This is a genomic window from Acidobacteriota bacterium, from assembly GCA_026707545.1.
Classification (GTDB): Bacteria; Acidobacteriota; Thermoanaerobaculia; order Multivoradales; family Multivoraceae; genus Multivorans.
In genome coordinates this window covers 228283-277535 of record JAPOWR010000004.1, presented here as the reverse complement: position 1 = coordinate 277535, position 49253 = coordinate 228283, and the positions used below count along the sequence as shown (strand labels likewise).

The following is a 49253-nucleotide window of genomic DNA, read 5'->3' as shown; positions in this document are numbered from 1 at the left end:
GCCTGCAACTCCCTCTCTCGGGCCTGCAGACGCTCGACCTCGCTGCCGAGTTCCTGATGCGACGACTCCAACTCGCGCTCACGGGCCTGCAACCGAGCGACCTCGCCGCCGAGTTCCCGATGCGATGACTCCAACTCCCGCTCGCGGGCCTGCAACCGAGCGACCTCGCTGCCGAGTTCCTGATGCGACGACTCCAACTCGCGCTCACGAGCCTGCAACCGAGCGACCTCGCTGCCGAGTTCCTCATGCGACGACTCCAGCTCCTGTTCGCGAGCCTGCAACCGACCGACCTCGCTGCCGAGTTCCTCGTGCGATGACTCCAACTCGCGCTCACGAGCCTGCAACCGAGCGACCTCGCTGCCGAGTTCCTCATGCGACGACTCCAGCTCCTGTTCGCGAGCCTGCAACCGACCGACCTCGCTGCCGAGTTCCTCGTGCGATGACTCCAACTCGCGCTCACGAGCCTGCAACCGCTCGATCTCCCCACCGCGTTCCTCGTGCGACGACTGGAGACGCTCGAGTGCCCGCTCGCGATCCCGAATCTGGGCCCGCGCCGCCTCGCCGGCCAGCACCGCCTCACGCCGCATCCGCGTCACCGCTCCCGCCAGCGCGTCCGAGTCGAGTTCGGCCGCGTGCTTGGCGAGGACCCGCGCCTTCAACGCTTCAAAATCGCCGCGCGAGGAGGCCGCACCGCCTAGCGCATGGCCTCCCGCGACGCCGGCGGCCGCTCCGCCAAGGAAGTGACGATACTCACAGGTCGTCCTGGCGATGTGGACGAAGTCCGCATCTCGCGACAACCGGATCAACAGATCCCAGTCCTCGAAGACCGGCAACTGCTCGTCGAACGGTCCCGCCCGCTCGATCGCCTCTCTCGTCATCAGCACGGTGTGAAACGGGATGTAGTTGTCGAGCAGCAGGATTCCCCGGTCGAAGTCCCGGCTGTAGGCGAGACGGCGTCCACACTCGACCCAACCGCCCTTCCCCGGCCGGTAGCTGACCACGGCCGCGTCGGTGTAGGCGACGTCGACGTCGCCGGAAAGCTGCGCCGTGAGGGTCTCCAGGTGTTCCGGCGCGAACACGTCGTCGTCGTCCAGGAAACCGATGCAGTCCCCGGTCGCCGCATCGACGCCGGCCTGCGCCGCGGCCGACCGGCCTCGGTTGTCCTCGAAGTCGACGCGACGCACGTCGAACGGAAAGTCCTCCGCCACCTCCGGGGGCCGGCCGCCGTCGTTCACCAGGACGAGCTCAACATTGCGATAGGTGCTCCTGGCCAGACTGTCCAGTGCCTCCGCCAGCCGCCGCGGCCGGTTGTAGGTCCGAACCACGATCGACACCCGACGGGGCGACGTGACCTCGACCAGCGATGGCGCCCCACCCAGGTGTGCGATGAGTTGCGCCGGACTCCTGGTCGTGAAATCGCTGGCCTTCAACTGGCAGTAGCCCTCGGCATAGCGGCACGACTCGGGCAGGCTCAGCGACCGGAAACGGCGGAGGCCCTGGCAGGACGCCATGTAGTCGTGCCGTTCCAACTGGCTCGAGTAACGGGACATGGCCTCCGCTACTCCCTCCATTTCGGCGGTCACGTCCACGAGCAGGTCGGGGTAGAACGGGTGGTTCACCTCGTAGCAGAGAACGCGCAATGTCAGATCGCCGGGCGATGAGTCGTCGTCCTGGCTGGCCAGCTCCTCGCCTTCTTCGGTTCGTCCTTGCCGGCGATTGATCAGAGCCTCGTGCAGCGCGCGAAATGTCGCCTGATGATCCGGCGTCGCTTCGAGCGGCGAGGGAGCCAGCAACAGGTCCGGCTTGCGCTGCTCGAGCAACTCCTCGACGCTGCCCGTCAGCCGATCCAGGGATGAAGCCAGAGAGCCATCTCTCAGACCTAGTAGCGAGCCCAGATGCTCTACGCTGCCGATGCCCAGCACCTTGGCGGCCGCATCCGCTTCGGCCCTCCGCCGCTCGGAGTACTCGTCTTCCGTGAACCCCTCCGGTGGTCCCTCGACGCCCCCCGAGCCGTCGCTCATGAACGCACACGCGACCTTGGCGCCGCCCGCCGCCAACTGCAGGATCAGACCGCCACAGCCCAGTACCTCGTCGTCGTAGTGAGGCGCCAGCACCAGGACGCGGCGAGCCACCACCGACTCGGGCGCGCTCGGCGGCAGCGGCCGCATGGGACTCGTCATGGTGCCAACCCGCTAGCGAGTTCCGGCGGGAGTCGGACCGAAAGGACGGGACGATGGCGGTTCTCGTTCACGGCGCTCCTGGATCGCCGAGCATGCTACCGGAGGCCTACTTCACTTCCTTCTCCTGGCGCCACCCCGGCGTCGACCGTCCGGCGCGTTCAACTGGTCCAGCACCCGCGGATCGCCCTCGGCGAAGAACTCCAGTACACCGGCGATACGGCTCACGCGATCCTCCACCGCTGGAAGACGCTCCGACACAGCCTCCAGCCTCGCGACGCGATCCAAACGGGCCACGCCGTCCTGGGCCGCCTCCAACCGCAACAGCCGCTACTCGAGCGACCAGATCCGGGCCCGATCCCGCCACAGCACATAGAGAACCGGAGCGGCGCAGACCGCAATAACGGCCGCCGCGGCGATCAACAGAACGCCCGATTCCGTCATCTCGCGCTTCTCATGCGCTCACGACTCCTCGAAGCCTCGACCGGTGTCGAGCGCAAGGGTGTTTGGGTGCCCAACAGGGCAACGCGAGACTGCGGCATGGCGATTCACCTCCAAGCGTCCTCGGCTCCGGAAGTGGAGTCGAGCCATGCAAACCGCCACACCGCGTAGCAAGCTACGGTATGGTTCCCGTCCGTTTGCCGGGGTTGGCTAGCTACACCGTCCCGGAAAGGCGGCTACTGTACTCGGGAGATAGCCGTACCTTGAAGACCTGCCACACGGAACTGAAAGCGATTCACGCCGTGACCATAGCACGGCTAACGGGAAAAGCCGGGCCGGTGAATCGCCATGCGCATGACCGGCACGGTTCCCGCCTATTCGCCAAGGTCGGGTAGCTACTCCGACCAGGTACTGGGCTCTGGTATTCAGCGGGCAACCCGACACAGAGGCCGGTCACGCGCTAGCGATTCACATGGTCAGGGTACCACGGGGGACGAGCACTCCGTTGCGTTCCCGTAGCGCAAGTTCCTAGACTGCCACTCCCATGCTGCAGCGTAAGCGAACTCTGGTCGCCGGCGTGCTACGAAGCGCTCTTTCCGACGTCTTCGGGCTCGATCACGATCCGACCGTCGAAGTACCGCCCCAGCGGCGACTGGGCGACCTGGCGAGTCCCTGCGCGCTGCATCTCGCGCGCGAGATCCGGCAGGCGCCGCGCGCGATCGCGGAGCGTCTGGCGGAGGCCATCGATCCGCCGGCGGGCTTTGACCGGGTCACGGTCGAAGGCCCGGGCTACGTCAACTTCCACGTCAACCGGACCGGATTCGCGACCGCGATGCTCGAAGCGATTCCCGTGGCGCCTTCGTCCAGCGTCGATCCTCTCGCCAAGGTCATCGTCGAACACACGAACATCAATCCGAACAAGGCGGCGCACATCGGCCACCTCCGCAACGCCGTCCTCGGCGACGTGCTGGCGCGCTCGCTCCGCAGCCTCGGCCACGTGACCGAGGTCCAGAACTACATCGACGACACCGGAGTCCAGGTCGCCGACGTGGTGGTCGGCTTCCTCGATCTTCGCGACTGCTCCGTAGCCGACATCGAAGCCCTCCCCGAGCCGTTCGACTACACCTGCTGGGACGTCTACAGCGAGGTCGGCCACTGGTACGAGGCGCATCCCGAACGGTTGGAACTCCGGCGCCGCACACTTCACGCCCTGGAGGCGGGCCACGGCCGAAGGGCGGAGACCGGCCGCTTGGTTGCGCGGCGGATCGTCGGCCGCCATCTGCGCACGATGCGCCGGATCGACGTCGACTACGACCTCCTCACCCGCGAGAGCGAGATCCTGCGCCTGGACTTCTTCGTCGCCGCTTTCGAACAGCTCAAGGAGAGCGGAACGGTGAAGTTCGAGGACACCGGAAAGAACGCCGGCTGCTGGGTCATGCCGCTTCGAGGCAGCGAGGAGTTCCAGGGCCTGGAAGATCCGGACAAGGTGATCGTGCGGTCCGACGGCACGGTGACGTACGTCGGCAAGGACATCGCGTACCAACTCTGGAAGTTCGGTCTGCTCGGCCGCGACTTCGAGTACGCCCGTTGCGACAACGGACCGTTGTGGGAAACCGCACCGACCGGCGCAGGAGCCGGCCCGGAGCGCGAACAGGCGCCGGCGTTCGGCGCCGGCGCCCGGGTGATCAACGTGATCGACGCCCGCCAGGCCTATCTGCAGCGGATCGTGCGGGCCGGCGTGGCAGCGCTCGGTCATACGAGCCAGGCTGACGCGAGCGTCCATTTCGCCTATGAGATGGTCGCACTGTCCGCCCGGACCGCGGAGCAACTCGGCTTCAGCGGCGACGCGAGGCTGGAGATGTCGGGTCGCAAGGGGATTGGCGTCAAGGCGGACGACCTGCTCGACCAGCTCGAAGCGAAGAGTCGGGCTGAGATCGCGGCTCGCCGAGGCGATTCCGACCCCGCTGGGGCGGACGACCCGGACGCTGAGCTTCTGGCGCGTCAGATCGCGACCGCGGCACTGCGGTTCTTCATGGCGCGGGCGACCACGACGCGCGTGATCGCCTTCGACATCGACGATGCGACGTCGTTCGAAGGCGAGTCAGGCCCCTATCTCCAGTACTCCATCGTGCGCGCCCGGAACATCCGCCGTCGATTGATGGAAGAAGGTCTGCCGCAGGAAGTCGGACCCGGCCGCGCCGCCGAACTCCCCGTCGAGGCATGGCCCGATGACCTCTGGGACCTGGTGCTGCTCGCCTCGCAGTGCCAGGACACGGTCGAGCGCGCCGCGACCACGCTGGAACTCTCCCTGATCGCGAGGCACGCTGTCGAGCTGGCGCAGAAGTTCCACGCCATCTACCACCGCCATCCCATCCTGCACGAGCGGAACGCCGATCTCCGCGATGCGCGTCTCGCCGCCACGCAGATCTTCGTCCGTTCCCTCGAAGCGCTCGCCCAGATTCTCGGCGTGCCCCTGCCGGAGCGGATGTAGCCGGCGCTTAGTCCATCTGCTTGCGCAGGACGGTCGGGATGTCGTAGTCGTCGACGTTTCTCCAATTGGGTCCGTAGCCGCCCGGATCGATCTCGTGGCGTTCCGCGAGCAGGCGGTCCCGGAAGCCGGACTCGTCAGAGTCGCCGTCCTCGGCCGTGGTGCCTTCCGGACCCGCCTCCGCCGCCTCGCCGGCGGCGGCCAGACCTTCCGCGGAGTCCGCGGCCTGATCCCCTTCGGGCATCTCCTCCGCGCCAGCCGGGCGCGGCTGCCGATCCTCGGCGAAGCCGGTCGCGATCACGGTGACCTTCATCTCCTCGTCCATCGTCTCGTCGACCACCAGGCCGGAGATGATGTTCGCGTTCGGATCCACCGCCTCCGTGACCATTCGGGCGGCCTCGGCCACCTCGTGCAGGGTCAGCGACTTGCCGCCCGTGATGTTGATCAGGCAGCCCCCGGCTCCCTCGATCGAAGCGTCCTCGAGCAGGGGCGAAGACACGGCTCGCTGAGCCGCCTCGAGAGCCCGGTTGTCTCCCGACGCCTGACCCGTGCCCATCACCGCGATCCCCTGGCCGCACATGATGGCCCGCACGTCCGCGAAGTCGGCGTTCACCTCGCCGGGCATCGTGATCAGGTCGCTGATTCCCTGAACCGACTGGCGCAGAACGTCGTCGGCGGTGAGGAACGCCTCCGAGAGCGTTGTGCCGCGATCGACGAAGCTGAGCAGCCGCTCGTTCGGAATCGCGATGACCGTGTCGACCGCCTTGTGCAGCTCTTCGAGACCACGCTCCGCGATCAGCATCCGCCGCCGGCCCTCGAACGTGAACGGCTTGGTGACCACGGCCACGGTCAGGGCCCCGACCTCAGCCGACAGGGAACCGATGATCGGTACCGCGCCCGTTCCGGTGCCGCCGCCGAGGCCAGCCGCCAGGAAGACCATGTCGGCGCCGTTCAGCACGTCCAGGATCTTGTCCGTGTCCTCCAGCGCAGAGTTGCGTCCGATGTCCGGATCGGCGCCCGCACCCAGGCCACGGGTGATCTTCTGCCCAAGCTGGAGCTTCGTCTCCGCCTCGCATCGCCGCAGCGCCTGCAGGTCGGTGTTGGCCGCGATGAACTCGATGCCGCTCAGCTTGCTGGCGATCATCCGGTTGACGGCATTGCCGCCGCCACCGCCGATACCGACGACCTTGATCTTGGCCGGACCGAAGTTCTCCTCGGAGACAGCCGTCTCGTCGAGGGGCGGCTCCATCGCGGCCGGCTGCTGCTCTTCCATCAGAATCATGGCACTCTCCCTTTCGAACCCTCCGGTTCAGTAACTCAAGATCAGAGAAGATCGTTGAACATCTGGCGCAGGCTGCCCATCACGCCGCGCACTCCGCGAACGGAGCCCTGGCGCACGAGCGGCAAGCGGGCCTGCTCCTCGGCGATCGCGTAACGCACCAGGCCGGCGGCCGTGGCCCAGCTCGGATCGGTAAGACCCTCGATCTCGCTGGTGAGACCGAGCGGCACGCCGTAGCGGGCGTCGCTCGAGAAGAACTGCTGCGCCAGTTCCGGCAGACCGGCCAGCTTCGAACCGCCGCCCGTCAGGACGACTCCACCCCGCAGCTGGTCGGCGCAGCCCGCTTTCTCCATCTCGACCTGAACGAGATGGAACATCTCCTCGGCACGCGCCTGCAGAATCTCGGCGAGCTTCGCCCGCTCGATCGTCCTGCTGGCGCCTCCGCCCACCGTCGGCACGTTCACTCCCTCGCCGCCGTCAACCAGTCCGGGGAGGCAGCAGCCGTGGCGAAGCTTCAGCGTCTCGGCGCCCGCGAACGACGTTCGCAGAACGGAGGCCAGGTCGGCCGTGAAGTGGCTGGCACCGAACGGAAGGACACCGCTGTGCTGGACCTCCGACTGGTGGTAGAAGGCGAATCCGCAGGTGCCGGAACCGATTTCCAGCAGCAGAACGCCGAGTTCGCGTTCATCAGGAAGCAGGACGGCCTCCGCCGTCGCCAGCGGCTCGAACACGACCTCCGCCGCCTCCACTCCTGCCTCGTTCAGGCAACGCACCAGCGTCCTGGTTCTGGGGGCGTGGCCCATGACCAGGTGAACCTTGGCTTCGAGCCGGCTCCCCAGCATGCCCTGGGGATCCGCGATGCCACCGTGATCGTCGACTGCGAACTCCTGCGGGATCGCGTGCAGGATCTCGCGGTCGGGAGGAAGCGGTACGTCCCGGGCGGCGTTCAGAACCAGGTCGATGTCCGCGCGGGAGATCCCGCGGTCGCCGCTGTCGACGTAGGCGGTGCCATGGCTGTTCGCCGAACGGAGGTCGCTGCCGCCAACACCGACGAAGGCGCGAGAGATCTCGGTCCCCGCCATGGTCTCGGCTTCCTCGGTAGCCCGCCGAAGCGACTTCACCGTCGCGTCGATGTTCACGATGTGCCCCTTGAGCGTGCCGCGGTTCGGCGCCTTGCCGACGCCCACAACCTTCAGCCCCGGCTCCCCTTCCATCTCGGCGCGCTCTACGATCAGTACCCCGACCTTCGCCGAGCCGACATCGATGGCTACGAGGCGCGTATCCGTTTTCGGCATCGTCTCTTCCTCCCCTGCTAAGAGGGATCCCCTCCCGCACTCACACCCGCGGCGGTCTCGAGGTCGGCGCCCGGCGCCCCCGCCGAAAGCACGATCCGGTCCCTGAACCGCAGATCGACGACCTCGGGATCGCTGTGTTCCCGGATCGCCGCCTGCAGCAGCTGGAACACCGAGCCCTTCGCCGTCAGATCACTCCCACGCACCAGAACAGTCGCCGGCCGACCGCTGCGCTCAAGCAGATAGTCGTCGTCGCTCAGAACTCCGACCGCGAACACCTCGCGGCCCCAGCCGAACGACTTCACCTCGTCCGCGACACTCACGCTCCGCTTCAACGTCCGCGCCAGCGCTTCGCCCGGAACATCTCTCGAAGCGGGTCCGGAAACACTCCGATGCCGGGCCGGACTCGTCCCCGCGCGCTCCCCGAGAAGCCCCGGTTGGATCGACACCCGGACCAAGGTGCTCTCGCAAAGATCGGCGGCGCGTTCGCATCCCACGATTGCCCGGCCGTCCCGGTCGATGATCCACGCCCGGTTTCCGGACTGGAACACGGCCGCCGGCTCGTGTTCCACGATCTCCACATCGAGTTCGTTCGGCAGCCGCTTGACCAGGTTCGCCTCGCGCACCCACTCGTGCTCGAGCCGGGCCGTGGCCCGTTCCAGGGAGAGCATCGGGAGGTTGCGGCCCACGAGGCCGGCGAGCCGGTCCCGCACCCACTCCTCGGACACGCGCGCCCCGGTCTCGACGCCGATCTCCGTCTTCAGGTCGAACACGGGCGCCGTCGCCAGCCACACGCCGATCCCTACGACCGGCGCCACGCCAAGAAGGACCTTTCCCGCCCCGATCGCCAGCCAGGCGACCGGCCGCGGGCGGCGGCGGCGCACGGGCCGGCGCCCCGCCAACGGTGTCCCGCGCCTCCTGCCCCGGCTCATCTTCCGGTCTCCCCGTCCGCAACGAGCAGCCGAGCCAAACGGTAGATGTCCCCGGCGCCGAGGGTGAGGATCAGGTCTCCTGCCCGAACCACCCCACGAAGGCGCTCAGGAGCCTTCCGCCAGGGACCGCAGCCTCCGACGCTGGGATGGCCGGCGGCGGCCGCCGCCGCGACGACGAGCCCTCCACTCACCCCGGGCAGCGGCCTCTCGCGCGACGCGTAGATATCGGTCACCAGGGCGTTGTCAGCCAGTAACAGGGCACGGCCGAAGTCGTCCGCGAGGTCCCGCGTGCGGCTGAACAGGTGGGGCTGAAACACGGCGTGGATCCGCGGCCGCCGGCCATCCCGCGGAGTCGTATCCAGGACCTCCCGGGCGGCGCACAGGGTTGCCTCGACCTCGGTCGGGTGATGCGCGTAGTCGTCGACCACGGTGGCTCCCCGCCAACAGCCCACCCGCTCGAAGCGCCGATGCACGCCCGAGAAGCCCGACAGGACGCCCGCCGCCGTCTCGAAGTCGACTCCTGTGGCGCGGGCCGTCGCGATGGCCGCCAGCGCGTTCAGGACGTTGTGTCGACCGGGCATGGGCAGCTCGAGCCCTCCCACACGGCCAGCGGCCGAATCCACGACGTCGAATCGGACGCCGGAGGCGGTCGGCGCCACGTCGCGGGCCTGCAGATCCGCGCGAGAACCGAAGCCGTAGGTGACGGTGCGCCTGTCCGCGAGGCGGGGGAGCAGATCCCCCACGTTCTCGTCGTCGACGCAGGCGATGATCTGGCCGAAGAACGGAACCCGGCCGGCGAAGCGGACGAACGCATCCTTGATGTCGGCCAGGTCGCGGTACGTGTCGAGATGATCGACGTCGATGTTCGTGATCACGGCGATCACCGGCGCCAGATCGAGGAAGCTGCGGTCGAACTCGTCCGCCTCGGCAACCAGGTAGTCGCTCGTGCCGTGGCGCGCTCCCGTGCCGGACACGCGGAGCCGGCCGCCGACGACGACCGTGGGATCGAGTCCTGCGCCGGTCAGCACACTGCCGATGAGCGATGTCGTCGTCGTCTTGCCGTGGGTGCCCGCGACGGCGATGCCGTACTTGAGCCGCATCAACTCGGCCAGCATCTGGGCTCTGCGGACGATCGGGACACCCCGCCGGCGCGCGGCGACGACCTCCTCGTTGGCGTCGGGTATGGCCGAGGAGACGACGACGAGGTCCGCCTGCTTCACGTTCTCCGCCGAGTGGCCGAGGTAGACGGTCGCGCCGAGCTCCGCAAGGCGTTCCGTCGTTTCACCCGCCTCCAGGTCGGAACCGCTGATCGCAAGGTCGTAGTTGAGGAGGATCTCCGCGATGCCGCTCATTCCGGCTCCGCCGATGCCGACGAAGTGAATTCGCTCGAGATCCGCGGTACGCAGGAACAGCGGCATCAGCCCGCCCTCCCGGCCATCGAAGCGTTTGCGATCGCACATACCCGCTCCGCTACCGCGCGGGCGGCATCGCCGCCGCTGTGAGCACGCGCCGCCCTGGCCATGGCCGCAAGCCGATCGTGATCCACGATCAGTTCGCCGCAACGCTCCGCGGCCGCTTCGGTCCTCAGGTCGTCCTGCTCGACCAGAATCGCAGCCCCCGCATCGACCATCGCCCGCGCGTTGCCGCGCTGGTGCCCCGCGGCCAGCGGCAGCGGAACGTAGACCGCCGGCCGGCCGGCCGCGGCCACTTCCGCCACCGTCACGGCCCCGGCTCGCGAGACGATCAGATCGTGAGCCGCCATCGCGGCCGCGGTGTCCTCGATGAACCCCTCGACCGTTGCCAGAAGCGCCGGCACCTCGAGAGCTCGATAGCGGTCGCGCGTGTCCCCGACCTGCGAAGGGCCCGCCTGGTGCGTCACGTCGATGGCCGTCTTCCGGGCGGCCCGAGCGAACAGACCCGGCAGGTGCCGGTTGAGAGCGCCGGAGCCCTGACTGCCGCCAAGCACGAGCACCCGCGTGCGCTCGCCCACGAATCGCGGTTCGCTGACCTGCCGAAAAGCCCGCCGCACCGGCACCCCGACCTGCCGCACCTCGCACGCCAACTGCTTTGCCGCGGATTCGAAGGCGGTCCCCGCCTCCGTGGCGAACCGCGACAGCAACCGGTTCGCCGCCCCGGACTGTGCATTCGGTTCGAGCAGGTAGAGGCCCGATCCGCACAGCCGGGCCCCCAGAGCGGCCGGAGCGCAGGCGTAGCCCCCGGTGGCGAGCACGGCCGCGGCCTGAAGCCGGCGCAGCAGCAAGGCGGCACGCAGCGTGGACACCGCCAGGACACCCATTGCCATGACTCGCTCCGCCGGGCCGCGATCCACGAACGCCCGCGCCGGCAGCGCCCTGAACTCGAGGCCCGCCGCGCCAACCAGGCGTTCCTCCAGGCTCTGTTTGCGGCCGATCCAGGCCGTGCGCCAACCGAGGCTCCTGAGTTCCTCGGCCACCGCAAGGCCCGGGAACACGTGCCCACCCGTCCCACCACCGGAGAACACCACCGACGGGCGGTGAGTGCGAGCGCTCATCCATGCTCCGAAACGCTCAGCAGCAGGCCGCACGCGACCAGGGTCATAACCAGGGAAGAGCCGCCGTGCGACAGGAACGGCAGAGGCGTACCGGTGACCGGCACCAGTCCGACGGTGACGCTGATGTTGACGAGCGCCTGGATCAGGAGGGCCGATGTCAGCCCCCAGGCGAGGAACCGGCCGAAGGCGTCCGGAGCACGAAGGCCGGCCAGATAACCCCTCCAGGCGAGAACAACGAAGGCGGCCAGCACCGCCGCGGCGCCGATCAATCCCAGTTCCTCGCTGACGATCGAAAAGATGAAATCCGACGTCGCGAGCGGCAGGAAGTAGAGCTTCTGAGCACTCTCGCCCAGGCCCTGGCCGACCATGCCGCCGGAGCCGATTGCGATCTTCGACTGCAGCACCTGGAAGCCGCTTCCGGAGGGATCGGTCTCCGGTGAGAGGAAGCCCATGACCCGCTCCACGCGGTAGGGCTCCGACCAGATGAAGAGTCCCAGGAGCGCCGGGAACACGAGCATCCCCGGCACGATCCAGCGCCAGGACAGGCCGGCGAGGAACAGCATGACCGCGGCGATCCCGAGGATCAGCGCGGCGCTGCCGAAGTCCGGGGCCTGCAGCACGAGCAGGGTCACCAGGCCGACCCCGACCCCGCACGGCACCAGAACCCTCGGCTGACTGACTGCCTCGGGACAGCGGTGGATCTGGTACGCGAGAAAGAGGATGACGGCGACCTTGGCCAGTTCGGACGGCTGGAACGTCAGCGGTCCAACGGACAACCACCGGCTGCTGCCATTGATCGGGGGCGCCGTCAACACGATGCCGAGCAGCCCGAGCGAGACGCCGAGCCCCAGGTACACAAGCCACGGTCTGGCCCAGCGCCGGTAGTCGATGCTCATGACGACCAGCATCGACGCCAGACCGACGATCGCCGCTGCCAACTGGGTGATGAACTGCCGCTTGAAGCCGCCGTCGGGGTCCGGCGGGTTGGCCGAATAGACCATGACCAGCCCTCCCACCACGAGCACGACGACGACGCTGAAGAGCACCTTGTCGATGGCAAGCTTCTTAGCCATCGCCGTCGTCTCCCCCAGCCGCCAGCGCTCTGACCTGACGCTCGAACTGCCGGCCGCGGTCGGCGAAGTCCTCGAACTGATCGAAGCTGGCACAGGCCGGCGAGAGCAGCACGCTCTGCCCGTGGCTCGCCGCGGCGGATGCCGCCTCGACCGCCCGTTCGAGCGAACCGTAGCGGCAACGCGCCGCGCCGTCTTCAAGGACGGACTCGATCGCGTCCGCTGCCTCCCCGATCAGGTAGACCGCACTGGCCTTGGTGGCCGCCGCGGCCGCCAGTTCGGCGAAGTCGGCACCCTCTCCCTTGGCGCGACCGCCCACGATCAGGTGAACGGAGCCGTCTTCGAAGCCGGCCAGGGCCCGTGTGGACGCCGCGGGGTTGGTCGCCTTTGAATCGTTGTAGTAGCGGACGCCGTCCAACGTCGCGACCAGGCGCATTCGGTGGGGCAAGCCGCCGAAACCCCGAAGACCCAAGACGAAGCCGCTCGGATCCGCGCCGACGGCCGACGCGAGCAGCGCGGCCGCCATCGCGTTCTCCACGTTGTGCAGCCCATCGAGCGCGAGGTCGTCGAGCCGGAACAGCTCGCGCCGCATGTCCGGCCCCACTTCGATCACGCGGTCACGGTCGAGGTAGCAACCGTCCTCGACCTGCCGGAGCCGTGAGAAGAAACGCCGCCTGACCCGGGCCGTCGCCCCCTCGCGGGCGCTCCCGAGTCGGCGCGCCTCGGAATCGTCTCCGTTCACCACGGCGATGTCTCCGGGTGTCTGGTTGCCGAAGATGCGCGCCTTCGCGGCCGCGTACTCGGCCACGCTGCGATAGCGGTCCAGGTGGTCGGGGCTGATGTTCAGGAGCGCCGCCGCGCGGGGACGGAAGCGGTCCACCGCTTCGAGCTGGAAGCTCGAGAGTTCGACGACGAACACGCGCCCCGGCGGTCCGTCGACGCGGGCGCAGAGCGGCGTGCCGATGTTCCCGCACACTTCGACCGGGTAACCGGCCGCTTCCAGCAGGGCGCCGGTCAGCGCGGTCGTCGTGCTCTTGCCGTTGCTGCCGGTGATCGCCACGACGGTCGGCGCGGACGACACTTCCAGCAGGCGGTAGGCGAGCTCCACCTCGGCCAGAATCGGCGTCTTCGCCACCCGGGCGCTCTGCAGCAACGGTCGGTTGGGCGGCACGCCGGGACTCAGGACGACGGCGTCGACGTCGGACGGGAGGTCGGCATCTTCGTCCAGCAACGCCTCGACCCGTCCGGTGCGCAGGAGTTCCCTCGCCGCGGATCCCAGACCGGCAACCGGACGGCCGTCGACGGCCACCACCCGGATCGCGCGGTCGCTCAACGCCCGCGCCGCCGCCACGCCCGACAGGCCGAGCCCATAGACCAGCGCACTCCGCCAGCCGGAGACCGGCGGTGCCGGGTTCGGGGACATGCCGCTGTTCACCTCGACCAAGACCGCTACCTCAACTTCAGGGTCGAAAGCCCGAGAAAGGCGAACAGCACGGCGAGAATCCAGAACCGGACGATCACCTGGTTCTCGCTCCAGCCACGGAGTTCGAAGTGATGGTGGAGCGGGGCCATGCGCAGGACCCGACGCCCGGTCATCTTGAAGGACGCCACCTGGACGATCACCGAGAGCCCCTCCAGCACGAACAACCCGCCGACCAGCACCAGCAGCAGCTCCTGCTTCGAGAGCACGGCAACTGCTCCGATCGTGCCGCCGATCGCGAGCGAACCGACATCGCCCATGAACACCTGCGCCGGATGGGCGTTGAACCAGAGGAAGCCGAGGCTGGCCCCGACCAGGGCGGCGCAGATGATCGCGACCTCGCCCGCCCCGGGGACGTAGGAAACCTGCAGGTAGCCGGCGGCGACCGAGTTGCCCGCGATGTAGGCGAAGATCGCGTACGTGGCGGCCGCCACCAGGGCGGCGCCGATCGCCAGGCCGTCGAGCCCGTCGGTGAGGTTCACCGTGTTCGAGGAGGCCGCGATCAGGATGGCGACGAAGGGAATGTAGACCGGCCCGAGCTCGAGCAGAAGGGTCTTGAAGAACGGGAAGCTCAGGTTCGTATCGAGCGGCGTCAGGCCGACCAGGCCGGCGCCGAGCGCCACGCCTACCGCGAGCTGCAGGCCGAACTTCGCCTTCATGCTCAGGCCCTTGTTGTGGCGCCGCCGGACCTTGAGCAGGTCGTCGGCGAAGCCCACGGCGCCGAGCGCGATCGTCGTGCCGACCGCAAGCCAGACGTAGATGTTCGAAAGGTCGGCCCACAAGAGGGTCGGCACGATCACCGCGGTCAGGATGAGCAGCCCGCCCATCGTCGGGGTGCCGGCCTTGCTCTTGTGCCGCTCCGGACCTTCCTCACGGATCTCCTGTGCGATCGAGAGGCGCCGCGCGGCCCGGATGAAACTGGGGCCCAGCATCAGGCTCAGCACAACGCCGGTGAGCGCAGCGCAGGCGCAGCGGAAGGTGATGTACTGGACGACGTTGAAGGGCGCCATCCTCTCGCCGAGCGGCAGCAGCAGGTCGAGCAGCATCAGTTCGCCTCTTCCCGCCGCAGCGCCCCGACGACGTGCTCGAGCGCCGAGCCGCGCGAACCCTTGACGAGCACGACGTCGCCGCTTCTGATCAGGCCCGGCGTACCGGCGCTCGCGGACCGGAAGTCCTCGAACCAGACGGTTTCCGCGCCGCCCTCGGCCGCGGCCGCCACCAGCTCAGTCGTCAGGTCGCCCACACCCACGACCAGGTCGAAGCCCAGATCGGCGGCGGCGCTGCCCAGTTCCCGGTGGTAGCGGCGTTCCGCGCTCCCGAGTTCGAGCATCTCCCCCAGGATCGCCACATGCCGCCGGCCGTCGAGCAGGCGCGCGGCCTGAAGCGCGAGCTCCGCCGCTTCCGGATTCGAGTTGTACGAGTCGTCCACGAGGGTCGCACCGGAGTGCAACGACACGACTTCGCCACGTCCGGCCGCGGATCCCGCACGTCGCGCGGCCGACGCGACACGCTCGATCGGAACGCCGAGGCGCAGGGCGCACGCCGCGGCGGCGAGGAAGTTCTCGACGTTAACCCGGCCGTGCAGGGGCAGTTCGACGAGTGCTTCGGCGCCGCGCGATTCGAGCCGGAAGCGCGTTCCGGGTTCTCTCGCCAGCGGCTCGAGGTCACGCGCCGTGGTTTCGGCGACGGGAGTCTTGCCGGCCGCCGGCTCCACCTCGTACCAGACGACGCGATCCATGGCGGCGGCGCGGCCGCTCGCTGGACCTTCCGCCACGTATCGCTCCACCAGACCCACGACGTGCGGATTGCCGGCGTTCGCCACGATCATCCCGTCGCCGGCAAGTCCCTCGAGCAGCTCCGCCTTGGCGCGGGCGATCGCCTCCACGCCCGCAATCACCTCACCCTCCTGCTCGAAGCCGGCGAGGTGCGCCGGTCGAACGTTCGTGAACACTGCGACGTCCGGCCGGCCAAGGCGGCTGACCGCGGCCAGCTCGCCGGGCACCGACATGCCCATCTCTGCCACCAGCCACTCGCAGTCCTCGTCCACGGCAAGCAGCGTGAGGGGAAAACCAAGGAGGTTGTTCAGGTTGCCCGGACTCTTGTGAACCTGCCAGCATGTGCCCAGGAGCAGTGCCAGCAGATCCTTCGTCGTCGTCTTCCCCGCCGAGCCGGTGACCGACGCGACCCGGGTGTTGAGCCGCCGTCGATGGTCACGGGTCAGATCGTGGAGCGCCGCGGTGACGTCCCCCACCCGGATCTGGGGACCACCCGCCCGGTCGACCGGCGTCGCCACCACCGAGGCCGCGGCGCCCGCCGCAAGGGCATCGGCGACGAAGCGGTGGCCGTCGGTCCGCTCTCCCGGCAGGGCGAAGAACAGTTCGCCGCCCTCCACCCGGCGCGAGTCGATCGCCGCGCCCCGGTAGCTGGCGCCGGGTTCAACCTCTCCGATCAGGCAGCCGTTCATGATCCTGACCGCATCAGCAAGGGGCCGTCTCACCGCCCCGCTCCCGGTTCATTGCGTCGAGTGCCGCTTCCGCCTCGTCCCGGTCGCGGAACGGCACCGTGGTGTCGCGAAAGGTCTGTGTCGCCTCGTGGCCCTTGCCCGCGATCAGAACCGTCCACCCTGGTTCGGCCGCCGCGACCGATATCGCCCGGCGAATCGCCTGGCGCCGGTCCCCGACAACTTCCCAGGCACAGCCCCGGGCGGCCTCGAGGCCCACGACGATCGCGGCATGAATGAGCCCGGGCTCCTCGGTGCGCGGGTTGTCGTCCGTGACGATCGCGAGGTCCGCGAGTTCTCCCGCCGCGCGTCCCATCAGCTCCCGCTTGCCGCGGTCGCGGTCGCCGCCGCAGCCGAACACGACCGCAAGGCGGCGGTCGCTCAGCTCCCGCGCCGCCCCGAGGGCCGCCCGCAGGCCGCCGTCCGTGTGGGCGTAGTCGACCAGAACGGGGAACTCCTGACCGCGATCCACGGGTTCCAGCCGTCCGGAGAGAGGCGCCTGGTCGGCTACCGCATCGCGAATCGCTTCCTCCGGCACGCCCAGGGCTTGAGCCGCGGCGACCGCCGCGGCCAGGTTCTCGAGGTTGAAGCGGCCAAGGAGCGGGCTATTCAGGGTGACGCGGCCCGCCGGCGTCTCGATCTCGGCGCGAATCCCGGCGAGATCGAGTTCGGCGGCGATCACCCGCACGTCGGCCTCCACGCGTCCGCAAGCGCTGAACCGCACGACGCTGCCACCGCTCCCGATCAGGCGCGCAAGGCGACGGCCGTGCTCGTCGTCCATGTTGAGCACCGCCGCGCCTCCAGGGCGAAGCAGGGAGAACAGACGGCGCTTCGCCGCGAAGTAGGCCTCGAACGACGGGTGGTAGTCCAGGTGGTCCCGGGTCAGGTTCGTGAACACCGCCGCATCGAAGCTCATGCCGTTCATCCGGCCCTGGTCGAGGGCGTGGGACGACACCTCGATCGCCGCCGACCGGGCGCCCAGGTCCACCGCTCGGCGCAACATCCGGAACAGGTCGCTGCTCTCCGGCGTGGTGCGGTCCTCCGCCGCCTGGCTCAACGGCTCGAAGGCCGACGGAACTGAACCCGGCAGATGAACCGTGCGTCCGAGAGTTCCGACCACCGCGGCCGAACGGCCCGACCGCGTCAGACAGGCGCCGATCAACTGCGCGGTCGTGCTCTTGCCGTTCGTGCCCGTGACGCCGACCGTCAGGAGTTCGCGTTCCGGGTGGCCGTAGAGCCTCGCGGCCACGCTCCCCATGCTGGCGCGCGGATCGTCGACCTCCAGCCACGGTACCGGCGCCGGGGCCGGCGGCGGGCCGAACGCAAGCACCGCCGCGGCGCCACGCGCCACGGCATCCGGAGCGAAGTGGCGCCCGTCGTGCACGTCGCCCCGCCAGGCGACGAACAGGTCGCCGCTTTCAACGCGGCGGGAGTCGTGCTGTACGCCTGTGACTTCCGTGTCGGCGGCAGCCATGCCCAGCGGTGACCGGAGCGTCACGTCGGCGATCGCATCGCCGAGTCTCATCAGCTCGAAGCCTTCGCCGTCCACAGCTCGCCTTCCGTCCCCGTCTCCTCCTGCTCCACGTTCTCTTCGTCGACCGCGCCCGCGACCTTGACTTCCTCCGGCTCGGCCGGTCGCAGCCACACCGGCTGGCTCCAGCCCATCGGCTGGCTGGAAGGCGACGCACCGAGGTAGAACAGCGCTTCGCCGACGATGCGCTGGAAGGCCGGTGCGGCGACCTCGCCGCCACCGGTGGCGACCGTCGGTTCATCGATCATCACCAGACAGACCAACCGGGGCGCTCGGGCGGGAGCGATGCCCACGAAACCGGCGACGCGGCCGGTCTCCGAGTAGCCACCCGAGTCGGACTTCTCGGCGGTACCGGTCTTGCCGGCGACCCGGTAACCGGCAATTGCGGCCTTCCTGCCGGTGCCGCTGACGACCACTTCCTCGAGCAGTCGGACGACCCGATACGCGGTCGACTTGGAGATCACGCGCCGGCTACGGTCCGTCGGACGCGCGTCGACCATCTCGCCTTCCCGCTCCAGGGCTCTCACGATGTAGGGCTGATTCCACACCCCGCCATTGGCGATCGCCGCGTACGCGTTGGCAAGCTGCAGGGGCGTCACCGCAAGCCCGTGGCCAAACGAAGCGTAGGCCGTCGTCTCACGGTCCCAGACTCGCCGCGGCACGATCCCCGGGTGCTCTCCACCAACGTCGATTCCGGTCGCGGTGCCGAACCCGAAGGCCGACACGAGATCCCGCATCGTCTGCTCGCCTGCCAGCAGCCCCGCCTTGATCGCACAGACGTTGCTCGACTTGGCGATCGCGGTGCGGAAAGGCAGTTCGGGAAAGGGCTTGTGGTCCTTGATCCTTGCCTTGCCGACGCGAATCGATCCGTTACCGCAGTCGAGGATCTGGTCGGCGTGAACCACCTGCCGCTCGAAGGCGCCCGCCGCGGTGATCGTCTTGAAGGTCGAGCCCGGTTCGTACGAGTCCTGCAGCGCCCGGTTCCGGCGCTCGCCGGGGCCGAAGTCGCCAAACCGGTTCGGGTCGAAGGCCGGATAGGAGGCCATCGCCAGCACCGCCGAATCCTCCGGCGCGAGAATCACGACGTTTCCAGCCTTCGCCTTCGACCACTCGATCGTCTCCCGCAGCGCCCTCTCCGCCAGGTGCTGGATCGTCGCGTCGATCGTCAGGTGGAGGTCCGCTCCGGGTTTCGGTTCGCCCAGGGAACCGGCAACGACGACCAGACGCTGCTGACCGTCCCGGAGCACGTGCCTCCTGACCGACTCGCCAGCGACCTCGTCGTCGTATCGCAGTTCGATTCCCGCGAGACTTCGGTCCGTCCCGACGAAGCCGAGCACATGGGCCATCAGCGAACCCATCGGGTACTCGCGCTTGCTCTCGGCAAGGAAGTAGAGGCCCGGAAAGGCGGACAGGTCGATGCCCTTCGCCAGGTCGCGGTCGAGCTTCCGCGCCAGGGGCACATGTCCCGGTTTCTGCAGCAGCGCCTTGATCCGTTCCTCGGTGCGACCGACGAGGGGGGCGATGGTTGCCGCAAGCGCCACCGGATCGTCCACCTTGGCGGTTTCGGCATAGAGCGTCCGCGTCTCGACCGACACCGCCATGGTTCGGCCCCGCGCGTCGTAGATCGTCCCCCGGTTGGGGTTCAGAACGACTTCGCTGCGCTGCTGCCGCGCGGCCTGCTCGCGGTACTTGTCCGCACCGCGGATCTGCAGGTCGAAGAGCTTCCAGCCGATCGCGCCCATCCATAGACCGGCAACCGCGACCAGAATCGTCAACCTTCCGACGTACCGGCGCCTCATGCCCCGAGCGCGCGGTCCCAAGGCGCTCACTGCGCCGCCTCCGAGGCGTTGCCCGCCCTGACCAACGACGCACTCTCCGAACTCAAAAAGACCATCTGGTCCAGGGTCGGCGGCGCCATCCCGAGTTGTTCCGCCACCGCCGACAGCCGCTCAGGACGGGTGAGCCGGGTGGCTTCCAACTCGAGAAGCCGTTCTTCCTGCAGCACGTCCTCGAGTTCTCGTTCGAGCTCCTCGATCCGATAGCCGGCCTCCAGGCCCTGTTCGTGCACCCAGGTGTACGCGAACACCGCGGCGGCGAACGGCAGGACGATGGCCACCAGTCGCCAGAGGCCACGTAGCCGGCCCGGGTCCCGCTGGCGCACGAGGAAGGGATTCGCAATCTCCTTGCTGACGCTGTAGCCGGTCTTCACAGCTGCCGGGTCTCCTCCGTACCGCTACAGCCTCCGGGCCGCGCGCAACCGGGCCGACCGCGACCGCGGGTTGTACTGCACCTCGCTGGGCTGCGGCCGGATCGGCTTCCTGGTCATCAGTTCGATCAGCCGTGTTTCGGCGCGCGGGCGACCCGTCACTGGATCGACCTCGCCCAGGGCGCTGGCGCGGAGCCGATGCTTGACGATCCGGTCTTCCAGGCTGTGGTACGAAATGACCACCAGCCGGCCGTCCCGCTCAAGCAGATTCACCGCCCGTTCAAGGGCCGGTCCCAACCCGGACAGCTCCTCGTTGACCGCGATCCGAAGTGCCTGGAACGTCCGGGTCGCGGTATCGATCGACCGGCTTCCGGGCACCGCGCGGCCTCGTCTCGTCCGCGACGACCCAACCGTCTCGTGAACCAGCTCGCGCAGTTCGTCGGTGGTCTCGATCGGTCGGCCGCGACGCCGCTCGACGATCGCCCGGGCGATCTTGCGGGCTTGCCGCTCCTCGCCATAGTCGCGAAGCACGGTCTCCAACACGCTCTGGGATTCCAGATTCACCATGTCCCTCGCAGTCCTCGTTGCCGATCGAGTCGATTGATCCATGCGCATGTCGAGAGGGCCGGAGCGCCTGAAACTGAAGCCGCGCTCCGGCTGGTCGAGTTGCAGCGACGAAACGCCCAGATCGGCGAGGATTCCCGCCGGTTTTCCGGTACCCGCCTCAGCGACGATCTCGTCGACGGAATGGAAGTTGCCGTGTACCAGGAAGGCTCGCGCTCCGAACTCGCGCAGCCTGCGCCGGGCATGGGCCAGGGCTTCCTCGTCGCGGTCGATGCCGAGGACCCTCGCGCCGGGAAAACGCGCGAGGAGTTCCGCTGCGTGGCCGCCCAGGCCGACCGTGCAGTCGACGAACCAGCCGTCCCGTTCCGGGGCGAGGAAGCGCAGGACCTCGCCGACCAGAACGGGCTGGTGGATAGCGGTTCGCGGTTCAGCGCCCACATCGTCAGCCGTCCGCGCCGCGAAGCTCCTCGAGAGCTTCGAGGTCCTCTGTGAGTTCGTCCTGATCCTCGTCGGTGAACGGGTCCGACTCGAGCTCACTCTCCATCCGTTCGAGGTTCCAGACCTCCAGACGGTCCGACTTGCCGAAGACGACGACTCCGCCCTCGATCCCGGCACGTTCCCGGAGCCGACTGGGAACGATCAACCGGCCCTGCGCATCGAGCCGGCTCTGCTGACCGTAGTAGCTGACCCTGGCCTCGAACTTCCGCCGCAACCGGTGCGTGGACGCCAGACCGGCCAGCCGCCGTTCCACCTGTTCCCAGTTCCGCAGCGGATAGATCCAGGCGCAGTCGCCGCGGAGCGACGTGGTGAAGATGTCCGAGCCGTACCGCTCCTGCAGGGGACGGAGAAAGACGCTTGGGACCTTCAGCCGCCCCTTCGCGTCGATCTTGGCTTCTGCATGCCCTCGAAACATCGCTCACGCCCATAAGGGCCAGGTGGGCGCAAGGCCCACAAACTGACGCTCAGACGCGCGATACTACTACCTTTTTCCCATTTCTGTCTACTTCCAACCACTTTGCTCCACCGACCGGCAGCACACGGCAAACGACCGGACGTACCGCGTGTTGGCCGCATGCCCCGCTTCGAGGCCGCCAGCGGACGGTTCAGGGCCGGCCGTCGGTCTCCTCGGCCGCCTCGCCGGCTTCGCCGGGCGAATCGTCCGCTTCCGGGTCCTGCGCGCCCGGCCCGAACGGAGCGAGCAGCCCCAACGCATCGTCATCCAGCGAGGGCGCCTCGACGGGCCGATATCCCTCGGCGCCTTCGGGTAGCCGCTCCACGATGTAGGCGGCCTCCGCCAGCTCGATCAGGTAGAGGTCGTACTCCTCGGTGAACAACCGGTTGCGCTCCTCCATCTGGATCGCCTCGCGAACCTCCTCGAACGGCTGGATCGCTGCGGGCGTTCGTTCGAGCATCTTCAGTACGTGCAGGCCGCCCCGCGCTGCGATCGCGTCGGCGACGCCGTTCACTTCGAGATCCCAGGCAACCGCATCGAGCGCTGGCGCCAGGTCACCGGGCGTCACCCACCCGACATCGACGGCCGTTACACCTTCGCCAAGTCCCTCCGCCACTTCCGCCGCCGTACCGCCCGACATCAACCGGGTCCGCGCCAGAGCGGCCAGCGGCGCCATACGGTCGGCCGGAACCGTGGCCTCCAGGACCACGATCTCCTCGAAACGCGCCCGCTCCGGAACGCGGAAGCGCTCCTCGTTCTCCCGGTAGAACCGTCGCAGGTCTTCGTCTTCGACGACCACCCGGGGAGCGACTTCGCGGCCGCGGACGATGTTGGACCGCAATCGCTTCCTGATCTGCTCCCTGAAGTCCTCCTCCCGCATGCCCTGCTGCGCCAGCGCCTGGCGGAACTGCTCGTCGCTCTCGAGTCTGAATTGCTCTCTGGTCGCGCGGACCTGCTCGTCGACCTCGCTCTCGTCGATCACGACTGCCATCTGATCCGCCCGCGACATGAGGAGCAGTTCCTCGAACAGGAGCTTCATGACGACGCGACCCGCGTCGGAAACCAGCTCCTGCCGCTCCCGTTCCGTCAATCCGACGGCGGCCCGGATCTGGTTCATCTGTTCATTGACCGCCCGCTGGTAGTCGTAGAGAGTGGCGATGCGGTCGTTGACCCGCAGCACGACGCGGTTGTCCGAACCAGGCGAGGACTGCCCAGCCACCGGGAGAGCCGCCATCGCCAGCAGCGCCAACAGTGCACCGACGGTAAGGAGCCCGCCAAACCGGGAGTCGCCAGGCGCGGGGCCAGGGCTCTGTCGAGTCATTCTTGCTACCTCATTCCGGGGCAACCGGATCCGCGAAGACGCCGCGGTACTCGAAGGGCAACCGCTCCACCGCGACCCGCGGATTGTACTCCTGCCGGGCCTCGGCGGCGGCCGCCCGCACGAGTTGGTCGCTGCGTGCCTCCTCCAGCAGCGCCCTGACCCCTGGCGCCGCCTCCGCGAGCGTGAGCGTTCCTGCCGGCAGGACGCGCTCGACCTCGAAGATGCGAAAGCCGTAGTCGGCCTCGAGCAACTCGCTCCATTCTCCTTCGCCGAGTTCGAAGACGACATCGGCCAGCGCAGGGGGAAGATCCTCCCGCGACAGCTCACCCTGAAGACCGCCGAGAGACGCGCTGGGACCGATGGAGCGAAGACGCGCCAGTTCGCCGAAGTCGACGCCCGCCTCGAGTTCCGCCAGGGCGAGTTCGGCGGCGGCCCGATCCTGGACGAGGATCTGACGCAGGCGCACCCGGGGCGGCCGGGCGAAGTCGCTCTGATGCTCCTGGTAGTAGCGCTCGATCTCCGACTGCGACACGACCACCGGAGACGCCTGGAGCAGCCGCATCGCCGCCTCCTGGGCCGTCGCCTGCCCGTCCACGAGCCCCCGGTCCCGGGCGAGCCGCACGAGGAGCTGGTCGTCCACGAAGCGTTCGAAGAGCCTGGAGAGCACCGCGCTGCCGAACCGGGAGGCGTCCTCACCGAGGGACTCCTCCACGTAGGCCCGAAAGTCCTCGTAGCGAAAGTCCCGGTCGCCGATTCGCACCACGACTCCCTCGGGCAGCTCGCCGCCGCCGCAGCCAAGCGAGAACGCAACCAGGAGACCGGCGCAGAGTCCTCGTACGCGGGGCGAGTCCCACCGGCCAGTCAATGGACGGTCTCGGAGGCGGCAAGGCCGGACAGCGGCTCACCCGACAGCAACTGGAGGAGCTGCAGCGTGACCTCGAGCGCCTGCGGGCCCGGTATCCCGCCAAGCGTCAGAACGCCGTCCGGCGTGAAGCCGGCTCCCTCCCGCTCGGACACGAAGCGGATCAGTCCGTCGACATCCACCTTCGCGTCGCGACGCAATCGGATGGTCAGACGCTCTTTCCGGTGCGCGATCGACTGGACACCCAGGGACTCCGCGACCCGTTTCAGTTCCGCGCCGCGAACCAGGGCGTGGACCGCCTCGGGCGGCGGTCCGAAACGGTCGCGAAGTTCGCCAAGCAGCGTGTCCGGCTCCTCGTCAGCGTCCGCCAGACGCCGGTAGATCTCGAGCCGCAACGAGATCTCGCTGATGTAGTCCTCCGGAATCGACATGGGCGTGGGCAGGCTGATCGACGCCGACGGCGTCTCCGCCGGCGCTTCGCCCCGGAGTTCCGCGATCGTCTGTTCCAGCATCTTCATGTAGGTCTCGATTCCCACTTCCGCGATGTGACCGCTCTGCTCCGCCCCGAGCAGGTTACCGGCGCCCCGAATCTCCAGATCGCGCGCCGCGATCCGGAACCCCGCCCCCAACTCGGTGAACTCCCTGATCGCGACGAGCCGCTTGCGCGCCTCCTCCGAGAGCACGGTGTCCGGGGGCGCCAGAAGGTAGCAGTAACCCAACTGGTCACTGCGTCCTACGCGGCCGCGCAACTGGTAGAGCTGGGCCAGACCGAAACGATCCGCGCGGTGCACGAGCATCGTGTTCACGTTGGGGATGTCGATCCCGTTCTCGATGATCGTCGTCGCCAGCAGCAGGTCGACTTCTCCCGACGTGAAGGCCCTCATCCGCCGGCTCAGTTCGGCCTCGTCCATCTGTCCGTGGCCGACGGTGATCCGGAGCCCAGGCACGAGTTCGCGCAGGTAGCGGAGCATTCCCTCGATGTCCTCGACCCGGTTGTAGACGTAGAACACCTGGCCGCCACGCTCGACCTCGAACTCGATCGCCTCGCGGACCAGATCGCCCGAGAACGGCAGCACCCGCGTCTCGACCGCCATCCGATCCCGCGGCGGCGACTCGATCAGGGACAGATCCCTGACTCCCGCCAGGGACAACTGCAGGGTACGCGGCACCGGCGTCGCCGACATCGCCAGGACGTGAACGTTCCGCTTCAGTTCCCGCAGGCGCTCCTTCTGGGCGACGCCGAAGCGCTGCTCCTCGTCGATGATCACCAGACCCAGGCACGGCAGGTCGATATCCCGGCTCAGCAGCCGGTGCGTGCCGATCAGGATGTGGATCTCGCCCGGCGCCAGCCGCTCCCGGATCTTCCGGACCTGGGCGGCCGAACGGAACCTGGACACCATCTCGATCTCCACGCCGAAACCCTGAAAGCGCCTCCTGAAGACCCGCAGGTGCTGATCGGCAAGGATGGTCGTCGGCGCCAGCACGGCGACCTGCAGGCCGTTGTCGACCGCCTTGAACGCCGCCCGCATCGCGACTTCCGTCTTGCCGAAGCCGACATCGCCGCAGAGAAGCCGGTCCATCGGCCGTTCGCGGCCCAGATCCTCCTTGATCGTCCCGATCGACTCCAGTTGATCCGGCGTCTCCTCGTAGCTGAAGGCGCTCTCGAACTGGAGCTGGCGGTCGCTGTCCTCGTTCATCGGCACCGCCCGCGCCAGCCGGCGCTCGGCATACAGCTTCAACAGATCGGTGGCGATCGCCTTCAGGCTGCGCCGGATCCGGCCCTTCTTCTTCGCCCAGCTGCTCCCGCCCAACTGGTCGAGGCGTGGGGCCAGGCCCTCGATGCCGCTGTAGCGTTCGATCTCGTCCAGGCGAGTCAGAGGCAGGAGCAACGTACGGCCCGATGAGTAGAGCAGTTCCATGACCTCGATCGCCCGCGACTGCCTGCGCGGTCCGTAGCCCTCCACCTCGGGTCCGTCGTCGGGCGGACCTTCCAGCGTGCGCAGCCCCAGGAACTGCCCGATGCCGTGGTCCTCGTGAACCACGAACTCACCGACCCGCAGGTCCCCGAGCCCCGACACGAAGGGGCCCATCCGGCGGCGGCGGCGCGGAGTCCTCGCCCGGCGCCGAAAGAGCTGTCCCTCGCCGAACAGCACCAGCCGGGCAGCCGGCAGCCGGAAGCCCCGTCCCAGTTCACCGTCGACCAGCCGTATCCCGCCTCCATCCCAGTCGATCTCGCGGCTGCCGAGCGTTCGGCGAAGCGACTCGTGTCGTCCGGCGCGAGCCACCAGCCAGAGATCGTCGCCGCGCGCCGCCGCGGTCTCTACCTCGCGCGGGAAACGGGGAAGCTGATCGATCAGCACGTCCGTCTCGACCGCCCCGAAGTCGACCCGCGTTCGCCGTCGCGCGGGTTCGTCCAGAACGCCCCCGACCCGGACGGCCGCGTCCTCGACGAGATCGAGCACCTGCGTGCTGGGCACGGTCAGCCGTTCCGGTTCCGCGGCGACGTCCCCGTCGTCGGACCGTCTCGCGTACTCGTCCCAGAGCATCTCGGCGTGCTGCTCGATCTCCCGGCGCACGCGGCCTGGTTCGACCACGACGACCGTCGCGTTCTCCATCACCTCACCGAGACTCGTGCTCGGCTGCAGCAGAGGGAGGTACTTCTCCCAGCCCGCAAAGGGCTCCCCCTCGACCATTTCCTCCAGTTGCGTGCGGGACGACTCGGCCAGATCGCCTCCTCGCTCTTCCAGCAGCGCCAGAGCCAGCTCGGCGGCCTGTTCCGGCGCGGCCGCGAACGGCGTCAGGGGCCGGATGCGCAACGACTCGACCGCCTCCTCGGAGCGCTGCGTCGAGGCATCGAAACGGTGGATGCTCTCGATCGTGTCGCCGAACAGGTCGAGTCGCGCGGGCCGCGGCTCGCCGGGAGCAAAGAGGTCGAACACACCGCCCCGCTGCGCCACGGCCCCTACCGCCGCCACCAGGTCGGCGCGCCGATAGCCGCGGGAGACCAGGTGGGTCAGGAGTTCCTCCAACACGACATCCTCACCCACCCGAAGGTCCACGACTGACCGGAGGAACGCCTCAGGTTCCGCGAGGCGATGAAACAGGGTCCGCGGCGTGCAGACGACGGTGACGCGCGGGGTGCGGAGCAGGACGTCGTAGGCGACGCTCTCCTGGGCGCGCACCTGCAGCGAGGCTTCCGCCTGCTGGTACGGCGTCAGCGCCGGGGACGGAAAGGGGACGACGCGCTCCCCCTCCCCATGCCCGAGCAACCGAGCCCCATCCGTCCAGGCAAGGACCTCGCTCTCGCTCGGAACGACGACGAGCTGGGCCGCGGCCCTGTCCTCAGCCAGCAGCTCGAACACCACCGAGGCCGCGCGTACCGGCAGACCGACGACCACCGCGCGTTCGGCCGCAGCCAGTTCGCGGTAGTCCCCGCCGCGACGAATGCGGCGGCGGAGTTCACGCCACGCGGACACCCTTGGTCAGAACCGGATCAGTCGTCCGTGCGCGGCAGAACGACGACCGTGTCGCCCGGTCTCACCAGACCCAGCTCCTCGCGCGCGAGACGTTCCAGCACGACTGGATCGTCCTGAAGCAGCGCGACCCTGCCCTTCAGACTCTCTACCCGCTGCCTCGCCTCCTCGAGCTCGATCTCGAGCTCCGCCTCGCGCTCAGCCAGCTCGGCAAGGCCCGAGTAGTTGTCGGCGCCGGCCCGGGCCAGAAGCAGAAGCACCACGATCAGGCCGACGCCGATCAGCGTCGGCAGCGAGCGCTGGGTCCAGTCGAGCCAACGATCGATGCGCTCCCGCAGCCGCCCGCGCCGGTCTGAAGGCGTCGCAGACACGCGACAAAGCCTATACGAGGGACCACTTTGCCACCGGAAGCACGCACCCGGCTCCCGGTTGACACCGCCCTCCTCCTGTGCCACCATTTTCCGTCCTGACGCGGGGTGGAGCAGTCTGGTAGCTCATTGGGCTCATAACCCAAAGGTCGCAGGTTCAAATCCTGCCCCCGCTACCAAGTCTTCTAAGGGCGCGACTACGGTCGCGCCCTTTTCGCTTCTCGCGGGGGCTTCCAGCACAACGCCCCGCAGCTACCTAACTCCTCGGTCGCCATAGCCCAAGGGTCGCAGGTTCAAATCCTGCCCCCGCTACCAAGTCTTCAAGGGGCGCAGCCACCGGCTGCGCCCTTTTCTCTTCGGCCGACCGGCCTGTCCACTACGGAATGAACGGCAACACCGAGTAACGCACCCGTTTCGTGTAGCGCTCCCAGAGCTCGCCGTACTTCGCGCGGCAGCGGCGATCATCGCGCCTCGAACGGTGCAACAGCAGCCCCGTCAGCCACGCCGGGAGCAGGAAGGGCACCCAGGACACGAAGCCGGTGGTCAGCGTGAACGCGACGTAGACGCAGATCTCGCCGGTGTAGTTCAGATGCCGGCCGATCCCCCAGAAGCCGGACACCAGGAGGCGGCCGTCCAAGGTTTCGGCGGGCCGTCCCCAGATCCTGACGTTCGGATCCTGCTTGAAGCGGTGCTTCTGCTGGTTGGCGCCGCGGAAGAGCCAGAAGCCGAAGGCCGCGAGCAGGACGATCCCGACGGCCGCGACCGGAGGCAAAGTGTCCGGCGCGTCGACCAGCCACCAACCGGAAAGGCAGTAGAAGAAGGGCACCAGGACGTAGTCGCCCCAGACCAGGCCCAACCCGAACCGCTCGGCGATGATGTCCCAAGTGTGGACCATGCCGTGCTCGAACTGGAAGTAGTTGAACACGTACACGAAGGTAATGGCCTGGTAAATGGCCATCGCCAGCGTCAGCCGGCCGTCGGTCTCGTACTGGACGGCGGCGAAGGACATGTTGAACATCGCCAGGCCGATGAGCGACGGGCGGTAGCTGAACATCTTCAGGTCGACGCCGCAGCAGGTCGGGTTGAGCTCCGAACCCATCAGGAACCCTCGCCCGGCGTCCGCCGAGGCGGCCCTCGCCCGTGCTCCCCGGAAGTAGAGCCAGCCGGACGCGGCGAAGGCGAACACGTTCGCGACGACGAACAACGCCGCGAAGTGGGAATGCAGCACGGAGAGGGAGAACCAGCCGAACCCCTGGGCGACGACTCCCAGCGCCACGGTGACCAGGAACAGGGCCAGACCGTTCAGCTTGTAGATGCGCGTTTCCCCCTCGATCTCGGGCCCCGCGACCCGCCGGCCCGGCAGGACCATCGAACCCACGAAGAGAAAGCCGATGAACAGCAGGAGCATCCCCGCCGCCTCGAGCAGGGTGCCGGCCGACAGCGCGGACAACGAGAACTGCGGCATGCCTGTACCTCCCTATTGGGGAAGCCTAGCCGCGGAGGCGGGTGGACGCCGCCGCCGCGACGATCAGCACCGCTCCGATGGCAATGAACGGAACGTCCGGCGAGAAGGCCTGGAACAGGTAGGCCGCGACCAGGGGCGCCGCGATCTTGCTGCCGTTGCCGTACGCCTGCTGCACCCCGAGCACCTGCCCGACGACGCCGCTTCCGGGGGCCCGCTTCGAGACCTGGGACGTCGTGCAGGGGAAGAGCAGAGATGTTCCCAGCGGGACCAGGAAAATCGCCGCTCCGAGCGTCCAGAGACCGGTGGCGAAGGGAATGGCGATCAACCCGACGCCGAAGCTCACGGCGCCGGCGCGCAGGATCCTGACCTCGCCGAAACGCCGAACCGCCGGCCCCAGAACGAAGACGCGGAAGGCGATGGACAGGCCGCCCAGGTAGAAGAAGAACAGGCCGATGTTCGACTCGTCCACCCCGAAACGGCGACCCAGGTAGAGGCCGATGATCGCGGTCATCCCCGCCATGCCGATCTGTCCGGCGGCGTAGATCCAGATCAACAGGTTGAGCGGACGCAGCGGCTGCACGGCCACGCGACCGACCGCGGCGAGGATCGAGTAGCGCGTCTCCTCCGTTTGCTCCCCCTCCTTCCGCTGTCGCGACTCCGGCAACCGGAAGCGCGCGAACACCGCGGCCGCCAGACTGAACGCAGCGGCCACGGCGCCGGCGCCGGCCGGGTGAAGCTGGCCCGCGAGACCGCCGACGGCCGGGCCGATCATCGCCGCGGAGCTGGTGACCGCGGTGACCCAGCCGATGCCCTCGGCGCGGCGCTCCCCGGTGACCGAGTCGGCGATGTAGGCGAACACGACCGGCACCGTCCCGCCGCCGACTCCGTGCACCAGCCGGGCCAGGAGCAGCAGTTCGAGCGACTGGGCCAGGCCGAAGAGCAGGTAGCCCGCGGCCGAGACGACGAGGCCGAGGAGCAGCGCCGGCCGGCGGCCCCTACGGTCGGCGAGCCGGCCCCAGAGCGGTGCGGTCGCCATCGACGCCAGGGCGAAGGCGGACACCAGGGCGCCGACTTCCAGAGGCGTCGCGCCGTAGCGCTCGGCATAGAACGGCAGGAGCGCGACCACCAGGAACTCGCCCAGCGTGCTGACGAAGGCGACCACCATGAGCGCCGCCAGGCGATGGTCGATCAGCCGCGCCACGAAGGTCTTCGAGCTGTCAGAGCCGGCCGCCGGCCCGGTCGTCCCAGGCGATGAAGGCGACCGCGCTCAACACCATCAGCAACACGCCGTAGGCGGCGGCGATCCCCGTCTCCTGAATCCGCAGGCTCGACTGGATCTCGATCGAGATCGGGCGGGTGTCGTAGGTGTAGAGCACGATCGAGGTCACGAAGTCGCCCAGCATCGTGATGAAGGCGAGGCCGGCGCCCGCGATGACGGCCGGCCGCAACAGCGGCAGCACGATCTGCAGCACCGTCCTCAACGGCCCGGCGCCGAGACTCGCCGCGGCCTCCTCCAGGCGAGGGTCGAGCTGGCGCAAGCCGGCGAAGATGGAACGTCCGGTCAGAGGCAGCGAGCGAACCAGGTAGGCCAGCGGCAGGATCCAGAGCGTGCCGACCAGTACGAAGCGGCCGACCCACGGCGCGTTGACGCTCATCGCGGCCGCCAGGGCCAGAGCGAACACGGTGCCGGGTATCGCCCAGGGCAGGGTCATCATCGCCTCGAGCGCCCGTCCCGGCACGCCGCCACGCCGGAGCGACAGCCGCGCCGCCATCACCCCGACCACCACGGCCGCCAGCGTCGCCGCGGCCGCCATCCAGATCGAGTTCAAGGCCGGCCGCAGCCGTTCGGCGGAGGACAGGAGATCCCCGTAGTTGACGAGCCCCAGCACCGGCGGGAACGCCTCGACCGTCCACGTGTTCGGCGGCACGAGCGACATCAGGATCAACGTGGCGTGCGGCAGCAGGAGCACACCGGCCAGGACCCAGCCGCCCGCCGCGGCGGCGACCCGGGCGCCCCGCGTGTGCAGGCGGCGTCGCGCCGGCGGCGTTCCGCGCGCACCCGACGCCAGGTCCAGGCCCGGATCGATCTTGCGGAGCAGCAGCAACGAGGCGAAGGCGAGGAGCGCCAGCATGGTCGTCTCGACGTAGGCCATGCGCAGCTCACCGTTCAGTTTCGAGGCGACAATCTGGGTCGTCATCACCCGAAACCCGCCGCCGAAGATGTACGGCGCCGAGAACGAGCCGAGCGAGGTCATGAAGGTGAGGAGCGTCGCCCCGGCGAGCGCCGGCCGAAGCCGCGGCAGGGTGACCCGGAAGAGGATCTGCGACCGGCTGGCGCCCAGGCTCTGCGCCGCTTCGATGGCCGCGCCGTCCTGCCCGGACAGTCCCGCCCGAGTGAACAGGTAGAAGTAGACGTACATCGAGTACGCGTGGACCAGGAGGATCGCCCACGCTCCGGTCAGGCGCCAGGACACGTCGAGCCCCAGGCTCTGAAGCCCGCGCGCCGCCAGACCGCTCTCGCCGTAGAGGAAGAGAAACGCGATGACGCCGACCAGCGGCGGCAGCGCCACCGGCAGCGCGACCAGGGCCCCGAGCAGGCGCCGGCCCGGGATCTCGTTGCGCTCGAACAGGAAGCCCAGCGGCACGCCGATCGCGGCCGCGGCCAGGGTGGACAGCACGGAGATCCACAGCGTCCGCCACATCGCGTTCCACTCGTCGGCGCGGGTGAAGAAGGACCGGAACGCCTCGGTCGTCGGGCCGCCACCACCGGGGCTGCCGATGCCGAAGGCCTCCGCCGCGACCACGAGCAGCGGGTAGCCGACGAGCCAGACCAGGAACGCAAGGACCAGCCACGGCATGAGCGACCGGAGCCGCGGCGCCCCGAGGCCCGCTCCGGCGGCGCTCAAGGACCGGACCCCGACGCCGCGGCAAACGCGGACGGCAGCTCTCCGGCAAACTGCCGGACGACGCAGGCCCCCCTCAGGCCCGCCGCGGTTCCCGGCATCGCCACCTCGACGGTCGGTCCCGCCGCCAGCCGCACCGTGTAGAAGCTGTTGCTGCCGGTGAAGCGCTCGGCTTCGATCTCGCCGGGAAGCCCCGGTCCCTCGCCCGTCTCGAGACTCACGGACTCTGGCCGAACACAGACGTCGACCCGATCGGTCACGGCGAGCTCGCCGCCACCCCGGCAGCGCCAGGCGGGCGCCTCGGGCTGCGACTCGAGGCGCACCGTCAGTTCGCCGCCGCCATGCCGCTCCTTCACGACCCCCGCCAGCACCGAGCAGCGGCCGACGAACGTGGCCACGAAACGCGAAGCGGGATCCCGGTAGAGCGCCGCCGGTCCTCCGACCTGCTCCAGCCCACCCTCGTTCAGCAGGCCGATCCGCTCGCCGAGCTCGAAGGCCTCCTCCTGCTCGTGGGTGACCAAAACCGTCGTGATGCCCGTCTGCTTGACGGTCCGCCGCAGGTCGGCCCGGGTTTCCTCGCGCAACGCCGGGTCGAGATTGGAAAGCGGTTCATCGAGCAACAGCACCCGCGGCCGCGGCGCCAGTGCCCGGGCGAGAGCCACCCGCTGCTGCTGGCCGCCCGAAAGCTCGGCGATCCGCCGCTGTTCGAAGCCGGAGAGGCGTACGAGGTCGAGCATCTCGGCTACTCGGGCCTCCGCCTCGCCCGGCCCGCCGCCGCGGACCTTGAGTCCGAACGCGACGTTCTCCGCCACGCTCAGGTGCGGGAAGAGCGCGTAGCTTTGGAACAGCATGCCCACTCCCCGGCGCGCCGGCGGCAGGTGTTCGACCGCCTCGTCCGCGATCAGCAGCCGTCCCCGGTCGAGTTGCTCGAAGCCCGCCAGCAGGCGCAGCATCGTCGTCTTGCCGCTGCCGCTGGGGCCAAGCAGCGCGAAGATCTCGCCCGGGTCGACCGTCAGCGAAACGCCGGCGAGGACGATCGTCTCGTCGAACGCCTTGAAGACGTCGTCGAAGCGGACCGAGACGCCGGACGTCGTCACCTCGGAGCCAGCTCGCCCGTCATCGCGACAGCTCCGTCTCTGCATGCCGCCCGTCGGTGCACGGGATGACAGCCGCGCCGCCGAGCCCGGTCATCCTCCGCCCTGGCCGCGAACGGCCCGGTCCCACTCCGCCATCCACGCGGCGCCGTTCTCCTCGATCATCTGCCAGTCGACCTCGGCCCGGCGGAGTCGCGACTGCACGTCGGCTACCCAGGGCGCCAGGGTGCCGGCGTCGAGGTCGGGGCGCGCAGGCAGCCGGAACGCTTCCCGGACCGCCAGCCCGAGCGCTTCGGGCGAACCGAGCCAGTCGAGGAAGGCCTCCGCCGCGGCCGGCTCACCCGAGCCTGCGACCACACCGACGGAATCCTGGATCACCGCCGTGCCGCTCGCCGGAAAGCGGTACGCGATCGGCGCGCCCCGGTGGATCAACGACAGGATGTCCGTCATCTCCCAAAGCGTCAGCACGCCCTCCTGGCGGGTCAGCTTCTCGTGCAGGACCGCCGGGCTGTGGACGTACTCGCGGGTCTGGCCGTCGAGCCGTCGCAGCCAGTCGAAGCCGGCCTCGGTGCTACCGGTTTCGACCACCGAATCGGAGAGGATCTTGCCGAAGATCGTCCGCATCGTGCCGCTGGCCAGGGGATCGCGGATCACGACCTCGTCCTGCCAGCGTTCGTCGAGCAGATCGTCCCAGTCGGCCGGCGCTTCGTCCTCGCCGATCGCGTCGCGGTTGTAGACGATGATCGTCGGCGTCTGGTACAGCGTGTAGTAGAGCCCCTCCGGATGCCGGTCGGCCGGATCGAGTGCCGCGGCCCAGGAGGGCTCGGACGGCGCCAGCAGGCCCTCGGCGGCGCCCCGCGCCAGGATCGTCGCCGGGCCGCCGAACCAGACGTCGGCCTGTGGGTTCGCCCGCTCCGACCGGATCCGGTCGTAGACCTCCTGCGACCCCATGTCGAGCCAGCGCACGTCCACGTCGGGCCGCGCCTCCTCATACGCCCGCTCGACGACGGTCAGCAGATCCCGGCCGTGCGGCGAGTAGACGACCAGCGGCGTCCTCCCATCGCCCCCGCAGCCCCCCAAGGCCGCGGCCGCCGCGAGACCGAGGAGTATCGATCGATGGGTCAGAGCGGTCCGCATCGGCCGCCAAGTGTACGTCGCGTCAGGAAGCCGACGGAGTGACCAGACTCGGATGGAAGCGCCGGAGGTTGCGGAAGTAGGTGCGGTGGGCCTTGGCCAGCCAGTCGAGGTCAACGGCGTCGGCGCTACCCGCCTCGGCCACCTGGCCTTCGAGCAGCCGGCGCGGATAGACCTTCATCTCGCCGACGACCAGGACCGGCTCGCCGTCCTCGGTGGCGGTCTCCACGCGAAGGCCCTCCGCCTCGAGTTCACGCTGGAGGAGATCCCCCAGGCGCTGGAGAACGTCGCCGGGCACGGCTACGCGCCTTCAGGAAGCTGGAGAATCCGCCTCAACGTCTCTCCGTCGACATTGCCGCCGCTGACGACCACCGCAGTGATCTTGCCGTCGCGCGGTATCGCGCCCTGCAAGAGGGCCGCCACACCGACCGCGCCGCCGCCTTCGACCACCCAGCCCTGCACATCGACCAGGAAACGCATCGCCGATGCGATCTGTTCCTCGGCAACGAGCACCACATCGTCCAGGTAGCGCCTGCAGATCGGCACCGTCATCGAGCCCGCCTCGATATCGCCCGAGAGCGCCTCGGCAAGGGTGTTCCAGACTTGTGGTCTGTCGCTGTCGTGGAAGACGTTGAACATCGCCGGCGTCGATTCGGAACTCACGCCGATCACCTCGACCGTGGGGTTGAGCTCCTTGAGAGCGGTGGCAACGCCGGAAATCAGGCCGCCGCCGCCCACGGGGACCAGCACCCTTTCGACCCGGGGCAACTCGGAGACGATCTCCATACCGATGGTGCCGGCCCCGGCGATCACCCGCCTGTCGTTGTAGGGCGACAACCAGGTCCGGCCGCCCCGGGCGCGGCGCAGGGCTTCGGCCTCGGCCTGATCGAAGTCGTCACCGAAGAGCACCGCTTCGGCAGCACCGGCGCCGTAGCGGCGTACTCCGCCCACCTTCTTCTTCGGCGTGGCGACGGGCATCAGAATCTGTGCCGATGCACCGCACAGACGCGCGGCATAGGCGACCGCCATCGCGAAGTTGCCCGAGGATGCGGCGATGATGCCCTGGGCCAGCGCCTTCTCGTCCAGCGACAGCATGGCGTTCAGCGCTCCTCGTATCTTGAACGAGTGTGTCCGGTTGGCGTTCTCCAGTTTGAGAAACGTCCCGGCGCCGAGATCGGCGGCATCTTCGAGCGGTGTCGGCCGCAGATGATCCTTCAGGCGGTGCTGCGCCCGGACGATGTCACCGAGGGTCGGGTGGTCTGTCATGGCGTCGTTCCCAACATAGTATTTTCGGAATGCGATGGGCAGGCCTTGACGAGATCAGATCCGTTCTCGACATACCCGCCGCCATCGAGTTGATCGAAGCCGGATTCGTGGCGCTGTCGAGCGGCGCGGCGACGGTTCCTGCCGTCGGTTATCTGGGATTCGACGCGCCGCCGGGCGATTGCCACATCAAGTACGGTCACATTCACGGCGGCGAGGTCTTCGTCGTCAAGATCGCCACCGGCTTCTATGAGAACGCTTCGCGCGGTCTTCCCACGGGCCACGGGATGATGATCGTCCTGTCGGCGGAGACCGGCGAGACGCTGGCCCTGCTGGACGATGCGGGCTACCTGACCGATGTGCGAACCGCCATCGCGGGCTGCATCGCCGCCCGCTATCTGGCACCCGACGCGGTCGAGTGCATCGGCATTGTCGGTGCGGGCATGCAGGCCCGCATGCAGTTGCAGTACCTGCGCCATGCGCGCGATTGCAACCGGGTCCGGGTCTGGGCGCGACGCCGCGAACAGTCGGCGGCGTACCGGAACGAGCTGTCGGATTCCGGCTTCGATGTACATATAGCCGAAACCCTTCAGGACCTCTGCGAAAACAGCAACCTGATCGTCACCGCCACGGCGGCGAGGACTGCTCTTGTCCGCGACGAGTGGATCCGGCCGGGCACTCACCTCACCGCGATGGGAAGCGATGCTCCCGGCAAACAGGAACTGGACCCGGCGTTGTTCGCAAGAGCCGGTGTCTGTGCCGTCGATTCACGGTCGCAGTGCATCGACCACGGTGAGTCGCACTACGCGGTAGAGGGCGGCCACCTGGCCGAAACCGGTCTCGTCGAACTGGGCGACATCATCGCCGGCAGGGCCAGAGGGCGCTCGAACGAGGACGAGATCACCATCGCGGATCTGACCGGTGTCGCGGTGCAGGACATTCAGATCGCAAAAGCGGTCTGGCAGGCCTTGAAGGACTAGGGGGCCGCCCGTCAGGCGTCGAGACCTGCCACGAGGTCGCGTTCGGATGGGACGCGCCCGAGTTCGTCGTGCCGGGGCCGGTGGGTCTTCTGGGTCATCAACGACACGACGACCATCGCGATCAGGCTGAACACCGGGGCCAGCAGCGTGTCCAGGCCGCGGTAGGCATCCGTGACCGCGAAGTGAAGCACTAGCCGCGCGGCGCTGCCGGCGAGAACGCCGGCGAGCGCCCCGGTCGTGTTCGCCTTGCGCCAGAAAAGACCCAGCAGGAGGGGCACGAAGCAGCCGGCCAGAACGATGTCGAAGGCGAGGATGAGGAGGACTCCCGGTTCCGGCCGGACGTAGGCGAAGACGACGGCGCCGGCCATCGTCGGCAGGGCGATCCAGCGGGAGAAGCGGAGCATCCGCTCGTCGTCCCAGGTCGACCGGCTGTGACGCTGGACCAGGTTGCGGGTGATCACGTTCGCCAGGTCGAGCACGACGCCGCTCGCGGTCGACATGCTGGCCGCGATGATGCCCAGCAGAACCGCCCCTCCGATCAGCAGCGGCAGGTCGGTCAGCGCCAGGTCGACGAGCAGGGAGGAGCCCGCGTCGCGGCCGAAGTAGTGGGCCGAGAGGCCGATCAGCGAGACCGTGAGACCGACGACGAGGGTCAATCCCCCGGCGACGTAGCAGCCGCGCTTCGCCGAGCGGCCCGAATCGGCCGAGATCATCCGCTGGATGAAGTCGATAGCGACGATGTCGCCCAGCGCCAGCGACCCCAGAGCCGCCCAGTTGACGAGCGCGCCGCTCTCGCGCGAGAAGAGGCCCGCAAGGCTCATCGCGCCTTCGGGGGCGGCACTCAGCAGGTTGCCCCAGCCATGGCTGCCGCCGAGCCAGACGAAGGCGACGACGATGCTGACGATGAAGATCGAGACCTGGAGCACGCTAGTCGCGATCGTGGCGTAGAGACCGCCCGAGACCGCGTAGGCGAGGATGCAGAGCGCGACGGCGATCAGCATGGCGAGGTAGGGCGCTCCGAAGACGAGTTCGAACAGCAGGCCAAGGCCCGCCAGGTTGCCCGCGACCAGGACGACGTTGCTGAGCAGCATGAGGCACGCGGCCAGCGTCTCGGTGGAGACGCTGTACCGGCGCCGGTAGAAGTCGGCCAGGGTCATCAGCCGCATGCGGTGCAGCGGTTCGGCGAACCAGGCGCCGGCGATGAACAGGCACAGGGCGAGCCCGACCGGGATCACGGCGCCGGCCCAGAAGCCGCCCGAGTGGACGAGCGACGCATTACCCACCGAACCGTTCGCGTCGAACGCCTGTGCGCAGAGCGTGATGCCGACGACTCCGACCGGCATCGCGTTGCCGGCGACGTAGTAGTTCGTCGCCCGGCCGCGGATCTTCGCGTAGGTGCGAACGCCTACGTACAGCGTCAGAGCGACGAAGAGGAGGACGGCGATGCCGATCGCTGACACGGCGGCAGTGTAGTGGCCGAGCGATCCCGGCACCGCCTGTATAGTGCCGGACGGTCAGCAGAACACGGAGGTTCGAAGACTCGGTGATCGCGCGCGGTGTCAACCGGATGCCCGCCCTCGTCGCTCTCGCGGCGACGCTCGTGGCGTGCGGGGTCCCGGCTGGCGAAGAGGTCGCCGGCGGATCAGCCTCCCCACCGGAGACCGTCGACCTCGACGTCGTCGCAGAACTCCGTGACGAGGGATTCAACCGCTCCCAGGTCATGGAATTCGCCCACGTCCTGACCGACCTCTACGGTCCCAGGTACGCGAACTCCCCCTCTTACGACGGCGCCGCCAGTTGGGCTCGCGACACTCTGGAGGAGTTCGGTCTCCAGGCGACGCTCGAACCCTGGGGCGAGTTCGGCTACGCCTGGGAGAACCGCCACACTTCGGTTCACATCACGGCGCCGCAGTACCAGCCGGTCATCGGCTACGCGCAGCCAGGCACCCGGAGCACGGACGGCAGGGTCGCCGGACCGGTAACCGCGGTCGACCTCAGCGGCGTCGAGACGCGGGACGACCTGGAAGCCCTGCAAGCACGGCTCGGGGCGTCGATTCTCCTCGTCTCGCCCCAGCGGGAACTGGTGCCGAACTTCTCGCCGCAGGCGGTCCGGCTGTCGGACGAGGAACTCAGCGGCATGGCCCGCCTCGAGATCGACCCGCGGAACAACCCCAGCCGGTCGAGGGACGACGACGAGACCGCACCCGAACTGACGCGCCACGACATCGAGACGTTCCTGGAAGGGCAAGGCGTCGCCGTGCTGGTCGAGATCGGTTCCACCAACGTCGGCCCGATGGACAAGGGGATCGTCCACGTCTCGGGCGACGGTCCGCTGCCGCTGGACGAACCGGTGCCGATGCCCCGCGTCGTGGTCGCGCCCGAGCACTACAACCGGATGATGAGGCTGCTGGCCGCCGGAACGCCGGTCGAGATGGAGATCGAGGTCCGCAACGTCCTCAGCGACGACGATCCGCTCGACTACAACGTGATCGCCGATCTGCCCGGAAGCGACCTCGCCCACGAGGTCGTGATGATCGGTGGCCACCTGGACGCGGAACCGGCCGGCACCGGCGCCACCGACAACGCCTCCGGAAGCGCGATCGTGATGGAAGCGATGCGGCTGCTGCGGGCAGCCAACCTCGAGCCGCGACGCACGATCCGGGCGGCGCTCTGGGGCGCCGAGGAGAGCGGCCTGCTCGGCTCCCGCGCCTACGTTCGCGAGCACTTCGGCGACCCGGCGTCCCCGGAGAAGCCGGCCGCCCACGCGAACCTCTCCGTCTACTTCAACGTCGACTGGTACGGCCGCTTCCGCGGCATGTACCTGCAGGGCAACGACGACTCCCGCCCGATCTTCGAGGCATGGATGGAACCGTTCCACGATGTGGGCATGACCTGGATCGTGCCCGGTAACACCGGCGGCACGGACCACATGGCATTTCTCGAAGCGGGCCTGCAGGGTTACCAGTTCATCCAGGACGACCTGGAGTTCTTCAACGCCACCTTCCACACGAACATGGACGTCTACGACCGGCTGATCGCCGACGACCTGGAGCAGGCCTCGGTCATCCTGGCCAGCTTCGCCTACCATGCCGCGATGCGCGACGAGCTCTTCCCGCGCGCCGACGGCCTCGGCAACGGGCGGCGCTGGCACAAGTAGGCGCGGGATCGGCCGGAAGCAGGAGCACTCATGGAGTACCGCGTACTGGGACGGACCGGCGTCAAGGTCGCACCCCTCTGCTTCGGCAGCGACAACTTCGCCGATCCGACGCCGGAGCCGGAGTGCGTGCGCATGCTGGAGACGGCGATGGACGCGGGCATCAACCTGATCGACACCGGCGAGGTCTACGCCGAGGGCGAGGGCGAGCGGATCATCGGCCGCGCCCTCAAGGCGAACGGGCGGCGCCACGAGCTGCTGATCGCAACCAAGGTCGACCATGGCCGCCGGGTCGTCGGCGAGAGCGTCGTGGACTACACCGGCAGCATCGGCCCCAACGAGTACGGCCACTCCCGAATCAACCTGATCCGCGCCTGCGAGGGCTCGCTCCGCAGGCTGCAGACCGACTACATCGACCTGTATCAACTGCATCGTCCCTCGCCCGAGATGCCGTTCGACGAGACCCTGAGGGCGCTCGACGACCTCGTCCGGGCCGGGAAGATCCGTTACATCGGCTGCTCGACTCACCCGGCCTGGATGGTCGCCGAAGCCGTGATGACGAGCGAGCTGAAGGGCTACGCCCGCTTCGCCAGTGAGCAGCCCCCCTACAACCTGCTGGACCGCCGGATCGAAAACGAACTGATCCCGATGTGTCAGCGCCTCGGCCTGGGCATCATCACCTGGGCGCCGATGGCGATGGGTGTGCTGGCCGGCCGCTACCTGAGCGACTCGGACTATCCCGAGGGCTCGCGCGCGGCGCTCCGGGGCGGCTTCTACGCCGACCGCGTCACCCGGGCCGGTATCGACGTCGGCCGCAAGTTCGCCGAGATCGCGGCCGACTCCGGCCTCACGCCGGCCCAGTTCGCGATCCTCTGGACCAAGGACCAGCCGGGCATCACCGCGCCGCTGATCGGGCCGCGCACCCTCAGGCACCTCGAGGATCTGCTGCCGGTGCTCGACATGAGTTTGAACGACGAGCAGCGGGCCGCCTGCGACGCGCTCGTCCCGCCCGGCAGCGTCGTCGCCGACTTCCACAACACCGCCGGCTGGATGAAGATGAAGGTCATGCCGCCCGGCGCGAGTTCCTGAGCATGCGCGTCTCCAACGTGATCCACGCCGTCGACACCCACGTCGGCGGCGAGCCCGGCCGCGTGATCGTCGGCGGCGTCCTCGACGTCCCCGGCTCGACGATGTTCGAGAAGATGCGCTACCTCGAAACGGAGGCGGACGAGCTGCGCCTGCGGATGCTGCGCGAGCCGCGTGGCTATCCCGCGGCGAACTGCAACCTGGTCCTGCCGGCGACCCACCCCGACGCGGTCGCCGGCTACGTGATCATGGAGCAGGTCGAGTACCCGGGCATGTCGGGAACGAACACGATCGCCGTCGTCACCGTGCTGATCGAGACCGGGATGGTGCCGCACACCGAGCCCGTCACCGAACTTACCCTGGAGTCGCCCGCCGGACTGATCCGGGTGCGCGCCGACGTCGAGCGCGGCAAGGTGAAGCGGGTCGAGTTCGAGAACGTGCCGGCGTTCGCCGTCCACCTCGACGCCGTCCTCGAGGTCCCGGAACTCGGCAAGGTCACCGTCGACGTGACGTACGGCGGCATGTTCTACGTCATCGCCGACGCCGATCAGGTCGGCCTCACCCTGGCGCCGGAAGAGGCCGCCGAAGCGACCCGCGTCGGCGAGATGATCAAGGCCGCCTGCCAGGAGCAGCTTCCGCCCCCCGTGCATCCCCTGAACCCGGAGATCCGCGGCGTGACGATCGGCCAGCTCTCGGCGCCGCCGCTCAACCCCGGCTCCCACCGGCGCAACACGGTGATCGTCTCGACCGGCAAGCTCGACTGGAACAAACCGCTGACCTGGACCGGCGCCCTCGACCGCTCGCCCTGCGGCACCGGCACCTGCGCCAAGATGGCGGCGATGTGGGCCAAGGGCGAGTTGCCGCTCGGCCAGGATTTTGTCCACGAGGGCGTCCTCGGCACCACGTTCACGGGCCGCATGGTGCGAGAGGCGAAGGTCGGCGATGTAGACGCCGCGGTGCCGGCCCTGGCCGGGACCGCGTGGATTACGGGCTTCGCCCAGTACGTCGTCGATCCGGAGGATCCGTTCCCGAACGGATTCACCGTCGGCGACATCTGGGGCGGCCAGGAGGAGTGAGTGCGATGAGCGAAGACAGAGTGATGGTGGTCACCGGCGCGTCGAGCGGCCTGGGAGCCGAGGTCTGCGAGCACTTCGCCCTGAAGGGCTACCGGGTCGTCATGAACTACCTGATCGAACCCGAGGCGCAGGCGACCTACAACCGCATCGCGGCCAGCGTCGGTAGCACCGACCGGCTGATGAAGTATCAGGCCGACGTCGCCAACCGGGAACAGGTGCAGGCGATGTTCGACGCCGTGATCGAGCGGTTCGGCCAGGTCGACATTCTGATCAACTTCGCCGGCATCAACCGCGACGCGCCCTTCACGGAGTTGACCGACGACATGTGGGACTCGGTCGTCTCCGCGCATCTCCGCGGCCACTTCGTCTGCGGCCAGGAGTTCCTGTTCCACAACCCCGATCGCCCCGGCGTGATCATCAACCTGGGGGCCGCCTGCGGGCAGATCGGGCGCAAGAACGGAGCGAACTTCTGCAGTGCCAAGGGCGGCGTGATCGCGCTGACCAAGTGCATGGCGCAGGAGCTCTCGCCCCGGATCCGGGTCAACTGCCTGGTGCCCGGTTCGGTCCGGACCCGCGAGGTCATCGACCGCTACCACCTGGAGACGGAGGAAGGCCTGGCGAAGGAGCTCGCCACCCTGCCGATGGGACGGCTGGGCGAGTTCGAGGACATCACCCGGATGGTCGACTGCATGATCGGCTCCGAGTTCACGACCGGCGCCACCTTCTACGCCAACGGCGGCCAGTACATGCATTGAAGCGCCTCGGCGCCATGTTCCGGGAATTGCTCCGCCACCCGCTCGAGGTGGCGGTCTGCACGATCCTCGTCGCCCTGGTCGCGGTGACCTTCTCCCAGGTCGTCTTCCGCTACGTGCTGCAGGCGTCGCTCTCCTGGTCGGAGGAACTTGCCCGCTTCCTCCTGATGTGGCTCGCCGCCCTCTCCACCGCCTACGCGATGAAGACGGGCGCGCACTTCGCGCTTCACTTCGTCGTCGACCGGACGCCGCCGGCCATGCGGCGGCTCATCGGTTCGGCGGTCGCGTTTTCCGCGTCCACGTTCCTGGCCGTCTTCACCTACCAGTCGCTCCGTTTCGCGATCGAGGTGCACGACATGCTGGCGCCGGCGACCCGCATGTCGATGGCGGTCCCGTACTCCTCGGCCTTCGTGGGCAGCACGCTGACCCTCTACTACGTGCTCGTCAACTGGCGCCGGGAACTCCGGGCACCGGAACGGAAGTAGGACTTCCGGGACGATGGGAATCCTGGTCATCCTGACCCTGGTGGCCGCGCTGCTGCTCGGTGTGCCGGTGGCCATCGCGCTCGCTCTCGCGGCCATGGTCGGCCTGCTCTACAGCTCGCCCGAGTTCCTCATCGTTCTGCCGCAGAAGTTCCTCGCCGGCCTGGATTCCTTCCCGCTGCTGGCGGTACCCCTGTTCGTGCTCGCCGGTGCGCTCATCTCGCACGGCGGCATGGCGCGCCGGATCGTCGACCTGGCGATGCAGTTCGTCGGCCGCCTGCCGGGCGGCCTCGGCCTGGTCGTCATCCTGTCGACGATGCTGTTCTCCGGGATCTCCGGCTCGCCGAGCGCGAACACGGCCGCCATCGGCTCCGTCGCCCTTCCGGCGATGCGTCAGCGGAAGTACCCACCCCCGTTCGCAACCGCCGTCTTCGCCTCGGCCGGCGGCGTCTCGACCCTGGTGCCGCCCGCGATCGACCTGATCATCATCGGCGTCGTCTCGGGGATGTCGATCGGCGCCCTGTTCGCGGCCGGCGTCACGCCGGCGATCGTGCTGGGTCTGGCCCTGATGGGGCTGACCTACCTCCGCGCGCTCGACCTGAATCTGCCGCTCGAAGAGAAGGCCTCCTGGCCGCAGAGGCTCCGCGTGATCCGCGACGGCATCCTGCCGCTGTTCATGATCGTCATCATCCTCGGCGGCATCTACGGCGGTGTCTTCACGCCGACCGAGGCATCCGCCGTAGCCGTCGTCTACGGGGCTTTCGTGTCCTTCTTCGTCTACCGGGAGCTGAAGCTCGAGGACATCCCGAAGGTCCTGCTCCAGACCGCGTCGCTCTCCGGTGTCGTCCTGTTCGTGCTGGGGACGGCGTCCATGTTCTCCTTCGTCCTGACCTTCGAACGGCTACCGCACCTGCTGGCGGAAGGGATCTCGACCCACGCGCCGAACTGGATCGTCTTCATCCTCTTCGTCCACCTCATCTTCCTGTTCCTCGGCATGGTGATGGACGCCCTGCCGCCGATCATCATCCTGATGCCCATCCTCCTGCCGGCGGCGATCGCACTCGGCATGGACCCGCTCCACTTCGGCATCCTGGTCGCGGCCAACGTCGGCATCGGCATGATCTCGCCGCCGGTCGGCATCTGCCTGTACGTCGCCTGCGGCATCTCGAAGACGCCGATCGAGAAGGTGACGCCCAAACTGTTGCCCTTCCTCGCGCTGCTGCTCATCATGCTGCTGGTGATCACCTTCGTGCCCGGGGTCACGCTCTGGCTGCCCGACGCCCTCGGCTATGAATAGCCCCCTTCGCGCCGCCGCGCTCGCGCTCTGCGCCCTGGCCCTGCTCGCCGGCTGCCGCGGCAGCGACGGCGTCACCGTGCTCAAGGTCGCCCACAACGGCCCGGCCGGACACCCGTTCCAGGCCGGCTTCGAGGAGTTCAGCCGGATTCTCGAGGAACGGTCCGGCGGCGCCGTGACGGTGCAGATCTTCGAGAACGAGCAGCTCGGCACCGAGGAGGAGGCGACCCTGATGGTCAAGTTGGGTGCACTGGCCGCCTCGGCCGCCAGCGCCGGCGGCGGCATCTCCGCCTTCGTCCCCGAGGCGGAGATCTTCAACTTCCCCTTCATCTTCCGGGACCTCGACCACTTCTACCGGGTGCTCGACGGACCGATCGGCGAGCGCGTCGCCGACCGGATCGAGGAGGAACTCGACGTCCTCGTTCTGGGTTACTGGTTCGCCGGCCGGCGCAACGCCTGGAACGCGGAACGGCCGATCGTCACCCCCGACGACTTCGAGGGCCTCAAGATCCGGGTCATCCCGACCCCGATCCTGGTCGACACCTTCAACGCCCTCGGCGCGCAGGCGACGCCGATGTCGTTCGGCGAGCTCTACTCGGCGCTCGAGCAGGGAGTCGTCGACGGCGCGGAGACGGATCACGTCGATCTCTACGGAGAGCGTTTCTACGAAGTCACGAAGTACGTGTCCTACACGCGGCACCTCTACCTCGCCGTAGCGTTGATCTTCAGCCGCAAGCTCTACGACGAGTTGCCGCCGGAGGTCCAGGAGGCCGTGCTCGACGCCGGCAGGGCGTCCGTCCAGGTCGAACGGGAGGCGATGGCGTCGATGACCGCGGCGGCCCTAGTCGAGCTGGAGAAACTGGGAATCGAGTTCAACGAGATCGACCGCCCGCTGTTCGAGGACAGGGTGCGGCAGGTCTACCTCGACAACGCCGGAAGAGTCGGCGGCATCGCGGCGATCGAGGAGGTCGCCCGGCAGTAGACTCACGGAGTCAGAACAGGAGCAGGACATGGAATTCCGCGGTGTCATGACGGCCATCACTACGCCGTTCAACGACGACCTGACGGTCGATCACGACTTCCTCGCAAAGCACGCCAACTGGCTTGTCGACCATGGCTGTACCGGCATCGTGCCCCTCGGCTCGCTGGGCGAGGGCAACACCCTCCAGTTCGACGAGAAGCTGGCGATCGTCGAGACCTGCGTCGCGGCTCTCGACGGCCGGGCGCCCGTGATGCCCGGCATCTCGGCGCTCAGCACGGCCGAAGCCGTCCTCATCGCCCGCGGCTCGGCCGAACGCGGGGCCGACGCGCTCATGGTGCTTCCCCCGTACGTCCACAACGGCAAGATGCACGAGACCCGGGGTCACGTCGCGGCCATCTTCGAGGCCACGGACCTGCCGTGCATGCTCTACAACAACCCCTTCGCCTACGGGGTCGACATCCTGCCTGAGATCATGGGCGAACTGGCCGCCGAGCACCCCAGCCTGCGGGCAATCAAGGAGTCGAGCGGCGACATCCGGCGGATCACCGCGGTCAAGGCCCTGCTGGGAGACCGCCTCGACGTCTTCGCCGGCCTCGACGACATGCCCTACGAAGCCGCGTGGTCGGGGGCGACGGGCTGGATCGCGGGCCTGGTCAACGCGCTGCCGGCCGAGTCCGTTCGCCTGTTCGACCTGGCCGTGGCGGGCCGGCGGCAGGAGGCGTTCGAACTCTACGCATGGTTCCTTCCCCTGCTGCGCATGGACACCGTGCCGGAGTTCGTCCAGTTGATCAAGCTGGTGCAGGCGGAGGTCGGGATGGGGTCCGAGACCGTTCGGCCGCCCCGGCAAGCCCTACCCGAAGCCGACCGCCGCGAGGCGCTGGCGTTGATCCGGGAACGCCTGGCGACCCGTGTTCCGTCTCGAGCCTGACCCGGCGCGCACCCATCGATCGAGAAGGTCGCAGGCGGTGGCCTCCAAGGTTCGGATCCAACAATCCGAATTCCGTTTGACGACCATGGTACCCGAGGCTAACGTAGTTTGAACATCGAACGCTATGTGTCCTTGGGAATCGGGTCGGCCCGGGTCAAGCCGGCCTGTGAGCCAGGGCGTGTAGGGAGAAGACGGAAGCCGAAGAAGAAGGAGGCGGAGATGAAGTACCGCGGAACGGCGGATTCGCGCTGCCTTGCCCCGGCGGCAAGGAGTACCCGGATGGTTTGCTTGGGGGTGCTTCTCGTCTTCGTCGCCACCGGCGCAGCGGCCCAGTCGATCGAGCGCGGCTCGATCACCGGCACCATCACGGACCCCAACGGTGACCGCATGCCGGGCGTCAACGTAACGCTCACGTCGGGAGAACTCGGCGCGACCAGCGAAACGATGACGGACGCGAACGGACGCTACCGCTTCGTCGCGCTGCTGCCGTCCACCTACACCGTCGCAGCCTCGATCGAGGGCTTCTCGACCGCGCAGCAGGAGGACATCGTCCTCACCGTCAACCAGACCCTGAGCGTCGACCTGACGATGCAGTTGGGAAGCATCGAGGACATCATCATCGTCGAGGGCTCACCGCTCATCGACGTCCGCAGTTCGACGCTCCAGACGACGGAACTCAACAACGAGATCCTGATGGAGGTGCCGACCCAACGCAGCATCCGGGGCGTCGTGCAGTTGGCTCCCGGCGTCCACTCCCAGAACGCGGACGGCAGGCAACCTTCAGCCTTCGGCTCGCCCGGCATGGGCGTCCAGTTCTCGGTCGACGGCGTCATCATCAACAGCCCGGAGGCGGGCGAGAGCGAGGTGCCTCTCGGCTTCTTCTCGGTCGAGGACGTCACCGTCCTCGGCGCCGGCGCCTCGGCCGAGTACGGCGGCTACACCGGCGTGATCGTCAACGTGACGACGAAGCAGGGCTCGAACGACATGAACGGTCTGGTCGACCTGCAACTCGCCGACAACGACTGGCAGTCCCAGAACACGAACGACCCCGATCTGCAACGCAGCGGCAGCGACCGCACGGATACGGAAGTCCACTTCGACATCGGCGGACCGGTGCAGCGCGACAAGGCGTGGTTCTTCACCTCGTTCAAGTACTACCAGCAGGACTCGAAGGCCAGCGGCGACCATGTCAACGCCCCGACCAACGAGAGGCCCCGCTTCCTCGGCAAGATCAACTGGACGCCGACACAGGAGAAGATCTTCAGCGGCATGCTCGAGTACAGCACCCGCGACCAGGCCTACCAGGGCGCGGACGAGGGTGACTTCATCGCCCCTGGAGCCACCGTCAGCCTGGAGGGGACCCAGTACCTGTTCAACTTCAACTACACGGACATGCTGTCCCAGGATACGCTGCTCGATCTGAAGTTCGGCGGCTATCGCCAGCGTCAGTCCGAGACGCCCGACGGCGGCGATACACCCGCCCGCTACGACATCTATGAAGACCGCCTTACCGAGAACTGGTGGGGGCCCTTCAATGCCAACCGGGAGCGCTACCAGCTCATTGCCTCGGTCAGCCACTTCACGGATGACTTCATCCGCGGCGAGCACGACTTCAAGTTCGGCGTCGAGCTGCAGAACACGCTGGTCAACACGCTCAACCAGTACGCGGGCGGCAAGTTCTACGAGGACTACGCCGGCGAGAACTACATCCTCTTCGAGAGCACCGGCTACGACACCTATGCCGACACCGACAAGATCGTCGGCTACGTGCAGGACTCCTGGGGAATCAACGACCGGGTGAGGCTGAACCTCGGCCTCCGGGCCAACTACTGGCGCGGGGCCGTCGAGTCGGACGTGAACGGCGTCCGCTTCGATCAGGGCAGCGTGTTCACGCCCGGCCTCGGGATCGCGCCGCGCATCGGATTGAACATCAACCTCGGCGACGACAACGACTCCGTGGTGAAGGCCAACTGGGGGCGCTACTTCCACCAGGTCATCTCGCTGTTCTACAGCCGGCTGGCGCCCGAGAGCGACGTGACGGGCTACATCTGGAACGCCGACGACGAGGTCTGGGAGCACGACTTCACCGAAGGGCGAGGTCCCGGCCAGTGGACGATCGACGACGGTCTCAACGTGCCCCACATGGACGCCCTGGACGTCGGCTGGGAGAAGGTGCTCTCGCGTACCGTCTCGCTCGACATCACGGCGACCTATCGCACGAACGACAACTTCCTGGACGGCGTGAACCTCACCGGCGAGTTCGAGCCCACGCGGTACACGGATCCCGACAGTGGACGGACCTTCAACGTCTTCAACCAGACGAACGAAGGCGAAAACCGGTACTACTTCACGAACGTCAACCACTGCCAGGACTACGGACAGGCCTACAAGGAGCTCACCTGCTTCAGGAAGGTCCGCAAGTACGCCGGGATCACGGCAAGCCTCGCCAGGCGGTGGCGCAACAACTGGCAGATGCAGGCTTCGTGGACCTACGGCGAGGCAAGAGGCAGCGACAACAACGGCTGGTACGAGTTCCTGGAAGGAAGAGGCTCCCAGCTCGGCAGTTCGACCTTCTTCCGCGACCCGAACGACCAGATCAACGCCTACGGCAACCTGACGATCGATCCAACGCACCTGATCAAGGTTCTGGGCAACGCCCGACTCCCGGGCGGGGTCGTCGTCGGCGGCTACCTCTCCTACTTCTCGGGCAACACCTACAACCAGCTCATCAGGGTGGAAGACGTCGATCAGACTTCGGACATCTACGGTCACCCGGCGGGCTCCTTCCGTCTCGACGACGGCATCAACCTCGATCTGAGGGTGGAGAAGGACTTCAACATCGGCAATGACCGCAGGCTCGGCGTCGGCATCGATGTCTTCAACGTCGGCAACGCCGACACGGTCGTCGAAGCCGAACAGACCCTGAACAGCGACAGGCCCTTCGGCGCCCCGAGGCGGCTGATACGCGGTCGGGTCTGGCGAATCGGGGCGCGCTTCCACTTCTAGCGCGACCGCGTCGGCTGGGCATCGGTGACACCCGCCTGCCAGGGGCGCGGGAGGGGGTCCCAGCGGTCGCTCGCACTTACCGGATGGATGAGAGGTGGGTGCTCGCTGCGGTCGGCTGCGCTCCGGTTAGTCGTCGGACGATGAGAGGGCGCAGGGCGTCGCTTGCCGACAGCCTCGCCGGGACCCCC

38 protein-coding genes and 1 tRNA gene are annotated in these 49253 nt (G+C 68.3%); 12 read left to right on the top strand and 27 right to left on the bottom strand.

Annotation, left to right across the window (positions count from 1 at the left end; all coding sequences use genetic code 11):
- Window positions 1-2180 (bottom strand): PIG-L family deacetylase (locus tag OXG83_16015; protein ID MCY3966536.1); only part of this gene is annotated, 2180 nt, incomplete at its 3' end.
- A gap of 982 nt (window positions 2181-3162) precedes the next feature.
- On the opposite strand from OXG83_16015, the gene argS reads away from it, so the two are divergent.
- Window positions 3163-5109, top strand: a complete 1947-nt coding sequence (argS, locus tag OXG83_16010) for an arginine--tRNA ligase (GenBank protein ID MCY3966535.1) — start codon at window positions 3163-3165, stop codon at window positions 5107-5109.
- 7 nt (window positions 5110-5116) lie between these two features.
- Here argS and ftsZ read toward each other — a convergent pair whose 3' ends face one another.
- The 18 genes from ftsZ to OXG83_15920 form a co-directional block, all read right to left on the bottom strand.
- Entirely contained in the window at window positions 5117-6355 is a 1239-nt protein-coding gene (gene ftsZ / locus OXG83_16005; protein ID MCY3966534.1) for a cell division protein FtsZ, read from the bottom strand.
- 74 nt (window positions 6356-6429) lie between these two features.
- Window positions 6430-7680 carry a cell division protein FtsA gene (ftsA, locus tag OXG83_16000; GenBank protein ID MCY3966533.1) on the bottom strand — a complete coding sequence of 417 codons (1251 nt, stop codon included), beginning with the start codon at window positions 7678-7680 and terminating at the stop codon, window positions 6430-6432.
- Between the two features lie 17 nt (window positions 7681-7697).
- The gene (locus OXG83_15995; protein MCY3966532.1) at window positions 7698-8609 is read right to left on the bottom strand and encodes an FtsQ-type POTRA domain-containing protein; all 912 of its coding nucleotides are present in this window, start codon (window positions 8607-8609) and stop codon (window positions 7698-7700) included.
- Window positions 8606-10027, bottom strand: a complete 1422-nt coding sequence (murC, locus tag OXG83_15990) for a UDP-N-acetylmuramate--L-alanine ligase (protein ID MCY3966531.1) — start codon at window positions 10025-10027, stop codon at window positions 8606-8608. Before murC ends, OXG83_15995 begins: the two co-directional genes overlap by 4 nt.
- Window positions 10027-11139 (bottom strand): undecaprenyldiphospho-muramoylpentapeptide beta-N-acetylglucosaminyltransferase, encoded by a 1113-nt coding sequence (gene murG / locus OXG83_15985; protein MCY3966530.1) that lies wholly within the window; start codon window positions 11137-11139, stop codon window positions 10027-10029. Before murG ends, murC begins: the two co-directional genes overlap by 1 nt.
- Entirely contained in the window at window positions 11136-12212 is a 1077-nt protein-coding gene (ftsW, locus tag OXG83_15980) for a putative lipid II flippase FtsW (protein MCY3966529.1), read from the bottom strand. Before ftsW ends, murG begins: the two co-directional genes overlap by 4 nt.
- Window positions 12205-13644 carry a UDP-N-acetylmuramoyl-L-alanine--D-glutamate ligase gene (murD, locus tag OXG83_15975; protein ID MCY3966528.1) on the bottom strand — a complete coding sequence of 480 codons (1440 nt, stop codon included), beginning with the start codon at window positions 13642-13644 and terminating at the stop codon, window positions 12205-12207. Before murD ends, ftsW begins: the two co-directional genes overlap by 8 nt.
- 14 nt (window positions 13645-13658) lie before the next feature.
- Window positions 13659-14735 carry a phospho-N-acetylmuramoyl-pentapeptide-transferase gene (mraY, locus tag OXG83_15970; GenBank protein ID MCY3966527.1) on the bottom strand — a complete coding sequence of 359 codons (1077 nt, stop codon included), beginning with the start codon at window positions 14733-14735 and terminating at the stop codon, window positions 13659-13661.
- Window positions 14735-16153 carry a UDP-N-acetylmuramoyl-tripeptide--D-alanyl-D-alanine ligase gene (locus OXG83_15965; protein MCY3966526.1) on the bottom strand — a complete coding sequence of 473 codons (1419 nt, stop codon included), beginning with the start codon at window positions 16151-16153 and terminating at the stop codon, window positions 14735-14737. The genes mraY and OXG83_15965 overlap by 1 nt, the downstream gene beginning before the upstream one ends.
- 13 nt (window positions 16154-16166) lie before the next feature.
- A complete protein-coding gene (locus tag OXG83_15960; protein ID MCY3966525.1) occupies window positions 16167-17714 on the bottom strand; it encodes a UDP-N-acetylmuramoyl-L-alanyl-D-glutamate--2,6-diaminopimelate ligase in 1548 nt (515 codons plus the stop codon).
- Complete coding sequence (locus OXG83_15955; protein MCY3966524.1) at window positions 17714-19495, bottom strand: penicillin-binding protein 2; 1782 nt, start codon at window positions 19493-19495, stop codon at window positions 17714-17716. The genes OXG83_15960 and OXG83_15955 overlap by 1 nt, the downstream gene beginning before the upstream one ends.
- 50 nt (window positions 19496-19545) lie before the next feature.
- On the bottom strand, window positions 19546-19929 hold the full coding sequence (locus OXG83_15950) for a hypothetical protein (GenBank protein ID MCY3966523.1): 384 nt from the start codon (window positions 19927-19929) through the stop codon (window positions 19546-19548).
- Window positions 19930-19953: 24 nt separating this feature from the next.
- A complete protein-coding gene (rsmH, locus tag OXG83_15945; protein MCY3966522.1) occupies window positions 19954-20928 on the bottom strand; it encodes a 16S rRNA (cytosine(1402)-N(4))-methyltransferase RsmH in 975 nt (324 codons plus the stop codon).
- Window positions 20929-20932: 4 nt separating this feature from the next.
- Window positions 20933-21403, bottom strand: a complete 471-nt coding sequence (locus tag OXG83_15940; GenBank protein MCY3966521.1) for a division/cell wall cluster transcriptional repressor MraZ — start codon at window positions 21401-21403, stop codon at window positions 20933-20935.
- Window positions 21404-21593: 190 nt separating this feature from the next.
- Window positions 21594-22763: a SurA N-terminal domain-containing protein gene (locus OXG83_15935; GenBank protein ID MCY3966520.1), complete on the bottom strand. Its 1170-nt coding sequence runs from the start codon at window positions 22761-22763 to the stop codon at window positions 21594-21596.
- 10 nt (window positions 22764-22773) lie between these two features.
- Window positions 22774-23628 carry a peptidylprolyl isomerase gene (locus OXG83_15930; GenBank protein ID MCY3966519.1) on the bottom strand — a complete coding sequence of 285 codons (855 nt, stop codon included), beginning with the start codon at window positions 23626-23628 and terminating at the stop codon, window positions 22774-22776.
- Window positions 23625-27101: a transcription-repair coupling factor gene (mfd, locus tag OXG83_15925; GenBank protein MCY3966518.1), complete on the bottom strand. Its 3477-nt coding sequence runs from the start codon at window positions 27099-27101 to the stop codon at window positions 23625-23627. The genes OXG83_15930 and mfd overlap by 4 nt, the downstream gene beginning before the upstream one ends.
- 17 nt (window positions 27102-27118) lie before the next feature.
- Window positions 27119-27469 carry a septum formation initiator family protein gene (locus OXG83_15920; GenBank protein ID MCY3966517.1) on the bottom strand — a complete coding sequence of 117 codons (351 nt, stop codon included), beginning with the start codon at window positions 27467-27469 and terminating at the stop codon, window positions 27119-27121.
- 99 nt (window positions 27470-27568) lie between these two features.
- Between OXG83_15920 and OXG83_15915 the strand changes: the two genes are divergently transcribed.
- Window positions 27569-27645: transfer RNA gene (locus tag OXG83_15915), tRNA-Met, on the top strand.
- Window positions 27646-27842: 197 nt separating this feature from the next.
- Here the strand turns inward: OXG83_15915 and OXG83_15910 are convergent.
- The 7 genes from OXG83_15910 to OXG83_15880 form a co-directional block, all read right to left on the bottom strand.
- A complete protein-coding gene (locus tag OXG83_15910) occupies window positions 27843-28931 on the bottom strand; it encodes a DUF1295 domain-containing protein (GenBank protein ID MCY3966516.1) in 1089 nt (362 codons plus the stop codon).
- Between the two features lie 25 nt (window positions 28932-28956).
- Window positions 28957-30132 (bottom strand): MFS transporter, encoded by a 1176-nt coding sequence (locus OXG83_15905; protein MCY3966515.1) that lies wholly within the window; start codon window positions 30130-30132, stop codon window positions 28957-28959.
- 16 nt (window positions 30133-30148) lie between these two features.
- Window positions 30149-31837 (bottom strand): iron ABC transporter permease, encoded by a 1689-nt coding sequence (locus OXG83_15900; protein ID MCY3966514.1) that lies wholly within the window; start codon window positions 31835-31837, stop codon window positions 30149-30151.
- On the bottom strand, window positions 31834-32931 hold the full coding sequence (locus OXG83_15895) for an ABC transporter ATP-binding protein (GenBank protein MCY3966513.1): 1098 nt from the start codon (window positions 32929-32931) through the stop codon (window positions 31834-31836). The genes OXG83_15900 and OXG83_15895 overlap by 4 nt, the downstream gene beginning before the upstream one ends.
- Window positions 32932-33021: 90 nt before the next feature.
- Entirely contained in the window at window positions 33022-34065 is a 1044-nt protein-coding gene (locus OXG83_15890) for an extracellular solute-binding protein (protein ID MCY3966512.1), read from the bottom strand.
- Window positions 34066-34087: 22 nt separating this feature from the next.
- Complete coding sequence (locus tag OXG83_15885; GenBank protein ID MCY3966511.1) at window positions 34088-34360, bottom strand: hypothetical protein; 273 nt, start codon at window positions 34358-34360, stop codon at window positions 34088-34090.
- A gap of 2 nt (window positions 34361-34362) precedes the next feature.
- A complete protein-coding gene (locus tag OXG83_15880) occupies window positions 34363-35328 on the bottom strand; it encodes a threonine/serine dehydratase (protein ID MCY3966510.1) in 966 nt (321 codons plus the stop codon).
- Window positions 35329-35357: 29 nt separating this feature from the next.
- Between OXG83_15880 and OXG83_15875 the strand changes: the two genes are divergently transcribed.
- Window positions 35358-36305, top strand: a complete 948-nt coding sequence (locus OXG83_15875) for an ornithine cyclodeaminase family protein (protein MCY3966509.1) — start codon at window positions 35358-35360, stop codon at window positions 36303-36305.
- 11 nt (window positions 36306-36316) lie between these two features.
- Here OXG83_15875 and OXG83_15870 read toward each other — a convergent pair whose 3' ends face one another.
- A complete protein-coding gene (locus OXG83_15870; GenBank protein MCY3966508.1) occupies window positions 36317-37765 on the bottom strand; it encodes a hypothetical protein in 1449 nt (482 codons plus the stop codon).
- Between the two features lie 83 nt (window positions 37766-37848).
- Between OXG83_15870 and OXG83_15865 the strand changes: the two genes are divergently transcribed.
- From OXG83_15865 to OXG83_15825, 9 genes are all read left to right on the top strand, one after another.
- Window positions 37849-39462, top strand: a complete 1614-nt coding sequence (locus OXG83_15865; GenBank protein ID MCY3966507.1) for a M20/M25/M40 family metallo-hydrolase — start codon at window positions 37849-37851, stop codon at window positions 39460-39462.
- 30 nt (window positions 39463-39492) lie between these two features.
- Window positions 39493-40548: an aldo/keto reductase gene (locus OXG83_15860; GenBank protein ID MCY3966506.1), complete on the top strand. Its 1056-nt coding sequence runs from the start codon at window positions 39493-39495 to the stop codon at window positions 40546-40548.
- A gap of 2 nt (window positions 40549-40550) precedes the next feature.
- Window positions 40551-41621, top strand: coding sequence for a proline racemase family protein (locus tag OXG83_15855; GenBank protein ID MCY3966505.1), 1071 nt, complete (start codon window positions 40551-40553; stop codon window positions 41619-41621).
- A gap of 5 nt (window positions 41622-41626) precedes the next feature.
- Window positions 41627-42376: an SDR family oxidoreductase gene (locus OXG83_15850; protein ID MCY3966504.1), complete on the top strand. Its 750-nt coding sequence runs from the start codon at window positions 41627-41629 to the stop codon at window positions 42374-42376.
- A complete protein-coding gene (locus tag OXG83_15845) occupies window positions 42373-42858 on the top strand; it encodes a TRAP transporter small permease (protein ID MCY3966503.1) in 486 nt (161 codons plus the stop codon). The genes OXG83_15850 and OXG83_15845 overlap by 4 nt, the downstream gene beginning before the upstream one ends.
- A gap of 13 nt (window positions 42859-42871) precedes the next feature.
- Entirely contained in the window at window positions 42872-44152 is a 1281-nt protein-coding gene (locus OXG83_15840) for a TRAP transporter large permease (protein ID MCY3966502.1), read from the top strand.
- Window positions 44145-45131, top strand: a complete 987-nt coding sequence (locus tag OXG83_15835; protein ID MCY3966501.1) for a TRAP transporter substrate-binding protein — start codon at window positions 44145-44147, stop codon at window positions 45129-45131. The genes OXG83_15840 and OXG83_15835 overlap by 8 nt, the downstream gene beginning before the upstream one ends.
- A 46-nt stretch (window positions 45132-45177) precedes the next feature.
- A complete protein-coding gene (locus OXG83_15830; protein MCY3966500.1) occupies window positions 45178-46059 on the top strand; it encodes a dihydrodipicolinate synthase family protein in 882 nt (293 codons plus the stop codon).
- Between the two features lie 279 nt (window positions 46060-46338).
- Window positions 46339-49065 (top strand): TonB-dependent receptor, encoded by a 2727-nt coding sequence (locus OXG83_15825; protein MCY3966499.1) that lies wholly within the window; start codon window positions 46339-46341, stop codon window positions 49063-49065.
- The last annotated feature ends 188 nt before the right edge of the window (window positions 49066-49253 follow it).

Excerpts from the sequence above, each read along its gene's own strand:
- argS (MCY3966535.1), top strand. The coding sequence starts at position 3,163 with ATGCTGCAGCGTAAGCGAACTCTGGTCGCCGGCGTGCTACGAAGCGCT.
- ftsZ (MCY3966534.1), bottom strand. The coding sequence starts at position 6,355 with ATGGAGCCGCCCCTCGACGAGACGGCTGTCTCCGAGGAGAACTTCGGT.
- ftsA (MCY3966533.1), bottom strand. The coding sequence starts at position 7,680 with ATGCCGAAAACGGATACGCGCCTCGTAGCCATCGATGTCGGCTCGGCG.
- OXG83_15995 (MCY3966532.1), bottom strand. The coding sequence starts at position 8,609 with ATGAGCCGGGGCAGGAGGCGCGGGACACCGTTGGCGGGGCGCCGGCCC.
- murC (MCY3966531.1), bottom strand. The coding sequence starts at position 10,027 with ATGCCGCTGTTCCTGCGTACCGCGGATCTCGAGCGAATTCACTTCGTC.
- murG (MCY3966530.1), bottom strand. The coding sequence starts at position 11,139 with ATGAGCGCTCGCACTCACCGCCCGTCGGTGGTGTTCTCCGGTGGTGGG.
- ftsW (MCY3966529.1), bottom strand. The coding sequence starts at position 12,212 with ATGGCTAAGAAGCTTGCCATCGACAAGGTGCTCTTCAGCGTCGTCGTC.
- mraY (MCY3966527.1), bottom strand. The coding sequence starts at position 14,735 with ATGCTGCTCGACCTGCTGCTGCCGCTCGGCGAGAGGATGGCGCCCTTC.
- OXG83_15965 (MCY3966526.1), bottom strand. The coding sequence starts at position 16,153 with ATGAACGGCTGCCTGATCGGAGAGGTTGAACCCGGCGCCAGCTACCGG.
- OXG83_15960 (MCY3966525.1), bottom strand. The coding sequence starts at position 17,714 with ATGAGACTCGGCGATGCGATCGCCGACGTGACGCTCCGGTCACCGCTG.
- OXG83_15940 (MCY3966521.1), bottom strand. The coding sequence starts at position 21,403 with ATGTTTCGAGGGCATGCAGAAGCCAAGATCGACGCGAAGGGGCGGCTG.
- OXG83_15935 (MCY3966520.1), bottom strand. The coding sequence starts at position 22,763 with ATGACTCGACAGAGCCCTGGCCCCGCGCCTGGCGACTCCCGGTTTGGC.
- OXG83_15910 (MCY3966516.1), bottom strand. The coding sequence starts at position 28,931 with ATGCCGCAGTTCTCGTTGTCCGCGCTGTCGGCCGGCACCCTGCTCGAG.
- OXG83_15890 (MCY3966512.1), bottom strand. The coding sequence starts at position 34,065 with ATGCGGACCGCTCTGACCCATCGATCGATACTCCTCGGTCTCGCGGCG.
- OXG83_15880 (MCY3966510.1), bottom strand. The coding sequence starts at position 35,328 with ATGACAGACCACCCGACCCTCGGTGACATCGTCCGGGCGCAGCACCGC.
- OXG83_15875 (MCY3966509.1), top strand. The coding sequence starts at position 35,358 with ATGCGATGGGCAGGCCTTGACGAGATCAGATCCGTTCTCGACATACCC.
- OXG83_15860 (MCY3966506.1), top strand. The coding sequence starts at position 39,493 with ATGGAGTACCGCGTACTGGGACGGACCGGCGTCAAGGTCGCACCCCTC.
- OXG83_15855 (MCY3966505.1), top strand. The coding sequence starts at position 40,551 with ATGCGCGTCTCCAACGTGATCCACGCCGTCGACACCCACGTCGGCGGC.
- OXG83_15850 (MCY3966504.1), top strand. The coding sequence starts at position 41,627 with ATGAGCGAAGACAGAGTGATGGTGGTCACCGGCGCGTCGAGCGGCCTG.
- OXG83_15840 (MCY3966502.1), top strand. The coding sequence starts at position 42,872 with ATGGGAATCCTGGTCATCCTGACCCTGGTGGCCGCGCTGCTGCTCGGT.
- OXG83_15835 (MCY3966501.1), top strand. The coding sequence starts at position 44,145 with ATGAATAGCCCCCTTCGCGCCGCCGCGCTCGCGCTCTGCGCCCTGGCC.
- OXG83_15830 (MCY3966500.1), top strand. The coding sequence starts at position 45,178 with ATGACGGCCATCACTACGCCGTTCAACGACGACCTGACGGTCGATCAC.
- OXG83_15825 (MCY3966499.1), top strand. The coding sequence starts at position 46,339 with ATGGTTTGCTTGGGGGTGCTTCTCGTCTTCGTCGCCACCGGCGCAGCG.